The following is a 57,671-nucleotide window of genomic DNA, read 5'->3' as shown; positions in this document are numbered from 1 at the left end:
ATAATTCCCTACAACCAGATTACAAGCAAGCGCAAGTGGGGACGCCAGATTATTCTGATTTGCCTTTGGATAAATACATTTCGGTTATCGAAATCGTAAATCCCATGCACCGTATGTGGAGCGATGGACGCTGGAATAAACTCACCATGGCGCATGGATGCTATTGGGGGAAATGCACCTTTTGCGATATTTCATTGGATTACATCAAAATTTACGAGCCGGTTGCAGCTAGTTTACTGTGTGATCGTATGGAGCAAATGATGGAGCAAACGGGCGAAAATGGATTTCATTACGTAGATGAAGCAGCACCTCCAGCATTGATGCGGGCATTAGCGCTTGAAATACTTCGTAGAAAATTATCAGTGACTTGGTGGACTAATATTCGATTCGAAAAAAGTTTTTCCAGAGATTTGTGTTTGCTATTAAAAGCTTCCGGCTGTATTGCCGTTTCCGGTGGTCTCGAAGTAGCCTCAGATCGTTTGTTGAAATTGATAGACAAGGGAGTTACAGTGGAACAAGTAGCCAAAGTGACCCGTAATTTTACCGAAGCCGGGATTATGGTACATTCTTATTTGATGTACGGTTATCCAACACAAACAGTTCAGGAAACGGTGGACAGTCTGGAAATGGTGCGCCAATTATTTGAAGCAGGTGTTCTGCAGTCTGGTTTTTGGCATCAGTTTGCTATGACGGCGCACAGTCCCGTGGGCTTGTATCCAGAGAAATTTGGCGTTGTCAAAGAAACGGAAGTTATTGGAACTTTTGCTAATAACGATATTAACTATATTGATTCGACAGGAATCGACCATGACAAGTTTAGTTTTGGACTTAAAAAATCATTGTTCAATTTCATGCACGGAATCTGTTTCGACTATGAACTGCAGGATTGGTTTGAATTTAAAATTCCGAAGACTAAAATTCCGGAAGACTATATTTTTAATGCTTTAGAAGTAGCAGAAGATTTCAATATAAAAGCGACAGCTAAAATTGTTTGGTTAGGCGGGAAGCCTTCGGTTAATCATTTTACCAAATCAAAAAAAGGGAGTACTTGGGAAATGATGACACTGACTTTTCACGATAAGAAAGAAAGCTTTACCATTCAGACTAGTAAGCAAGAAGGAGAATGGCTTGTGGCAATGTTGTTAAAAATTACTGTTTCAAACGCTAAAACCTATTCATTTACGGAAGTAAAAGCTGATTTTGAAACTCATTTAGAGGACTTTGAGCTATTTTGGTACTCAAAACCAATTAACACTTTAAGAGAATTTGGGTTGTTGGTTCTTTAAAGGCTATTGTGACGTTTTTGAAAAAAGAGTTTTTTATATAATTCGGAAATTGAAAGGAATGAGTCAAATTTATATTTTCAAAATATAATTGAATAACTATATCTTTTTAGCATAAATCTATCTTTTTATCTTACGAAAACGTTTTCTTTTACTTATTTTTACGACCATAAAAATTGCATTAATGAGTGATAGCTATAAAGTAAAAGTAAATGATTCTTTTCAATTTGACTTTGATAAAGAACAAGTTTCACAGCTCGACGCTGTAAATATGGATGCTAAAACATTCCATGTACTGCACGAAAATAAACCCTACAAAGCAGAGATTCTCTCGGCTAATTTCACCCAAAAAACATATACCGTCAAAGTAAATAACAATAGTTATACTGTTGCTGTTTCTAATGATTTAGATCAGCTTATCAAAGAGTTAGGTTTTGAGGTAGGATTGACCAAACAAATCAATGCTATCAAAGCACCTATGCCGGGATTGATATTGGAAATTAGTGTAGTAGTGGGACAAACAGTAAAAGAGAACGACAGCCTTTTAATTCTGGAAGCTATGAAAATGGAAAACAGTTTTCTTTCTCCACGCGACGGAATTATCAAATCGATATCGGTAACATTAGGAGATGCTGTAGATAAAGGGCAATTATTAATTGAATTTGAATAATCGTATGAAAAAGATATTAGTTGCCAATAGGGGAGAAATTGCCATTAGAGTAATGAAGACCGCCCAGAAAATGGGTATTAAAACAGTGGCTGTTTATTCAACAGTCGATAGAAATGCACCTCATGTCAAATTTGCTGATGAAGCCGTTTGGATTGGGGAATCGCCTTCAAACCAGTCTTATTTATTAGGAGATAAAATTATTGAAGTGGCCAAATCTTTAGGTGTCGATGCTATTCACCCAGGATATGGTTTTTTGAGTGAGAATGCTGATTTTGCTGAAAAAGCAGAAAAAAACAACATCATTTTTATTGGACCAAAATCGAAAGCCATACATATAATGGGAAGTAAGCTGGCTGCCAAAGAAGCGGTTAAAGCTTATAATATTCCAATGGTTCCTGGTTTAGATGAAGCGATTACTGATATTGAAAAAGCAAAAGTAGTTGCCCGTGAAATAGGATTTCCTATTTTGATTAAAGCTTCTGCCGGCGGTGGTGGAAAAGGAATGCGTGTTGTCGAGAATGAAGAAGAATTTGAATCCCAAATGAAAAGAGCGATCAGCGAGGCTATAAATGCTTTTGGTGATGGTTCTGTTTTTATAGAAAAATACGTTGCTTCTCCTCGTCATATTGAAATACAAATCATGGCCGATAGTCATGGGAATATTTTATATTTATTCGAAAGAGAATGTAGTATTCAGCGTCGCCATCAAAAAGTAGTCGAAGAAGCTCCTTCTTCAGTTTTAACACCTGAATTGCGTAAAGAAATGGGTGAAGCTGCCGTTATGGTGGCTAAATCTTGCGATTATTTAGGAGCAGGAACTGTGGAGTTTTTATTGGATGAAAACAATAATTTCTATTTCCTTGAAATGAATACGCGTTTGCAAGTGGAGCATCCAGTAACCGAGTTGATTACAGGTACTGACTTAGTTGAAATGCAAATAAAAGTGGCTCGTGGAGAGGCTTTAACGATTAAGCAGGAAGACTTAGTGATCAAAGGTCATGCGTTAGAATTACGTGTTTATGCCGAAGATCCTATGAATGATTTTCTTCCAAGTGTTGGACATTTAGAGGTGTACCAATTGCCTGTTGGCGAAGGAATTCGTGTTGATAACGGTTTTGAGCAAGGAATGGATATTCCAATTTATTATGACCCGATGCTGGCCAAGCTGATAACTTATGGCGAAACCCGTGAAGAGGCAATCCAACTTATGATCAAAGCAATTGATGGATATTTAGTCGAAGGGGTACAAACTACTTTGCCTTTTGGGAAATTTGTATGTGAACATGAAGCGTTCCGTTCTGGAAATTTTGACACGCATTTCGTGAAAAAATATTACAGTGCAGACTTGTTAAAAAACCAATTGGCACAAGAAGCTGAAATTGCCGCTATGATCGCTTTGAAACAATATTTTGAAGATCAAAAAATAGTACGATTACCAAATCAATAAATTTATGGAGTCTAAAATAAAAGAATTAAACGATAAAATTGCTCAAGCCCATTTGGGTGGAGGTAAAAACAGAATTGCAAAGCAACACCAAAAAAAGAAATTGACAGCCAGAGAGCGTGTTAACTATTTGATGGACGAAGGTTCTTTTGAAGAAATTGGTATATTGGTGACACATCGTACTACTGATTTTGGGATGGAGAAAGAAAAATATTATGGTGATGGAGTGATCACGGGATACGGAACCATTAACGGAAGACTAGTTTATATTTTCGCTCAGGATTTCACTGTTTTTGGTGGAGCTTTGTCTGAAACACATGCTGAGAAAATCTGCAAAGTGATGGACATGGCAGTCAAAATGGGAGCGCCTATGATCGGATTAAACGATTCAGGTGGTGCTCGTATTCAAGAAGGTGTGCGTTCTTTGGGTGGTTATGCTGATATTTTCTTTAGAAACGTACAAGCAAGTGGAGTGATTCCGCAAATATCTGCTATTATGGGACCTTGCGCAGGTGGAGCGGTATATTCTCCTGCGATGACAGATTTTACCATGATGGTAGAAGATACTAGCTATATGTTTGTGACGGGACCCAATGTTGTTAAAACGGTTACCAATGAAACTGTAACTTCTGAGGAATTGGGAGGAGCAAGTACGCATTCTACTAAGTCTGGTGTAGCACATTGTACTTCTGCAAATGATGTAGAATGTCTGGAAGATCTAAAAAAATTGTTGAGCTATTTACCGCAAAGTAATAAAGAAACGACTGCAAAGTTGCCTTATGAACTAAACGATGAGGTACGCGAACAATTGGCAACGATTATTCCCGATAATCCAAATAAGCCCTATGACATGCATAATGTGATTGCTGGGATTATCGATGAAGATTCCTTTTTTGAAGTTCATAAAAATTATGCCGAGAATATTATTGTAGGTTTTGCCAGATTAGGCGGACGAAGTATTGGTATTGTGGCCAATCAACCTATGTATTTAGCCGGAGTTTTGGATGTAAATAGTTCGATTAAAGCGGCACGATTTACTCGTTTTTGCGATTGTTTCAATATTCCTTTGTTAGTCTTAGTAGATGTGCCCGGTTTCTTACCAGGAACAGATCAAGAGTGGCATGGAATTATCGTCCATGGAGCCAAGTTACTTTACGCATTAAGCGAAGCAACCGTACCTAGAATTACGGTTATTACGCGTAAAGCTTATGGTGGAGCTTATGATGTGATGAATTCGAAACACATTGGTGCCGACATGAATTATGCGTGGCCAACTGCCGAAATTGCGGTTATGGGAGCAAAAGGAGCGTCAGAAATTATCTTCAAAAAAGAAATCAATGAAGCGGCTGATCCTGCAGCTAAACTTTTAGAAAAGGAAGCAGAATATGCAAATTTGTTTGCAAATCCTTATACTGCAGCGCAGAGAGGTTTTGTGGATGAGGTTATATTGCCAGAAGATACGCGTAGAAAATTGATAAAAGCATTCAGTATGCTCGAAAATAAAGTGATTGTTAGGCCAGATCGAAAACACGGAAATATTCCATTGTAGAGTTTTAATGTGCATGAAAAAAGCGATTGTAAAATAGAAAGAATTCTATTTTACAATCGCTTTTTTACTTGTGAGAATATAATTTTAAGTGGTGTTTTAAACAACAAAAAAACTAATGAAATTAGTCTTTCTTACTATGTAATATCCTTTATAAAATCATCGTATTCAGAATAGAAAAGTTCTAAAGCAGTCATTTTCTCGTTGTAAAACGCAAATATCTCATCCCAGTAGTTTCTGTTGCTGACGCTTACGCCTAGTTTTTCAACCCAAATGCGACTGATTGTTTTTCCGTTTTCAAGAACATACTCTCTTTCGAATACTAAATCGGCAATGAACTCTTCGGCTAATATATTTTTTAAGGCTTCTAGTTTCTCAAAATAAGCAATTCTAGTTTCATAATTTCGATGTTCGATATCAATTAAAACTTGGGCTTTTTTATTATCTACATAAAACTTAAAAGAGAAATCTTTAATTTTTGTGTCATACAAAACCCATTTTCGGGGATATTTTTCTGCGAATGTGACCCAGAACTCTCTCTTTAATTTTTGAGTTTCTTCTTTGCTATACATTTTGATTGTTTGATTATTAGAAAATTTGCGCACTATTATTTTCTGGAGTACTTTTACTATAAGATGCAAAAATAGACTTTGATTATGGATTTTCAACATTTTTTAGAATATGTTCCTCATTTCGCTCAAGCGAAACTTCCAGCGATGGAGGCGCATCTTAAAATGGCTCCTTTTGAAAGAATGGAAAGCTTGAAAAATGCATTTAGCGCAAATAAAGAACCAAGAATGGCGGCGGTTATGATGTTGTTTTATCCTAAAAATGGGATCACTCATTTGGTTTTAATTGTTCGAAATTCCTATGAAGGAGTGCATTCAGGACAAATAGCATTTCCTGGCGGAAAGTTTGAAACGGAAGACGAGAATTTTGCGATGACAGCTTTGCGCGAAACACATGAGGAGATAGGAATCCATCTTGAAAAGATGGAAGTGATTAAATTTTTTACACCCACTTATATTCCTCCAAGTAACTTTATGGTTCATCCTTTTTTTGGAATATGTAAAGATGAGGTTTGTTTTATTCCACAACCATCAGAAGTTTCCAGCATCATTGAATTACCATTATCCGTTTTCTTGAGCGACAAAATAATTATTGAAACAAAACTTTCTACTTCCTATGCTAAAAATAAAAATGTACCGGCTTTTGAAATTGAAGGACATATTGTTTGGGGTGCTACTGCGATGATGCTTAGCGAGTTAAAAGATGTTTTAAAATCAGTTTTGGATGCTGATAAATAAAGAGGGAGTCGGCTATTAGGACGAGGATAATCAGAGATTTAATTTCAGTCCGTCGGCTAGCAAAAAAGAGATAGTACAAAAAAAATTTTCGTAAGTTTGTATACCAAATTTAGAAAATAAACACAATATTTTATGGGGTTATTGAAGAGAAATCCTTTTGGTCACATCCTTTTTGTAAAGAGATGGTTGATCCGAATTTTCGGGGGGATTACCCATAGACGATATAGAGGCTTCAATGAATTACAGATTGAGGGCTCGGAAATCATTAGAAATTTACCGGGTACAAACGTGCTGTTTATTTCGAACCATCAAACCTACTTTGCCGATGTTGTAGCCATGTTTCATGTATTTAACGCAAGTTTAAAAGGGAGAGAAAACAATATAAAAAACGTATTGTATTTATGGAATCCCAAGCTGAATATCTATTATGTAGCAGCCAAAGAAACGATGCGAGCCGGTTTATTGCCAAGAATTATGGCTTATGCTGGTGCCATCACTGTAGAGCGAACCTGGCGTGAAAAAGGCAAAGACGTCGTTGATAAGAAATGCGTGGATCCTAATGATACCGAAAATATTAAAATCGCCCTCAAAGATGGTTGGGTAATTACTTTTCCGCAAGGAACGACTAAATCTTTCAAGCCTGTTCGAAAAGGAACGGCGCATATAATTAAGGAGCACCGTCCTATAGTAGTCCCCATTGTGATCGACGGTTTCCGACGTTCCTTCGATAAAAAAGGATTACGCATGAAAAAGAAGGGAATTCTGCAGTCGTTCATCATAAAAGAACCGCTTGAAATTGATTATGACAATGATTCTATTGAGGAAATCGTAGAAAAAGTAGAATATGCAATCGAGCAACATTGTTCTTTTCTAAAAGTAATTCCTGTCGAAGAAATTGAAGAGCATGAAAAATTAAATAAATTTCGAAAATGGGAATATTAACTTCGAAGTGTCATTTCTATAAAAAATACAAACCCAGCAATTATTTAAATATGCTGGGTTTTTAATTTGAAAAAAATAAATATCATTACTACAAGTCTATCTTCTTCAGTTCTTTATAATTGGCATGCAATCTTCTCAGTAAAATACCGTACAACAGTCTATAAAATAGCCAGAATAATCCAAATAGCACAATGGTAACTATGGCTAATATACCAATCGTGATCGCCATTATTTTTGGGTCATGTTCAACTTTATTTCTTAGAATAATGGTTTCTGGATTGTAATATAAAGCGATTATGAAGCCCATAATCAAGCCAAAGACAATCATTCCCAGATTATACCAAACATAGTATTGTACCATTTTTCGCGTTTTCAATATGTCTTTCATTAATTGTTTTGTAGCTGCTATGGCCGAAATTCGGATGTAGTTTTTGTAAAACAAATAAATAAATATAACAATGACTGCATAATTTAAATAGGTGAAAAACTTTAAAGTGAAGGACAACCCCTCGTTATTTATTTTTTTAAGGTAATCATCAGCACTAAAAATCATGCTAAATCCAGTCCACAACAAAACCTCCAAAATACTAATGATCAAAATCCACTTCACAATAGAAGAAGAGTTTTTATGAATCATTTTATAAATTTCTATTTCTGATACCTGCTCAAAAGAATCCGTGTTCTTCTGCCAGTCTTTTTTTAATAAATCCAGCTCTTTCATATTCCTTAAGGATTTAATATTTTTTTTAATTTCCCTTTAATTCTATTCATCTTCACTCTCGCATTTACTTCGCTAATTCCTAGGGTTTCTGCTATCTCTCGGTAATCCTTGTCTTCAAGGTACATGAAAACCAATGCTTTTTCGATATCGTTTAATTGGTAAACCGCCTTGTACATTAGTTTAATTTGCTCTTCCTCTTCATAATTATAATCGACGTCCTTAATAAAGTGCTGCCGCCCTTCGTATTCTACGGTGGATATCGAACGTTTGTTTTTGCGGTATAAAGTGATCGCCGTGTTGAGCGCTACGCGATATGCCCAAGTGGAGAATTTGCTATCGCCCCTAAACTTTGGGAATGCCTTCCACAATTGAATGGTTACTTCTTGAAATAAGTCTTTATGTGAATCTTCGCAATCAGTATATAACCGACAAATTTTGTGGATTATATTCTGATTTTCCTTCAATTGTGTAACAAAAGAATGTTCTAGATTTTCACTCATAATTGATTAGTGTTCTTCAAGTCAATTTTGTTACAAAGTAATGCATTTTTTAGGAGCACAACCATTTCGTTGTTCATTTTCGCTTCGTCCTGCTGTCCATTACAATCTCCCATCCCGAAGCTTCGGGATCGAGAGGATTTTTATTTCCATCAGGGCTATTTTATAACGTTTATTTTTCATAATTGTATTTTGTTAAAAATGCGCTGCAGCATTAAAAGGTTGAAATATACTTGTAGAATTTGGGACCATTTTTACAATTCCATTCCATAATAATTGTTGTAACAATCAATTTATGAAATGTTCCTTAACTTTGTTTTTATACTAAAGTACACACATTTATGAATATCCCTAATTCAGCTTTGCCCAGAATCGTAATTATTGGAGGTGGTTTTGCAGGAATTGCAATGGCCAAAGAATTAAAGAATCAAAAAGTTCAAGTCGTACTTTTAGACAAGCACAACTACCATACTTTTCAACCATTGTTGTATCAAGTGGCTACAGGAGGTTTGGAGGCAGGCTCAATTGCTTATCCCATTCGTAAAGTAATTCAGGAATATGACAATTTTTATTTCCGTCTCACTTCTGTTCAGGAAATAGATACTAAGAACAAAAAAATAATAGCTGAAATAGGGGAGTTGAGCTATGATTATCTAGTTATTGCAACTGGTTCTAAAACCAATTATTTTGGAAATAAAGATATTAAGCGCAACAGTATGGCCATGAAAACCATTCCGCAATCGCTTAACATACGAAGTCTTATTCTAGAAAACTTTGAGCAAGCGGTGTTAACGACTGATGTTGCCGAAAAAAATAGCTTAATCAATTTTGTAATTGTAGGTGGCGGTCCCACAGGAGTAGAGCTAGCAGGAGCTCTTGCGGAGATGAAAAAAGCAATTCTTCAAAAGGATTATCCCGACTTAGACATTGCTAAAATGGAAATTAATCTCATTCAAAGTGGCGATAGAATTCTCAACACCATGAGTGAAAAATCATCTCTGGCTGCCGAAAAATTTCTAGTGGATTTGGGCGTTACGATTTGGAAAAATGTTCGTGTAACAAATTACGACGGTCGGACCATTACCACAAATTCTGATTTGATATTTGAAACAGCTACTGTAATCTGGACGGCAGGTGTTCAAGGAGCTGTTGTAGCGGGTTTAGATGCTGATTCTTTGGTAGAAAAAGTAGAACGCATCTGCGTCAATCGATTCAGCCAAGTAAAGGGCTATGAGGACATTTTTGCGGTAGGAGATATTGCTTCAATGGAAACAGAAGAGTATCCAGAGGGACATCCTATGATGGCACAACCTGCTTTACAGCAAGGTGCGCTGTTGGGTGAAAATATTATGAAATTAATCCAAAATAAAACCATGAAGCCTTTCGAATACAATGACAAAGGTTCGATGGCGACTATTGGCCGTAATAAAGCCGTAGTGGATTTACCTAGATATCATTTTAGTGGTGTTTTTGCCTGGTTTGTATGGATGTTTGTGCATTTATTTTCACTAATCGGATTCAAGAATAAAGCCGTAGTGTTTTTAAACTGGGTTTATAATTACATTCGCTTTGATAGAGAAGGAAGACTCATAATCAGACCGTATAAAAAGAAAAGCTTTACGGCATTTACTAGTGATGAGGTATGATTTTTTTATTGGTCAGGGCTAATTTTTAAGGGATGATGTACTGCTGTAGGTATACTTTTATACTTTAATAGTTATTAAAAATTATAACAAGATTCTCATGAAATAGGCTTGTATTATCGATGTAACTACATTCTTACATTGTTGATAATCAGTGCTTAAGACGTCGTAGTTTCATTCTTACAATGTTCTGATTAACAATACTTTAACTTTATGCTGTTGATTTTAAAACACTTGTTATCAGTGAGTTATTTGGTTTTTGATTTGGTATGTATTTACGGTCGTTTTTTTTTAATATAATTTTAATTTAAGTTTGACTTTTAAACCAAGTCATACAATAAATGAAAAGTATAATTATCTCGAATTTCAAGCCCATTCTTGTGGGTAAATTAGTAGAACAACAAAAGCTTAATCAATACACCAAGTTTCTTTATCATCACTTTCAAAATCTGGCGGTACTTAGTGAGACTGGAAATAATGAAATGCAAATTGAACCTAATAGTTTTGATGTGATCTCAAAGCAAGTGGATAAATATTCTATTCCGCCTGAAAACATTAATAAAAGGCAGATTCTAATTTTTGAGGAGGTGGAAGATTTTCTTGAAAATGAAATGGACTATACGGCACCTTTAGATTATGATTTCCCCTCAAATTTGGAAACAAAAACAGGCGATACCTTTGGACCCAAAATTGGAGTTCGAATGGAATGGTTCAAGAATAAGATGGGATATGTTTTTGATGAATTTTATTCAAATGTAGATAAAGCTCCTGAAAACTTAGTTCATGTAACTTGTTCTGGTTATTCGTCGCCCAGCGTTGCCCAGCATGCGGTAATAAGCAGGGCGTGGGATACCACTCAAGTCACACATTCCTACCAGATGGGGTGCTATGGGGCTTTTCCTGCCATTCGTACAGCTAGTAGCTTGATAAGTGGTAGTACAACTAATGGAAGAGCTGATGTGGTTCATACCGAGTTGCTGTCAGCTCATTTAAATTTAACCGAATTTTCTGTAGCAAATACGATGATTTGCTCCCTTTTTGCTGATGGTTTTATTGGGTATTCTTTGTATGAAGAAGGCTCTTTCATGAATGATGAGACTATATTAGAGAAAAAAGGAATGCGCATTTTAGCTGCCCATGAAGTCATTATTCCAGATTCATTGGAAGATATGTCGTGGGAATTAGGAGAATATAACTTTTTAATGACCCTTTCAAAAAGAGTTCCTGTTTTTATTCGTAAAAATATCAAGTCTTTTATAACGACGCTATGCGACAAAGTAGGTATTGATTTTGAAGGAGAAAAATCTACGATGCATTTTGCCATTCATCCCGGTGGTCCAAAAATTATTGATTATGTGGTAGATGCAATTGGAATCACTAAAGAGCAAGCCAGTTGGTCCTATGATATATTGTATCGTCATGGAAACATGTCTTCATCGACTGTTCCTCATATTTTTAATGAAATAATTAACGATCCGAATATACCTGCAGGAACAAAAATTGTAGCAATTGCCTTTGGACCTGGTCTTACGGCTACTGGATTACTACTTGAAAAAATATAAGAAGTTTAAAGATTATAGGCCAATATAAAACCAGATTACTACATTTATTGTAGTATGATTACACAGTAATGAGTTGTAAAAAAACAAGTTAGATATTTATTTAATCTTGCTCATTTTTTATAACTCATTATTTTTTTGACCGTAATAATTCACCATCAAATTCACGAACTTGCTGTAGCTCTCGATACCATCTTTTTGTTGATTCAGTTTTAGAAATTGATCGTAAAATAGATGAAAACCGGTTTCAATAGGAGATCTGTATTCTTTTCTAAAATCAGTGCTCTCTTTATAGTTTTTTAATATTCCAGGATGAACGGTTTTTATCAATTGGTCAAACGATTCCTGACTACTATATTCTAAAATCCCCAAACAATACCGCAAAGCATAACTATAACCGGAATATTTTATATACAAATTATCATTTTTCACCGATGCGAGAAACCCAATAAAATTACATTCGCTTTCGCTTGCATATCCTATTTGGTGTGCCATTTCATGATTGGTCGTCATGGGGAAACTATACATTGGCCCTAGATAATTTACTTGGGCTTCATTAGTAAAAGGGTTCAAATAACCACCAAAACCCATGTAGGTCAACGGTAGGCTGAATAGTGATTTTTTAGTGCTTAAATTTATAAATGGGAAATTTTGATGCTGCTTCGATAAATTCTTATACCCATTTAAAGTCATGGTAAAAACGTGTTCTTGCGAATATGGGAAGACAACTTTTAAACTATCTGATTTTGTGATTTGGACTTGAATTTCGTTTGTTTTTTTTATCAATTTTTTTGTAAAAACAGCTAAATCACTATCTGTGTACTCTCTTTCAATTTCCATTTTTTCGAAAAGCGGTTGGCGGTAATAATTGAGCGCCCATAACATATGGAATAAAAAATAAAAAACGGAAAGAAAACTGAACAGCTGCAAGCTATTGTCTTTCCAATTTTGTTTCCAAGATTTTCTTTTTGTCCAGAACCATTTTAAAACAAGGAAAATTAAGACAAAATAGAGGCAATCGCCTAATGAAAAAGGAATGCTGCCCAATAATGCTCTAGAGAACTGAGAAAGAGTTAAATAGAATCCGTTACTGTAATGTCGCTCCACACTTTCTGGGAAAAACGAAATAATCTGTAGAAGGATTACTTGGAGGATAAGAAAAAAAGGAAGAATGAATTTTTGTTTCACGAAGGGGAAATTTATTTGCGTTGCTGTTTTTGTGTGAATAGTAAATATAGTAACTTTTTGTTTTGTAGAGTGATGCTAGGTGTAAACATAAAAGCCATGTACGTTTTTTATGCAAAGAAGTAATACACGGTGAGGTTCTATGTCTTTTTATCATATAAGTCATATAAGTTTTTGTTTCGCAGAGAATTAAATAGGGGAAATTCAGGGAAATATTAAATCACACAAACAAACTCCAAAGGGTCATTTCGACGAAAGAGAAGCCTCATTATCTAAATCTGATAATTGTTGTGATAGCCTATTGCAAATGGGCTCTCGCCTTATCTTAAATTATATATTATATCCTTGAGCGACCTTTTAACTTATCGGTTAAATAACTTCGAAGCGGGAAATCTAAAAATTTAAATATCAAGTAGGAAAAACTTATAAGTAAAATTACTGAAATAGGAATCACCCACATCAAATCAGAAGTACTTGGTTTTTCTACTATTACATAATTCGCAAAAATCCACATAAACGGGTAGTGTGTCATGTAAAGCGGATAAGAAATATCACCAGAAATTTTGTTGATTTTGTAATGTTTACTTGCTAAGCTTGCGCCCGCACCTAGAGAAACAATTAGTGGAAAATAGAAAACTACTATTATAGGTTCTATCAGCCAGTTCCAATTTTCGTTATAAGGTGTTAAAAAGGCCATCAATAACAAAGCACTCATACCTAGCAAACTTAATTTATTTTTAATTATCCAATTAGAGCGAAAAAGTAGCATTCCCATTAGAAAAGAAAAAGAAATACGAGCTAAGCCATCAAAAAAAGTGGATCCACTCCAACCACCAACTAAATTACCAGAACTCCAACCAACATAAAAAATACCTGTTGCAGCTATTAATACGAGTAGGGTAAGTATTTTTCTAGATGCTTTAAACAATACGGTTGCATATACTAAATTAGCAACGTATTCCCAAAACAACGACCAACTTGGTGCGTTTAAATTAAATAAATTAAAATAGCGTTCTGATACTACAGGATAAGGGATTAATAAAAGCGATGTGATAGAAATCAATGCCGTTTCTTTAAAACCATAAATGGCATATAAATTACTATAAGGATCAAATAGAAAAGTGAGCAAACCTAAAATTGAGCCTACGATAACTAAAGGCTGCAAACGAATTAATCTTAGCTTAATAAAAGTTTTTAGCCCCATACTAGCTATACGGGTATCGTAAGCATAGGTAATAACGAAACCAGATAAACAGAAAAAGAAATCTACTGCTAAAAAACCATGAGAAATAAAATTTTTGCTAAAATCAGTAATAACTATTTCCATAAAATGAAAAATGACTACTACTATGGCTGCTAAGCCTCGTAAGCCATCTAGTATTTCAAAATGTGGCTTACTTTTTAGAAACTTTGATTCCAGATTTTTTTCCCGCATGAGTTTTTATTTTTGTTTGGGTGTTTACAAAAATAGAGTTTTTGTTTCAAATTCAATTTTAATAATTACAGATTCTGTATGGCTTTTACTACATTGTTAACTGTTTGATTACGATTGAATTGAAAGTTTATTGCAGTCCGAGAATCGCAAATAATAAAATAAGATACAAAGCAATTTATGGCCAGTAAGTAGTAATTACATTATAAAAATCATTTGGTATTTTTAGTTATAGTAGTCTTAATAGCAATCGAAAGTAAAAATTACTCCTACTTATTAATTCTGAATTATTTTTTTTTCTATAGATTTTTATTGTGATTTTGGATGTGATTTTCTCCACTAAATTCGAGCACATTTGTCTCCTTGAAAATAATTAATTCCTTTAGCGTCACTAATAGTATTATTTTCTTCAAAGACAAAACAAACTTCTAGTTACTTAGTTTAAATGATTTTCGAAGTCTTGTTCCAGAGATTAGAGTACTAGATGTTCGGCCACGTCCAAAATATTGTGCTAGTTTTCAAGGAGAAATTAATTTCTAAAGCTAAAAACGAATTTAAACTTTGTAACTTTGAGCTTTAAAAATGTTAAACTTCAAACAACAATAAATGAGTCAAGAGATAAGAAATTTAGAACCAAAAGTACTTTGGAATAAGTTTGCCGATTTGAATGCCGTTCCTCGCCCTTCAAAAAAAGAAGAACGCGTGATTGAGTTCATGAAAAACTTTGGTGAAAGCCTTGGATTAGAGACTTTTGAAGATGATATTCGAAATGTGATTATCCGCAAGCCAGCTACGCCAGGAATGGAAAATCGTAAAGCAATCGTGATGCAAGGTCACTTGGATATGGTGCACCAAAAAAATTCAGATACTGTTTTTGATTTCGATACACAGGGAATCGATATGTATGTTGATGAAGACTGGGTGCGTGCTAGAGGAACTACGCTTGGTGCAGATAATGGATTAGGAGTTGCCGCAATTATGGCGATTTTAGAAAGTACTGATATTCCGCATCCTGCGATTGAAGCTTTGTTTACCATCGATGAAGAGACTGGAATGACTGGAGCTTTGAATCTTAAAGGCGGAATCCTGCAAGGACAAATTCTTTTGAATTTAGATACAGAAGAGGATGATGAAATTGACATTGGTTGTGCTGGTGGAATTGACGTTACGGCTACAGCTGAGTATGATGAAGAGGAAACTCCTGAAGGTTCTGTAGGGTATTCAATTACCGTAAAAGGGTTAAAAGGGGGGCATTCAGGAATGGATATTCACAAGGGATTAGGCAACGCTAATAAAATCATGAATCGCCTTTTATTTGATGGTTTTGATAATTTTGGATTGCAAATATCAGAAATTAAAGGAGGAAGTCTTCGTAATGCTATTCCACGTGAAAGTGTTGCCAAAGTAATTATTGCTTCGGTATTTGATGAAGCTTTTGTGTTTGATATGCAACAAGTGGTTAATGATATAAAAACAGAATTAAAAACGACAGAACCTAATTTAGAAGTTGTTTTCGAGAAATTAGATAAAGCTCCAGAAAAAGTAATGCCATCTATTGCTCAGTATTATTTTGTGAGAGCAATGTATACTGCTCACAACGGAGTGTATAGAATGAGCGCTGACTTTGCTGATTTAGTAGAAACGTCAAATAATATAGCTAAAGTGGTTGTAGGTGAAGGAAAGCTTTCTGTGCAATGTTTAACCCGTTCGTCTGTGGAAACGGCTAAATTTGATTTAGCAGCTGCTTTAACATCTGCTTTTGAATTAATGGGATGTGAAGTGGAACTTTCAGGATCTTATCCAGGATGGACTCCAAATGCAGAATCAGAAATTCTAGATGTTTTAGTGCCTATTTATGAGAAACAAACTGGTGAAAAACCGAGTGTAGTAGCTTGCCATGCTGGATTAGAGTGTGGAATCCTTGGAACTAACTACCCAGAGATGGATATGATTTCTTTTGGACCTACTATTCATGGAGCGCATTCTCCTGATGAAAGAGCGAGCATCTCCTCTTCTCAAAAATTCTGGAAATTTTTATTAGAAATTTTGGCTAATATTCCATTGAAATAGTATGTAGTGTTCAGTCGCAGTTTTCAGTGTAGCACTGAGACTTGCGACTGCGACTGAACACTAATTTTTAGTCTCTTTTTGGACTGTTTTTCTTTTCTCTCTTTTCTTCTTTCTTTTCTTTAGCCGTTTTAAGTGGCTCTTTTTTTGCGGTTTTCTTCGCGTCTTGACTTTTTGCCATGATTTTCAGTATTTTAATGTTCGTTTCTAATGTAAGTAAATGTATGCAATATTTTGATGTGTTCTAAATATAAGCATAAAAAAATCCCCAAGAACTGATGTAATTGGAGATAATTTTTATTGGATTGTAATTTTTCGAAATAGATAGTTTAGTTCGGCTTATCTTTTCTTCAAAATTTTATATTCTTCATAACAGCCACTGATTGCGTCCATGATTTGGAGGTCGTTTGCTGTTTTTATAAAGGACTCAGAGTAGTTGCAGCGTTGTAATATTTCGGGGATTTCTTTTTTATCGATTCCGAGAAGCACAGCAATAGTTTCTCTGTCAAACTTTGATTCTAAAAGATTTCGAAGCGTATCATCCTTCTTCATTTCCTTCAGCTTTTTTAGCTCTTTTGGATTCTTACCAAAGAAATTATAAAGCATATCTGTAGGATTAAATATGGATCCAAGTACTCTTCCAAATGCATTTGGAGAATATTCACCAGCTTCATATCCATGAGTTAATCCAGAAATACTATAGCGGTAATTTTCGCTTGTAGGAATTGTTTTTGAATCTACTTCCAGATATCCTGTTAAGTTAAAAGGTCTAATGACTACTTCTTCAAGGGCGATAGCTCGCTCAGTCAAAAAGATCTTAGCCATTTTATTTTTGATCCAGTCATTCGTCACTTTTACTCTAAGCGATTGAAATCCTAAAAGAGAAATGTGCAAGGTATCAGTTGGTTGCACATCAATTTCAAAATATCCACTAGCGTCCGTTCGTGCTCCTCTAACTTTATTAATGTTGATGATATTTGCATTGTTCAATGCTGACTTATTGAAGTCGTTATAGATGTAGCCGGATACTTTTTGGGAGGGAACTATCTCTTGTGCAGATGCAGTTAAGGATAGCGCTAAAAAAAAGAGAACTATAGAATATTTCATAAACTGGTTTAAAACTTTAAAAGTACTAAACAGTATCAAATATCCTATAGTTCTCTACTATAATTATAAGAAAATTAACAGTAAATGTTAGTCTCTTCTTGGTCTTCTTGGTCTAGGTGAGTCACCAAAACTTTCAGAACGTCTAGGAGCTCTGTCTGAAGAACCTTCGCTTCTTGGAGCTGAGCTTCTTCCGCCAAAACCACCTTCTCTAGGAGCTGAGCTTCTTCCACCGAAACCACCTTCTCTTGGAGCAGAGTTTCTATCGCTTCTAAAACCACCACCAGAACCTTCTCTTCTTGGTGCAAAACTACCTTCTCTTCTTGGAGCAGAACTTCTTCCACCGCCAAAACTACTACCACCAGAACTTCTTCCGTTGTGATCACGTCTTCCGCCACCATCATTTTTAGAAATTTCAACATTGATACGACGTCCTTCTAATTGTACGTTGTTCAATACTTCCATAACTTTATCTGTGTGCTCAGGATCTGTGTTAAAGAAAGAGAAACCTTCTTTTACGTCTACTTTGAAAACGTCATCACGACCTAAGTCTAATGTTTCTTTCAAGTAGTCTTTTAATGACATCCAGTCGAAGTTATCTCTAGAACCAATGTTCACAAAATATCTTGTTGCTCCACCGCTACTGTCTCTTTGAGCTCCATCTCTATCATCGCGCTCACGTCTATCTGAACCAGAAGCTTGATTAGAGATATCTCTAGTTTTCTTGTAATAGTTGATAAAACGGTTGAATTCAACTGAAACCATTTTCTTGATTAACTCTTCTTTCGTTAAGTCTTCAAGTACATTATTGATTGCAGGAAGGTAGTTGTCGATTTCGTGATCAACTTCTACATCCTTAATCTTAGTAGCTAAGTGCAATAATTGGATTTCGCAGATTTCGATTCCTGAAGGAATTGTTTTTTCTTCGAATTTTTGTTTGATGATTCTTTCGATAGAAGAAATCTTACGCAATTCGCTTTTAGTTACAATTACAATAGAGGTACCTAATTTACCAGCACGACCAGTACGACCTGAACGGTGATTGTAAGTTTCTATTTCGTCAGGTAATTGATAGTTTACTACGTGAGTAATGTTATCAACGTCAATTCCACGTGCTGCAACATCAGTAGCTACAAGCATTTGGATTTGTCTTCCTCTAAAAGATTTCATTACACCATCACGTTGCGCTTGAGATAAATCTCCGTGCAATGCAGCAGCGCTATATCCATCTTCTACTAATTTCTCAGCAACAGCTTGCGTATCTCTTTTGGTACGACAAAAAACGACAGAGAAGATATCTGGATTAGCATCAGCTAAACGTTTCAAAGCTTCGTAACGATCACGTGCGTTTACAAGGTAAAACTCATGTGATACTGTTGCAGAACCTGAATTCTTAGCTCCTACTGTAATTTCAATAGGATCTTTCATGAATTGTTTTCCAATTCTAGCTACTTCTGCAGGCATTGTAGCCGAGAATAACCATGTGTTTTTTTCGTCTGGCGTAGTCGAAAGGATGTTTACGATATCTTCGTAGAAACCCATGTTCAACATTTCGTCAGCCTCATCTAGAATACAAAAATTAATTTGAGAAATGTTTACCAATCCTCTGTTAATCATATCTTGCATTCTTCCTGGAGTTGCCACAATAATTTGTGCGCCTCTCTTAATGTCTCTCGCTTGGTCTGTAATGCTAGCTCCACCGTAAACTGCTACCACATTAATACCTTTTTCGTATTTAGAGTAGTTTTTAATTTCGTTGGTAATCTGCAAACAAAGCTCGCGTGTTGGAGATAAAATTAATGCTTGTGTGTTTCTGTTGTTAGCATCAATTTTTTGGATAACTGGAAAACCAAAAGCTGCCGTTTTCCCTGTCCCTGTCTGAGCCAACGCAACCATATCTGTATCTTTTTCCAATAATAGGGGAATCGCTTTCTCCTGTACTTCAGTCGGACTTTCAAATCCTAGATCTAAAATCGCCTTCAGTAACGATTCACTCAATCCTAATTGTTCAAATTTATTCATATGTGTTTTTAAAATAGGGTGCAAAAGTACTGTTAATAATCGAGATAAACTAATGCTATTTCAAGTTTCGGTGATTTATTAGTGAGTGATTATCAATATGTTAGATTTTCATTTTCAGATTTGGCGCTTTGAATTTGGAAATAGTTTAGGGAAAAACAGTGAGAGCGGACTCTTTTTGGATTAAAATCAGTGGCTTAGAACGCTTATTTCTCGTTTTTTAAAAAGTCGATTAGTAATTGCGTCGCTTTTCCTCTATGGCTAACCTGATTTTTTATTGTTGAGGACAGTTCAGCAAAAGTTTTGTCATGTCCTTCCAGTCGAAAGATGGGATCATAGCCGAAACCTTTATTTCCGGCTTTAGCCAAAGTGATCCCGCCACGAGCTATTCCAGTAAAAAGATGCTGCTTCCCGTTAAGGTTTAAAGTGATTACTGTTTTAAAATGTGCATTCCGATTCGTTTTGTCAGAAAGTGCTTCTAATAGTTTATCCATATTGTCTTCAGCGCTGCGTTGTTCGCCGGCATACCTGGCAGAATATACTCCTGGAGCTCCATTTAAGACTTCGACTTCTAGACCTGTGTCATCTGCAAAGCAATCGTAGCCGTATTTTTGGGTAACGTAATTGGCTTTTATAATGGCATTCCCTTCAATTGTATCGGCGGTTTCTGGAATTTCCTCATGACAACCAATGTCTTCGAGGCTTATTATTTCAATTGCTGGAGGAAGTAGTTGTTGGATTTCTTTTATTTTGTTTTGATTATTGGAAGCGAAGACGAGTTTCATTTGTTTTTATTTTTGAATAAATCAAAGATATGTATTTTTAAATTATCCTTAAAAAGCGTTATCCTGTATAGTTGTTTCTCTTACTGTCGTAAACGCTCATCTAAATCAGATTGTAGCTATATATCTCTGGTTTATATGAATCATGTTAATATAAAGCTAAAATATTCATTTACAGGTCAATATATATTTAATAGTCGTACATTTGAGTATGGTTTTGGTTTATTATTAAGTATGGCCATCTGAAAAGAGTAGCGTATTTTTTTATTTAGAAGTATCGAAAGATATTTAGTTGATTATGATAAACCAAAATTTAAATTAGAGGCCTGTAAAAAGGCCTCTTTTTTTGTAATCAAATGTACTAATGGGATTGATTTTTTAATTTTTATCTGAAATTGGATTGTAAATTAGGGTAATAGAGGAAATTGTACGGCGAAAATTGTATTTTATTGAATACTGATTGTCAGGTAGTTAAACAATAGTTAAACCGCAAATTGGGGTGTTTTTAGGCGTGTTTTTTTGTATCTTTGATATGTGGTTTTGATTAATTACTTGTTTTTGTTAATCTTCACATAAGAATAACAGCGCAATAGTCAGCTATGCGAGATTTAATGTATGAGTTGATAATGGTAAATCAGAACTAACAATTGGAGGGCTTTAATAGCCCTCCTTTTTTGTGTGGACGTGTTTTCTTTAGGAGTCTCTGACGCTTCCTAATATGTCTGGAAAGTATAAGTCAGACAAATGGGTTAATTCATCACCGCGCATAAATATACTGCCATCAACCTCTTTATAGCTTGATTTTCCTGCAGCGGCAAGTAATTCGTTTGCAGCATGCAAGGTGTTTTTATGGAAATAAAATACGCGTTCTGATTTATCTGCTACCACTAGTCCTTTTATCAGCATTTTATCTTGCGTAGCCACACCAGTCGGGCAGGTGTTGTTATTGCATCGCAGCGCCTGAATGCAACCTAAAGAAAACATAAATCCTCTCGCACTGTTGCATATATCGGCTCCCATCGCTACAGCTCTAAGTATAGAATAGCCTGAGATTATTTTACCGCTGGCTATTATTCTGATTTTGTCTCGAATATTTAACCTGATTAATGTTTTATTTACAAAGATAAGAGCAGGTTCAAATGGCATTCCCACTCCATCGGAGAATTCTAGTGGTGCGGCTCCTGTTCCGCCCTCGGCTCCGTCAACAGTTATGAAGTCTGGAAAGGAATTCTGCAGAATCATTTCTTGGCAAATTAATTCAAACTCACTTGTCTGACCAATGCATAGTTTAAAACCAACGGGTTTTCCATTTGACAATTGGCGTAGATGAGTTATAAACTTTATCAATCCCGCGGCATCATGAAACGCGGAATGGTTGGGTGGGGAAAGTATGGTCGTGTGTGGCAGGACACCTCTTATTTTTGCGATTTGCTCTGTGTTTTTTTTGGCTGGCAATACACCGCCGTGACCTGGTTTTGCTCCTTGTGATAACTTTAATTCGATCATTTTTACTAAAGGATTGTTTGCTTTTTCGGTGAATTTATCAGGATCAAAATTTCCAACTTCATTACGACAACCAAAATATCCGGTTCCAATTTGCCAGGTAACGTCTCCACCTTTTAAGTGAAATTCGGTTAGTCCACCTTCTCCTGTATTATGGTAGAAATTACCTTTTTTGGCTCCATTATTAAGGGCAATAATCGCATTTTCACTCAAAGAACCAAAACTCATCGCGGAAATATTCAATAAAGAAGCCGAATAGGGTTGGCTGCAATCTTGACCGCCCACCATAACTCGGGGTAGCTCGTGGTTGACTTGCGCGGGAAAGACAGAATGTTTTATGCCTTCATAACTGGACTGATTAATATCTAGTTGTGTTCCAAAAGGAGTGGTGGCATCGATATTTTTAGCTCGCTGATAAGCAAGAGCACGTTCGTTTCTTGAAAATGGTTTTCCATTAGTGTTTCTTTCGATAAAATATTGCTGTATTTCTGGGGCGATACTTTCAAACGCATATCTAAAATAGCCCAATATGGGGAAATTCCTTAGAATGGCGTGCTTTGGTTGTATGCTATTGAAAAGGCCTATTACCAAGAGTAATAGTATAAAGACAGGGAAGATAAATCCAGTATTTAAATAGAAATGCGTCGCTACCGATACTATAAAAAGAGCTAATCCATAGATGAAAAATTTCATTCTCATATCAAATCGTTTTTATAGCCTCTAATTTAAGAAGAATATAAGTTCTTTCGCATATAGAATCGATATAAAAAAAAACATTGTACATTTCGAAAATATCTAAATGAGTAAGTAAAACAAACTGAACACCTATTTTCTACGTAGATAGGACTAGTAGGAAGAATAAAATTTAGTAATGAAAAAACGCACCAACACTAGAAATGCTTTAATGACTTTCTTTTTCATGTTCATTTTTATGAATTCGTACGCTCAGTATGTATTTCGTGCAGACGCATTGCCACAGGAGATATCGTTACACCCTTATACTTCAATAACAGATGTTGGTCAGAAAGAACTCGATATCCAATATGTAATTTCGAATTATGAATCATTGAACCCAATATCTTTAAAAACGGCCAACGATGATTTAGGTTTTACCCAAAATAATTTTTGGGCACAATTAGCACTTCATAACCCTACTGATTCCGACTTGCATTATTATTTAGAAACGGCACTTCCTATAACTGATCTCGTGGAGTTGTATACGGTCGATGTTGTTTCGGGTGAAATTTCGAAAGCCGTAAGTGGAGATGCTTTGCCGTTTGCTGAACGAGCTTATGATAACCGTAGGACAATTTTTAAAATTGAAATTCCATCAAAAGCAAGTTTAAAATTATTTCTACATTTAAAAAGTGATGGCGAAGTACTGAAAATCCCTGTAATCTTGCGTACAGCAGATAATTTTATCAAGAAAGTTGCTTTTGAGCAATTAATCTTTGGAGTCTTTTATGGTATTTTGGCAATTGTAGCGATTATTTACTTCTTTTTCTTTTTTGCTTTAGGGAAAATTACCTTTTTATATTATAGTTTGTATGTTATTTTTGTAGGGCTATTGCAATTCGCATTAGATGGATTCTTCTATGAGTTTGTAACTCCACAAGCTGGATGGTTTTCAAACCACGCAATCCTTTTTATTGCGATTATTGCCGTTTTTTTATCTGGAAAATATAGTGAGGTATTTTTGAAAATAAAAAAACATAGTAAAACAATTTACAATTTGTTTAACCTAGCTTATATACTACTTTTTCTGCTATTAGTCTCTGTTGTTTTATTTCCTACATTGTTATTGCTAAACTACCTTTTGATTAACATACTTACACTTGTTTTTCTTGTTTTGATAGTGTACTCAATAGTTTACCTCTACTTTAAAAGGAAACCAGTTGACTCTTTTTTCACCACAGGTATTTTGTTTTTGATTCTAGGATTTACAGTTTTTATACTTCACAATTTTGGGCTACTTCCTAGCAATTTTATAACTCAAAATAGTTCTAAGTTAGGTACTGGTATGGAGGTTATTTTTCTTTCGCTTTCGATGTCTAATCTAATCAGAAGTTTAAAAAACGAAAAAAATGAACTGAACCGTATTGCTTTAGTTCGATCAGAGGAGATGAATGATTTAAAGACTTATTTTTTGTCTAACATCAGTCATGAGTTAAGAACTCCTTTAAATGCTATTATGAATTTAATAGATTCTGTTTCTAATGAAGTAGAAGATGAAAAAATAAGAAAGAATTGCCAAGTCATTAAATATTCGTCCCATAGTTTATTAAGTTCTGTAAATGATATTTTAGATTTTTCGAAAATTGAAAAAAAAGAACTGAAAATCGAAAACATCCTTTTTAGTCCAATGAAAGTTATCGAGAGTTTAAAAAGCAATGCCGAGATTCGAGCAAAAGACAAGGGACTGGATTTTCAATTTTTAATTTCAAATGATATTCCGGAGCTGATTAAGGGCGATGAAACCAGATTAGTGCAAATTATAAATAATGTATTAAGTAATGCTATTAAGTTTACCTCTGAGGGCTGTGTGAGTTTTAATATCCATACACGCATAAAGGACGATAATAAAGTGAGTTTAATAATAAAGGTTTCTGACTCAGGAGTGGGGATACCAAAAGATAAAATGGAAAGTATATTCGATTCTTTTTCTCAAAATAATATAGACAATAAAAGAAAATTTGGAGGGCTTGGTTTAGGTCTGTTTATTGTAAAAACACTTGTGGATATGCAGGATGGGACAATAAAAATGCAAAGTACTCTTGGTGAGGGTACAAGTTGCGAAATTAAGATTGATTATGACATTGTTGAATTAAAAAGAAGGGAAATAGTAGCTTCTGAGCCTGTTGTTTATGATTTAGGCGGGAAAACCATATTAGTAGTCGAAGACAATGCGATGAATCAAATGGTTATTAAAATGATTACTAAAAAATGGTTGAATACTACTGTTTTATTTGCTAATAACGGTCAGGAAGGATTAGAAGCGTTTATAACTGCTAAAATAGACCTTGTTTTAATGGATCTTCAAATGCCGGTTATGGATGGCTATGAAGCTACAATAGCAATAAGAAATGGTGAAGTAGGTCTTGAAAATGCGAACATCCCTATTATTGCTGTTACGGCTGATGTCATGGAAAGTACAAAAGCACGCGTCGCAGAAATAGGAATGAACCATTATTTGTCAAAGCCAATAAAAAAAGAAGATTTATATAAAATCGTAAAAGAATTAGCCTAACTAAAGCGTAACCTTACATAAACATGCTTAATTCCTTTTTTTTCTGATTCTCTTTCGTCGATTTCTAAAATATCAGTCAATGATTTAAGCATGGGTGTCAGTTTAGCAAAACCATAATTTCTTGGGTCAAACTCGGGTTTTTTCTTTACAATTAAGTTTCCTACGTCACCAAGAAAAGCCCATCCACTGTCATCAGCAATGTCATCTATTGAGTCTTCGATTAAATCTATTGTTGGTTCGTCGACCTTACTTAGTGGTTTCCTAATGTTTTTGTCCGGTGTTTTTTCTATGTTCTTCCCGGTAACTTTTTTAGTTTCTGTATTTGATACTCTTTTTGGTGCATTTTTCTTAATTGCTCCATCTAGCACTTCGATAAATACAAATCGATCACATGCACTTATAAAAGGTTTAGGGGTTTTTTGTTCTCCTATTCCAATCACTTTCATGCCTGACTCACGCAAACGAATGGCCAAACGTGTAAAATCACTATCGCTGGAAACGATACAAAAACCATCTAATTTTCCGGAATACAACAAATCCATCGCATCGATTATCAATGCTGAGTCGGACGAGTTTTTTCCAGTAGTATAACTATATTGTTGGATGGGAGTAATGGCGTGCTCTAATAAAACAGCTTTCCAGCCATTTGCATTTGGGCGTGTCCAGTCGGCATAAATACGTTTTGTTGTAGGTGTTCCGTACTTGGTGATTTCTTCCATCATACCTTTTACATTGCTGTATGGTACGTTATCAGCATCAATTAAGACGGCTAATTTTAGTTCTTTAGTATTTTGCGACATAATAGTAATTGCATTTTGTGATTTTTCAAAGATACAAAGTTTATTATAAAAATGACTTCTAGACCAAACAGGAGCAACACCTTTTTTCATCCTAAATATTGTACAGAATCCTGAAATAAATTCAAGAAAAAATAAGATATAAATGATAACAGGATTAGCTAGATAAAAATAAATTTACTTTAAAGACTTTTATAAAATATAAATATTATTTTTGCAACTTCTTAAAATTAAAATTATTACTTAAATATATTATGGTAAAGGATTTATTCGAAAGAATTCAAAACAATAAAGGACCATTAGGAAAATGGGCTTCACAAGCAGAGGGTTACTTTGTATTTCCAAAATTAGAAGGTGATTTAGGACCAAGAATGAAGTTTCAAGGAAAAGAAGTTTTGAACTGGAGTTTGAATGACTATTTAGGTTTAGCTAATCACCCTGAGGTAAGAAAAGCAGATGCAGATGCAGCTTTAGAATACGGTGCAGCTGCCCCAATGGGAGCTCGTATGATGAGTGGACACACTAAGTATCACGAGCAATTGGAGAGTGAATTGGCAGCTTTTGTAATGAAAGAATCTGCTTATTTATTGAATTTTGGTTACCAAGGAATGGTGTCAATTATTGACGCTTTGGTTACTAGAAATGACGTAATTGTGTATGATGTTGATGGTCATGCATGTATTATTGACGGAGTTCGCTTACACAGCGGAAAACGTTTTACATACAAACACAACGACATTGAAAGTATGGAGAAAAACTTGCAACGTGCAACTAAAATTGCTTCGGAAACAGGTGGAGGAATCCTTTTTATTACGGAAGGTGTTTTTGGAATGCGTGGTCAGCAAGGAAAATTGAAAGAAATTGTTGCTATGAAGCAAAAGTACAATTTCCGTTTGTTAGTTGATGATGCACATGGTTTTGGTACACTTGGTGAGACAGGTGCTGGAGCGGGTGAGGAGCAAGGTGTTCAAGACGAAATTGACGTTTACTTCTCTACGTTTGCAAAATCAATGGCTAACATTGGTGCTTTTGTAGCGGCAGATCAAGATGTAATTGATTACTTAAAATATAATTTACGTTCTCAAATGTTTGCAAAAGCATTGCCTATGATTCAAACAATAGGTTCATTGAAACGTTTAGAGTTGTTGCGTAATCACCCAGAACTGAAAGATAAGCTTTGGGAAAACGTGAATGCATTGCAAAACGGATTGAAATCTAAAGGATTTAATATTGGAGATACAAACACTTGTGTTACCCCAGTTTACCTTGAAGGAAGTGTTCCAGAAGCGATGGTGATGGTGAACGATTTGAGAGAAAACTACGGGATTTTTCTTTCGATTGTAATTTATCCAGTGATTCCAAAAGGAATTATTTTATTGCGTGTTATTCCAACTGCTTCACATACTTTGTCTGATATTGACGAAACATTGACTGCGTTTGAAGCGATTCGTGAAAAATTAGTAAACGGTACTTATAAAGAAATTGCATCTAGAACGAAAGTGGACTTAGATGCGTAATTCAACTTTACTTTAAATTTCCCTAGTGGGAATTATATAACAAAATCCATTCATTGTATGAATGGATTTTTTTGTTTTTAGGTAACTTTACCAATCTATTAACAATAAACAAAAAGAATTATGAAAAATGTATATTTATTTTCTACCGTATTATTACTGGCGCTATCTTCCTCTTGTATGAATAATAAAAAAGAAGATGTAAGTGTACCGCAATTAGAAGTGGAAGCGCCATTAGAAACAGCAGCTAATCAATGTTATCAAGCCATAATTGGAAAAGATACCATTACACTAACTTTTATGGTCAATAGTGTAAACCAATTTGAAGGTGAATTAGATTATTCTTATTATCAAAAGGATAAAAGTTTTGGAACGCTTTTAGGGAATGTAAAAGGTGATACTATTTTTGCCGATTATACTTTTCAATCGGAAGGGAAAACATCAGTAAGAGAGCTGGCTTTTCTTAAAAATGATCCCAACACTTTTGTAGAAGGACATGGAGAGGTTGTAGAAGTGAATGGGAAAGCGGTTTTTAAAGATAAAAGCAAAATTAAGTTTGACGGAAACATAATTTACAATAAAATTGAATGTCAAGAATAAGTTCAGAGCAATTCAAAGAAGCAAAAAATCCATTAGTTTGACGCTAATGGATTTTTTGTTTATCAGATTATAAAAACGCATTACTATTTTTAAAGTTCTTTTCTAAAAGTTTTTCTTCTGCAGCACACTTCAGGCTTAAAATGTTTCCATAAATTTTGAACTGCAATATTATCAGCTAATTCAGGAGTTCGGTAACAGTTGATTACCCCTTTTTCTTTAAATGTATGATAATATTCATTAAAGATAATCGCTGTAACCGCTTTATTTTGATAGTCTGGATGCACACCGATTAAGTAGAAAATCATATCCTTACTTTGTTTTTTAGCTTTTAGTAAATGAATAAATCCAAAAGGGAATAATTTTCCTTTTGCCTTTTGTAAAGCTTTAGAAAAAGAAGGCATTACGATACTAAAAGCGACAATATTATGGTCTTTATCCTCCACAAATTTAATATACTCAGGATTGATTAAGCTGATGTATTTTTTCTTAAAATATTCTTTCTGAATATCAGTTATTGCTACAAATGAAGATAAGGAAGCATAAGATTCGTTAAATAAATCAAACATCTTATCTACATGTGGCATCACCTCTTTAGTGGTTTTAAAATTAAGCGGACTCAACTGGTATCTTCTTTTTACCAAATCATTAGCTTTCTCAAAAAACTCCGGTTTTACATTCGAAAAAGGAAACTTACTTTCGATATATTCTTTTTCGGTGACATAACCCAGCTGCTCAAAATGAGTGGCGTAATAAGGATGATTGTACCAGGTAATCATCGTTCCTAATTCATCAAATCCTTCGGTAAGAACACCTACTTTATCTAAATTAGAAAAACCCATCGGGCCTTCGGCATATTCGAGATTGTTTTTTCGTCCTAATTCATATACTTTTTCTAGGAGTGCTTTTGTGACTTCGATATCATCTATTACATCAAACCAACCAAAACGAACTTTCTTTTTTTGTTGGTCATTTACCTCACTCCAATTGATAATTGCCGAAATTCGTCCTACAATTTCATCGTTTTTATAGGCAAGAAAAAAATAAGCTTCGGCATTTTCGAAAGCAGGATTTTTCTCTTTGTCGAATGATTCCAGTTCATCTGCAATGATGGGAGGAACCCAGAATTCGTTGTCTTTATAAAGGGAGAAAGGGAATTTAATATATGCTGTTAATTCACTCTTTGTAATCGCTTCTTTTATAGTAATCATTGTTGTTTATTAATTTGTAGACTCTAGTTGTTCTTTACGTTTTTTATTCTTTTTTTCGACTTTCTTCTGTGTTCTTGACTTGGGACTGCTACCACTGTCAATATTTATTCGAACTTCTTTATAATTTGTATCATAGCGCCATGAAAAACCAACACCTCCATATAATATAGAAGGAGTCGTTTTTAAACTAGAACTTATGGAAGCGTCAATTTGAATGTCTTTATTGACTAAATAAGCAGCGCCACCTCTTACAATAGCATCGCTATAAAAATCACTTTTAAATCCTTGATTCTCAATAAAAGCAGACCATTTGTTACTTATTCCTCTAGTAAGCGTAAGTGCATATCCATAACTCGGATATTCTGTTGAAATATAGTCGGCGATAATATTAGATACTAAAACCCATCTTCCGTCACCAAAATGGTTTTGAGTAATCAACATGATTTTTGGGGAAACCGTTGATTGCGTTGGAAAGGAGTATGGATTATTTGAAAAGTGGAAATTTGCACCGGCATAAACGGAAACAGCGGGAACTAATTGCCGCCAATTAAAGGTCCTATTCGCCTTCCAGCTGTAAATATTAATTTTTTTCTCGTAATTTTTAAAAGGATCATAAATTAAATATTTGGCACCAAGAACAGTTTGCTTTAAAGCGGACTTATCTACGCTACTGAAGGGTGTGGTGAAATTCTCGTTCTGATACTGCAAATCAGCAATTAATTCTAGTCTTTCAAGTAATAGACCATATCTCAAAGTAAGATCTAAACCGAAACCTTTAGCATCGTACTCTAGTAAGCTGTGGTTTTCTTTGATCCCATAAATCCCTGCTTCGGCCTGAAATACAGATTTGCCTACTGAAAATGCAGACATCGTTTCACCAGGTCTATTTGAATTTATTTGATCTGTATGTTGTCCGTAATGGATTATTGGAAACATAAAAATCACAGCAGCAAGTATTATTTTAAGTTTTGACATATTCTTTTTGGATTTAAAAGTAATAACGCTGTTCAAATGTACTATATTTTATCATTTATTTAAGAATGATATTTTAATTTTGTCGCGAGATTGCGGGATTGATTTATTAATTTTGCTAAAAAATATTTGATTATGCAAACGGCCTCCTTTACAGGTTTTATAAAAACACTTTTTTACTTTGTGGCTTTCTATTACATTTTTAAGTTTGTGGCAAAATTACTATTGCCATTACTCGTCAAAAAAGTAGTAAAGAAAGCAGGAGAAAACTTCCAGCAACAACAACAGCAGCAAAGTCAAGATACTTCATGGCAGAAAACGCAATCTAATGACGAAATAATAATAAACACCTCAAATTCTAAGAAACCGAGAGAAACCAAAAAAGTAGGAGATTATGTCGATTACGAAGAAATAGATTAGATTTGCGCTAATTAATGGTCTCATATTTTAAAACATAACTCTGGAAATTTGAAAATTATAAATAAATTTTACCCGCACGCTATAGCCATTCTTGGTTTTGTAATTATATCTTTACTCTATTTTTATCCTGTTTTGCAGGGAAAACAAATTTTCCAATCTGATATTGCTCAATATACGGGTATGGCCAAAGAGCAAAATGACTTTAGAGCCTCTGACCATGTCGAGCCCTTTTGGACAAACAGTGCTTTTGGAGGAATGCCAACTTATCAGTTAGGAGCTAAGTATCCTTATGATTTTATTGGTGCTATTGATGATGTTTTACGGTTTTTGCCTCGTCCGGCTGATTATTTGTTTTTATACTTCTTAGGGTTTTACGGCTTATTATTAGTGCTAAAAACAGACCCGCTAAAGGCGTTTTTTGGTGCTTTAGCTTTTGGTTTTTCTACTTATTTGATCATTATTCTGGGAGTTGGACATAATTCCAAAGCGCATGCGATTGCTTATATGCCGCTTGTGATTGCAGGATTTATTTTAGTTTTTAGAAAAAAATATGTTCTAGGTGGTTTACTGACGATGTTTGCGACAGCATTAGAAATCAATGCGAATCACTTTCAAATGACCTATTATTTATTGATTTTCTTATTGATTCTATCGGGATACTTTATCTATTTAGAAATTAAAGAGAAATCATATAAAACGCTTTTAAATTCACTTGGTGTTCTTGCTGTTGCAGGAGTATTTGCGATAGGTGCCAATGCGACAAATTTATTAGCAACTGCTGAATATGCCGGTTTTAGTACCAGGGGAAAAAGCGAATTGAGTTTTAATCCTGATGGTTCAAAAAACACTTCTTCTACTGCGATGACCAGGAATTATATCACCGAATATAGCTACGGTCTGGCAGAAAGTTTTAATTTGATTGCTCCAAGACTTTTTGGAGGTTCGAATAATGAAGCGCTAGGGAAAGATAGTAAAATGTACGAATTCATGATTGGTCAGGGTGTTCCTGAGGGACAAGCAGCCGATTATGTAAAAGGGATGCCAACCTATTGGGGAGACCAACCGATAGTGGCAGCGCCAGCTTATATTGGTGTTGTTGTTTTCTTTTTGGCAATTATGGCTTTATTTATTGATGATAGAAAAATAAAATATGTTTTTCTTTCGGGAGCCATTGTGGCTTTGATACTTTCATGGGGAAAGAACTTTTCTTTATTGACCGATTTCTTTATCGATTATGTCCCAATGTACAATAAGTTTAGAGCGGTCTCTTCGATACAAGTTATTCTAGAATTATGTCTCCCTGTTTTGGCCATTATGGGATTACAGTCGTTCTTTAAACTGGATAACAAATTACAATGGAAAGCAGTGTATAGTACTTTAGGAGTAGCTTTTGGACTCATAGTGGCTTTGTTTTTAAGTAAAAGCATGTTTGACTTTACAGGTGCTAACGACGGATATTATAGAGAAAGTTACGGTCCTGAATTTGTAGATGCACTTATAGGCGACAGAATGAGTTTGTATAGTGCAGATTTATTGCGATCTGGATTTTTTATACTTTTAGTTGCTGGAGTTTTATGGTTGTTTATAAAAAATAAAATTGCTCAAAATACCGCAATAATTCTTGTAGGTTTATTTATGGTGTCTGATTTATTCTTTGTTGCTAAAAACTATGTTTCGGCAAAAGATTTTGTTAGTGGTCGAGAAGTTGAAGTTCCTTTTCAGGAAACAGCTTCAGATATTGAGATTCTAAAAGATACTTCTCACTACCGTGTTTTTGAGGTGAGCGGAAACTTTTCGAGTGCGAGAGCTTCTTATTTCCATAAATCGATAGGTGGATATCATGCTGCAAAACCGAGAAAAGTACAGCAACTTTTCGATTATCAGATTGCTAAAAACAACATGGAAGTTTTAAACATGTTAAACGTTAAATACATTATACAGACTAATAAAGAAGGAAAAGAATTCCCAACGATTAACCCAAATGCTAACGGGAATGCTTGGTTTGTAAATGATGTTAAATTAGTGAATAAGGCTAATGATGAAATGAAGCTTTTAGAGCAACTGGACACAAAAAGAGCAGCTATTTTCAATATTCACCTTTATGGAGATAAATTTAAAAACGCTCGTTTAAAAAGAAATTTGGACACGACAGGAACAATTAAAGTTGAAGTTTATAAACCCAATTATATAAAATACACTTCGATTAATAAAGGTGAAGGCCTAGCTGTTTTCTCTGAAATCTATTATGAAGACGGATGGAATGCCTACATCGATGATGTAAAAACAGAACATTTCCCTGTTGATTATGTTTTGAGAGCTATGATTGTGCCTGCAGGAGAACATACTATCGAATTTAAATTTGAACCACAAGTAATAAAAACAGGAAGTACCATTACTTTAATTAGTGCTGCTGGAATGTTATTGCTTGTTGTTGGTGGGATTTATTACGAAAGAAAGAAAAAACATAAGAATGTCGATTAATGCGGTAAGAATTTAAATGCAGTAGTTGCTATTTATTAAGCTTAACAATTCAATGTTCATAAATTGGAAAACAAAAAAATCTTAATCATAACCTATTATTGGCCACCGGCAGGAGGACCAGGAGTTCAGCGATGGCTGAAGTTCGTGAAGTATCTTCCGGAATTTGGAATTCAGCCTATAGTGTATGTTCCTGAGAATCCTACTTATCCAATTGTTGATGAAAAATTGGTAAAAGAAGTGTCAGATAAGGCAATTGTATTGAAGCATAAGATCTTTGAGCCTTATCAATTAGCTTCTTTATTTTCGACAACTAAAACAAAAAAAATTAGTTCGGGTATTATTCCAAATAAGAAAAAACAATCCTTTATGGACAAACTTTTTCTTTTAATTAGGGGTAATTTATTTATTCCCGATGCGCGTTTTTTATGGGTAAAGCCTTCGGTAGGGTATTTAGAAAAATACATTGTTGAGAATAATATTGACACTATTGTTACATCGGGACCACCGCATAGCTTACATCTCATCGGACTTCAATTAAAACAAAAGTTAGATTTAAAATGGTTTGCCGACTTTAGAGATCCTTGGACAACCATTGGATACCATAAATCCTTGAGATTATCAAATTACGCCACAGACAAGCATAAGATGTTAGAGCGCAAAGTTTTGACCTCTGCAGATACTATTATAGTGACGAGCAAGACTACGAAAAAGGAGTTTGAAGCCATTACTAAAAAGCCTATTGCGGTGATAACAAATGGTTATGATGTCGAGAAAGTAGAAATACAGCCACTCGATACAAAATTTAGTTTGGCGCATATTGGTTCTTTTCTTTCAGAAAGAAATCCTATGATTTTATGGGATAGTATAGTTGAATTAGTAAATGAAGTTCCAGATTTCAAAGCACATTTAGAGATAAAACTGATAGGAGCTGTAAGTCAGGAAGTACTGGAAACTATTTCGGAATTTGGATTGAATTCTTATTTGAATAATCTAGGATATGTTTCACACGGTGAAGCGATCGCTCATCAACGCAAATCGCAAGTTTTGTTATTGATCGAAATCGATTCTGACGACACAAAAAGTATAATTCCAGGGAAATTATTCGAATATATGGTTTCTAATAGACCTATTATTGCAATTGGCCCCAGAAACTCTGATTTTGCCGAAATAATAACGACGACTAATACGGGAGTATTTTTTAACTATTCGGAGAAAGCCAAGCTAAAAAGTGTAATTTTGGACTTTTACAATCAATTTTTAGAAGGGAAATTACAATCGAATGGAGTAGGATTACAGCAGTATTCTAGAAAAAGTTTAACCAAGGAGTTAGCGCAATTGATTAATTCTAAATTCTAATAAACTACTAAGCTTTCATGGGAATAGTTTTAAATCAGTCGTTAAAAAACACAATAATAACTTATATCGGTTTTGGCATTGGGGCTGTAAATACAATTTATTTATATCCCTTTTTTCTTGGTGCAACCTATTATGCATTAACTAATTATGTGCTGTCAGCATCTAGTATTATTATGCCTTTGTTAGCTTTTGGTATGCAAAATACTTTGGTTAAATTTTACTCACAATGTAAAACAGAACAAGAGCAAGCTAAATTTTTATCATTTACGGTTCTGTTTCCGTTGCTCTTAAGTATTCCTTTGATCTTATTAGGAATGCTCTTTTACACTGATATTTCTGATTTCCTTTCTAGGGAAAACCCAATTGTGAAGGATTATTTATGGCTAATTCCGTTTACGGGTTTATGCATGGCTTATTTCGAAATATTTTATGCCTGGGCTAGAGTACATATGCACTCGGTTTTTGGTAATTTTATTAAAGAAGTAGGTCTTCGTTTTTTTTCCCTACTCGCATTGATTGCAGTGTATTTTAATTGGATTACAGTGATACAATTTGTTTATGTTACTGCTGGTATTTATTTTGTGGCCTGCATAGTGACTATGTTTTATGCATTTTACCTTAAAAAACCAGAATTTCAGTTTTCAGTACCTCATAATGTAAAGGAAATTATGGTGTATACTTTTTTTATTATTTTATCGGGAAGTGTGGCTACATTGCTTTTAGATATTGATAAATTAATGCTGAACCAATATATCAAAATCGAAAACATAGCTTATTATTCAGTGGCGACTTATATTGCATTGGTTATTTCAGTTCCCTCTAGGGCAATGCACCAAATCGTATATCCGATTACTGCAAAATTAATGCATGAGAATAAACATGATGAACTAAATGTTTTATATAAGAAGACTTCTATTAACCTTCAAGTGGTGGGCGGATTTGTGATGTTGTGTATTTTTGTCAATATCAACCAACTTTATGAAATGGTACCTAAAGAGTATGGAGGTGGGATTTTTGTGGTTTTTATGATTGGGATATCGAAGTATTTTGATTTAATTTTAGGAAACAATAATGCGATAATTTTTAATACTAAATATTACCGAGCTGTTTTATTTCTTGGAGTAATCTTGGTTTTTTTAACAGTTGGTTTAAACATGATTTTTATTCCTATTTATGGCATTATAGGCTCTGCTTTTGCTACTTTATTATCCATCACCTTATATAGTTTAGCTAAACTACTTTTTGTCGTTAAAAGGCTGCATTTGTATCCGTTTACAAAACAGACTATTTATTCTATGGGTCTTACTCTTGTTTTATTTCTATTATTTTATTTTTGGGATTTTCCTTTTATTCCAATCGTTGCTATTATATTGAAGTCTATATTGGTTACTGGTGCTTATATAGTAATTAATTATAAGTTTGTTATTTCAACTGAAATAAATGATGTTATCAACACACTAATAAAAAGAGTGGGAATTTAGCCTTTGGCTTAATTTTTAATCTATTTTATCTCTATTACTTGATAGTGGTGTTTTTTCTTAGGCAATTTTTTTTGGTGTTTTTTTATCTTCTAGACTAAATTGTTTTAGGAAGATAAATCAGTAAATTTTATAAACCTTAATGTTTTATGTGTAATAATATTTATACGTTATAACAATATATTTGTACGAATCGTTTAGTGTTTTTCCTGATTAATATTTTTAAAATATCACTAAAAGTGGGTATTGTAACTCTAAACGGAACAATGTAATTTTACAACCCCCATCAAGTACATTGCTTAAAGTGTAATTGATTATATGAAAACATTAAATTATGAATTCGATAAACATTACTCCAGAAGAGAATCTATTTAAACTTAAAAAGATTTTAAATGAAAAAGTTAGTAAAGGCTTCACGATTGAAGAAATAAATAATAAAATGCCTTTTGCAGTTTTGTGTAAAAAAGGCATAAAGGTAAATCATAATATTAATTTTTTATTTTCATGTGTAACTCTTGGTTTGTGGTCTATACCATGGATTTATAAAACATGTATTTCCTCAAAAGATAGAAAAATAGTAGTTGCCATTGATGAAGATGGAAATCCTTTTGTTGACAAATGTTACAGTAATTAACTAAATTGCAGTTTATTTTAAATAATAAATAAATTTTTAGCTAGCAATTATGAAAAAAAAATTACTTTACGCAACTGCAATTATGTTTAATGTTTTTGTGGCTTCATCGCAAACAGATACAGCAACAAATACAATAATAGAAAATAGTTCTATAGCAGTAGATAACGAACAGTTTTTACCAAAAAAAAATAATGTTAAAATCAGTTTAACGAGTCTTGCTTTTAAAAATTTTCAATTTCAATATGAAAGGAGCCTTAGCAAGCGTATCGGTGTTGTAATAGGGTATAGTTTTATTCCAAAAGGGAGTGTGCCTTTTAAATCGCAAATAAATGATTTGGTATCTGATGATCCTGACTCTCAAGATATGTTTGCTAATGCTGAATTAGGGTACAATGCTATTACACCTGAAGTTCGATTTTATTTAGGAGAAGGCTATGGAAAAGGATTTTATATTGCTACTTTTTACAGACACTTACAATATGATATTACGGGAGTTAATTTTACTTACACCAATCAACTAAGTGGAAAAGATGATATTGATATGGGCGGAAAACTTTCTGCAAACACTTTTGGATTACAATTTGGTGCACAGTTTAATTTAGGGAAGCACCTTATTTTAGATTGGTGGATTGCAGGTCCTCATTATGGTACTTCTAAAGGGGATTTTGTAGGAGCATCTGACCGAACCTTAACACAATTTGAGCAGGACGAACTTCAAAAAGAGCTTGATAAAATTGAACTTCCTTTATCCGATGTGAATGCCAAGGCTAATGCAAATGGAGCCACAATCAATATTAGTGGACCTTGGGGAGGAATTCGAAGTGGACTAAGTTTAGGGTATAGATTCTAAAGATTATAAAAAAAGCAGAAAATTCGATTCCGAATTTTCTGCTTTTTTTTATAATTTTAAAGCTGTTTTTAAGTATGCTCCAGTAATTGATTTTTTGTTTTTTACAATTTCTTCGGGTGTTCCTACAGCTAGTAATTGTCCTCCATTTTCCCCGCCTTCAGGACCCAAATCAATAATCCAATCGGCACATTTTATAAGGTCGAGATTGTGTTCAATAACTAATATTGAGTGTCCTTTTTCTATTAGTGCTTCAAAAGAAGCTAAAAGTTTCTTTATGTCATGGAAATGCAATCCAGTTGTAGGCTCATCGAAAACAAATAATGCTTTTTCTTTTGTTGCTCCTTTTACTAAGAAAGAAGCTAGTTTTATCCTTTGGGCTTCACCACCGGACAAGGTAGAAGAGGATTGTCCTAATTGAACATACCCCAATCCAACGTCTTGCAATGGTTTTAGTTTCTGTGTGATTTTATGCTGCTGATTTTCTTCGAAAAAGGCCACAGAATCATCAATAGTCATTGTCAGGATATCATTGATGTTTTTGCCAGCAAAAGCAACTTCGAGCACTTCCTTCTTAAATCGCTTTCCATTACAAGTTTCACATGGCAATTGCACATCGGCCATGAAGACCATTTCTACATTTATAGAACCTTCACCTTTGCAGGTTTCACATCGGCCAGCATCGACGTTAAAAGAAAAGTGCTTTGGTAAATAACCTCTTATTTTAGATAATTTTTCTTTGGCATACAATTCTCTAATGTCATCATAAGCTTTGATATAAGTCACAGGATTAGAGCGAGAGCTTCTCCCAATAGGATTTTGATCTACATATTCAATATGTTTTATATTCGAGAAAGAGCCAGTCATTTCAGTGAACTGACCTGCTTTTTCACCCGCGTTGTCTAATTTTTTTTGCATGGCAGGAAACAATATCTTCTTGATCAGTGTACTTTTTCCACTTCCTGAAACTCCTGTAACGACAGTTAGTACATCCAATGGGAAAGTAACATCAATATTTTGAAGATTGTTTTCTCTAGCTCCTTTTATATCGATGAAATTTTTGAATTTTCTTCGTTTTTTTGGTACCGAAATTTCCAAATCACCATTAAGATACTTCGCAGTAAGTGAAGTTGTTTTTAAAATTTCTTCGAATGTTCCTTGAGCAACTAATTCTCCACCGAAGGAACCCGCTTCTGGACCGATGTCGATAATCATATCGGCCGCTTTCATAATATCTTCATCGTGTTCCACCACTATCACGGTATTGCCTAAATCTCTTAACGAAAACAATACTTTTATCAATCGCTCTGTATCTTTTGGGTGTAACCCAATACTTGGCTCATCCAAAATATACATCGAGCCTACCAAACTACTCCCTAGTGAAGTGGCTAAGTTGATACGCTGCGATTCTCCACCAGAAAGAGTAGCTGAATTTCGATTTAAGGTGAGGTAATCTAAACCCACTTCGGTTAAAAAAGACAATCGGTTGTTGATTTCTAATAGTAAACGCTTTGCAATTTGCTTTTCGTAGAAATCTAATTCGATACTTTGGAAAAAGGAAACCAGATGCTTAATTGGTAAATCAACTAAGTCAGAAACTGTTTTGGAGTTGATTTTTACATAAGACGCTTCAACGCGCAAACGCTTTCCATTACAGGAATAGCATTTAGTTTTACCGCGGTAACGGGAAAGCATGACGCGATTCTGTATCTTATAATTTTTTTCTTCTAATTCTTTAAAAAAGTCGTTGAGACCTTGGAAATATTTGTTTCCTTTCCATACCAACTCTTTTTGTTCGTCAGTTAATTGATAAAACGGTTTGTGAATTGGGAAATCAAACTTGTATGCGTTGTTTACTAGTTCATCACGAAACCAGCTCATACTTTCGCCTCGCCAAGGGAAAATGGCATTCTCGTAAACCGATAATGAAGTATTAGGAGTCACAAGTTCAGCATCAATACCTATAATATTACCATATCCTTCGCATACAGGACAAGCTCCATAAGGATTGTTGAAACTGAATAAGTGAACATTTGGCTCTAAGAAAGTAATACCGTCTAGTTCGAAATTATTCGAATAAGAAAACCTTTTATCCGAATTTAATTCTTGTAAGTGGCAGATTCCTTTTCCTTCATAGAAAGCAGTTTGCACCGCGTCTGCAAGGCGATTAAAGAATTCCTCTTCGTCTTTTACTACAATTCGGTCAATGATTAATAGAATGTCTTTATTATCAAGCGAGTGTTGGTCGATTTCGTCCAAACGAATCATTTGATTGTCAACTAAAATACGTGCAAACCCTTGCTGTAGTAATGCTTTTAACTTGTCTTCAAGCTTCCTGCCTTCTTCGAGATGAATTGGAGCCAGAAGCAGCCATTTGCTGTCTAATTCAAAATTTTTAACGTCAGTAACGACATCAGTAACTGTATTTTTTTTAACTTCTTGTCCAGATATTGGTGAAAATGTTCTGCCTATTCGGGCAAAAAGCAATTTCATATAATCGTAGATCTCAGTAGAAGTTCCCACTGTAGAACGGGCGTTTGTAGTGTTTACTTTTTGTTCAATAGCAATCGCAGGTGCAATTCCTTTAATATATTCTACCTTGGGTTTGTCGAGTCTTCCAAGGAATTGCCTCGCATAAGAAGACAAGCTTTCTACATAACGACGTTGTCCTTCGGCATACAAAGTATCAAACGCTAAACTGGATTTTCCAGAACCGGAAAGACCAGTAATTACAACTAATTTGTTGCGCGGAATTACAACATCCACATTCTTTAGATTGTGAACTTGTGCACCTTTAATAATTATGTTTTTCTTGGGATCTATTTTGGAAAGGTCAACTTGCATAAAAAGAAATGTATTTATGCAAAAGTAATCAATTTTGGATAGAGAAACGGAACTGAACAAATCACAAATTTTAGCTAATTGAAGTATTTTAAATTAAATTTGGTTTTCATGACTTAATTTTAATATTTCCTTTCAGACAATAAATGCTTTTTTAGTTTTATTTTTGAAATGTAATAAAATCCTCTTCCATTGAAAACAAAATTATACATCCTTTTCATTCTAATTTCTTCTTTGGCTTTCTCTCAGGAGTTACCACCAATTGTCAAATATTCACCCAACCTTTATGGTGCAGGAAATCAAAATTGGATGATTTCTCAGGATAAAAATCATTTCTTATTTTTTGCTAACAATGAAGGACTACTCGAATATAATGGTTCTAATTGGGAATTATACCCGTCGCCAAATGAAACTATTATACGTTCTGTAAAAGTAATTGATGATAAAATCTATACGGGTAGTTATATGGAATTTGGTTTTTGGGCAAGAAAATCTAATGGAAAGCTCAGTTATACTTCCTTAAGTCAGACCATTAAAACTAAGCTCCTCGACGACGAACAATTTTGGAACATATTAAATTTTGATCAATGGGTTATTTTTCAATCATTAAATAGAATTTATATTTATGATTCCAAGGCGGCTAATTTTAAGATCATATCGCCTGAAACTGGCGTAAATAAATCTTTTAGAGCGAGTAATTCTATTTATTTTCAAACACCTGATGGTGGGCTTTATGAAATTGAAAGTGGGAAAGGTCGATTAGTTTCTGAGCACCCTATTTTGAAAAAAAATAGGATAATAAATATTTCTGTATCTGATGATGGTCTATTAATCCAAACACAGTTAAATGGATTTTATAAACTGATAGGAAAGGAATTATCTAAGTTTTTAACAGAAGCTGATACCCAACTGTCAGCCAGTAGTGTGTATAGCAGTCAAGTACTTTCTGATGGCAATATTGCCATAGGAACCGTGTCTAATGGAATTTTCATTATAGACAGCGCTGGTAAATTGGTATATCATATCTCGCAAAGTAAGGGATTGAGCAATAATACAGCCTTGTCTTTGTTTGAAGATGCGGATAGAAACCTTTGGGTTGGTTTAGATAATGGTATAAATTGCATTAATCTTCAGTCAGCGATTCATAGTTTTGTTGACAATACAGGTGTTTTAGGAACGGTGTATAATTCTAAAGTATACAAGGGTAATTTATATATAGGAACTAATCAAGGGTTGTTTTATAAAAAGTATCAAAGTAATGATACTTTTAAATTTATTTCAGGGACTAAAGGACAAGTATGGTCTTTGTTTGAATACGACGGAACCTTATTTTGCGGTCATGATTCAGGAACCTTTTTAGTAGGAGAAGGTATTGCAAAAAACATATTCCCTTTTTCTGGGACATGGAAATTCGAAACGGTTCCAAATAAAAAAGAGCTGTTGCTTCAAGGAAATTACTATGGTATTTCGGTATTGGAAAAAGTAAATAATGAATGGACTTTTAGAAACAAAATTGCAGGATTTGATTATTCTTCCAAGTATTTTGAAATTGTAAACACAAATGAATTATATGTAAGTCATGAGTATAAAGGCGTTTTTAGACTACAACTAGACAATCAATTATCGAAAATAAAAACTTTCACCTCATATAAAACTCCTAGAAAAGGAAAAAATGCAGGTTTGATCAAGTTTAATAATGCAATTTATTACGCCTACAAAGAAGGTGTATTTAAGCTAAATAATAAAACAAAGCAATTTGAAAAAGATAAGTTATTAAGCGCTATTTTCGAAAAAGACGAATATACTTCTGGAAAATTAATTGTGGACAATTCCAATAAGATCTGGTTATTCTCGAAAAATTACATTCATTATTTTTCACTGAGTAAAATAAATAACCAGCTGAAGCAAAATGTAATTTCTATTCCTTCGTCGTTGACCAACTCTATGTTAGGTTATGAAAATATATCACAGTTGTCAAACTCTGACTATCTTATAGGTACGACTGATGGTTATTATGTTATGAATATCAATGATTTAAGTTTTAAAAACTATAATGTATCCATCACTAACATTGCTACAAATAAACAAAATGCAGCTAATGTTAGTCAGTCAGTTAAAGAAAATGGGGGATTTAAATACGATGATAATAACATTAGTTTTAGTTATACTGTCCCTGAGTATAATAAATATATAAATGTCGAGTATCAATATTTTCTCGAAGGTGTTCACGAAGAATGGAGTGCGTGGAGTGCAAAATCTACAATAAATTTTAAAAACTTACCGCCCGGCAATTATACATTTAAAGTGAAAGCAAAATTTGCAAATTCAACTTTGGATAATACTGCAACATATTCATTTACTATTTTTAAACCTTGGTATGGAACTAACGTTGCCATCTTTATTTATCTCATTTTAATTCTGATAATGGCATATTATATTCATAAAGCGTACAAAAATTATTATCAAAAACAGAAAGAGAAGTTGATTGAAGAGAATAATCTTTTGCTAGAGATTAAAGAATTAGAGAATGAACAACAAATGATGCGAATTAGAAACGAACAGCTTTCTCAGGATGTGGATTCTAAAAGTAGAGAACTGGCGGTCTCCACGATGAGTCTAAATAGTAAGAATGAGTTACTGGCTTTTATTAAAGAAGATCTGAAAAAAACAAATGAAGATGGAAATAGAAGTGTGAAATCTGTTATATCTACAATTAATAAAAACATCTCCAAAGACGATACTTGGAATGTTTTTAAAGAAGCGTTTGATAGTGCCGACAAAGATTTCTTGAAGAAAATAAAATTAGCTCATCCTTCCTTAACACCAAACGACCTTAGACTTTGTGCCTATCTTAGATTAAACCTTTCTTCTAAAGAAGTAGCTCCATTATTGAATATTTCTGTACGTAGTGTCGAAATAAAAAGATACCGATTAAGGAAGAAAATGGAATTGACTCATGAGCAAGGTCTTGTAGAGTATATTTTGGCTGTATAGTTTTACTGTTTTTAAAGAAAATCACCTATACATTACCACAACATTCACGTTGTAGTTGTTGGTTTTACTGTTTTTCAGTATAAAATTTCATTCGGTATTCCTTAGTAAATACGCGGTTTTTTTTAAGATCATATAAAAAAATGATGTTTTTTTTTACGATGTATATTTTATATAGAGGTACTTTTTAACAGAAACTTATGTTTTGAGTGTATTTTTATAATTCACAAAAAACATAAATTATGAAGTCGAATTATCTATTAATCATTTTTCTATTTCTCTCCTCTTTTGGCTTCGCCCAAAGTTTTGATATTGGAGGGACTGTCACCGAAAAAAGTTCTGGGTTATCAATACCTGGAGTTAATGTTCAAATAAAAAACACCAATAAAGGAGTTTCAACTGATTTTGATGGTAAGTTTTCTCTAAAGGGAATTTCATCAGGTTCTGTTGTTGTATTTACATTTATAGGATATAAAACATTTGAATATAAAGTAACTGCTTCAAATAATAGTTTGAATATCTCGATGCAAGATGACGCTAAAGCTTTAGATGAAGTTGTCGTTATTGGTTATGGTAGCCAAAAAAGAAGAGAAATTACAGGTGCTGTATCTGTAGTAGATAGTAAAACACTAGAAATTTTAAAGCCTGTTAAAATCGAACAAGCTTTGCAAGGTACCGTTTCTGGTGTGAATGTTACTACACAATCAGGTTCGCCAGGTGCTGCCTTAGATATTAGAATTCGTGGTATCGCTACAAATGGAGAAAACCGTCCAACGACTATCATTGATGGTTATGTAGGGGAATTAGGGTTGCTAAATCCTAATGATATTGAGTCAATAACAGTATTGAAAGATGCTCAGGCCGCTATTTATGGAACCATTGGTGCTAACGGGGTTATCTTGGTAACGACAAAATCAGGTAAAAAGAATTCTAAATCTCGAATTTCTTATAATACTTATACTGGTTTTCAAGAAGCTTCTAAAAATTTAAACCTATTAAATGCTACTGAATATGCTTTGTTACTAAACGAAAGCTATGCAAATGGTGGTAAAGCATTGCCATATACTAATGTAAGCGGATTAGGAAAAGGAACCAATTGGCAAAAAGAAGTGATGAGTACTTCTGTGCCGATTATCAATCATGATTTATCTATTTCTGGAGGATCTGATAAGGTGACGTACGCAGTGAGTGGTTCCCATTTAGATCAAGAAGGAATAGTAGGCGAAAAAAAATCTGGATTTTTAAGAAATACTGCCAGAGTAGCATTAAATGCGGATGTTTCTGATAAATTGAAGTTGAAAACTAATGTGATTTATACTTATTTTAATCGCAAAACTTTAAATGAAAACGGATTAGGTTCTGTTTTATTTAACGCTTTGAATATTCCTTCTACATTAAGTCCTTATGACAGTAATAATGAGTTAACATTAGTGCCTAACACTACAGGACTAGGAAATGAAATTATTAATCCATTAGCACAAATAGCCAATACGAATAATGACTATAGTTTCAAAAAACTAAATGGAAACTTTGGATTAGAATATAAACTGATAGATGGATTAGTATTAGCCAGTTCAATGGGATTTAATACCTCTAATAGTAAGTCGAGAGATTTTGCTAAGGAGATCAGTTATGGCGGGAAAGTATTTGATGTCGTTCGTAGTTCTGTAACACAAGGTGCTGTAAATGATAACAATTATTCCTTTGATGCTTTTTCAACTTATACTAAGAAAATTGCTGACCACAATTTTGTAACCACACTTGGTAACACGATTTTTAAAGAATGGGGAAATGGTTTATTTGCTACAGGATATGACGTTCCTAATAATTCATGGGACTATGCTGATATTTCATTAACTACAGGAATATTAGATGCAAAAACGAATAGTGCATATGCCTATGACGAAAGACGTCTTTCTTATTTTGGAAGAATGCAATATGACTTTAAAGGGAAATACCTTGTATCAGCAATGTTAAGACGTGACGCTTCGACCAAATTTGGACCTGGAAATAAAGTAGGGTATTTTCCTTCTTTTACAGCAGGTTGGGTAATTTCTGATGAAGGTTTCTTTGGCGAAGACAAAAAAATTAACTTCATGAAATTAAGAGCGAGTTATGGTACACTAGGAAATGACCAAATACCTAACAATGGATATGTAAGCTTATTATCTGGGGAAGCGACCTATGTTTTTGATGGTTCTTTAGTGAATGGTACGGCAGCGGGTCAAATTGCAAATCCTAATTTGAAATGGGAAGAAGCTAGAAAATTTGATGTTGGTTTAGATCTTAAATTATTTAACGATAAAGTTTCTATCGTAACAGATTACTTTATAGATACTCGTAAGGACTTATTAATCCCGAATATTCCAGTATCAGGAATTACAGGAAATTATGCTCCTGGTGCTTCGGCACCTACAGTTAACGCAGGTACAGTTCGTAATTCAGGTGTTGAATTCTCGATAGATTATAAAAATAAATTCTCAGAAAACTTCAATATGAGTCTTGGCTACAATGTTACGTTCTTAGAAAATGAAGTTTTAGAAGTGAATAACGGTACTGGATTTATTGAAGGTGGTGCTTTTGGAGTAGGTCAACCGTCTCCATCTAGAATGCAAGTAGGATTACCAATTGGTTATTTCTATGGATACAAAACGGATGGTGTTTTTCAAAATCAAGCAGAAGTTGTTGCGCATCCTTCACAAGTAGCATTAGGAGCTAATGCAGCGCCTGGAGATATTCGTTTTGAAGATGTTAATAATGATGGTGTTATTGATTCTAATGATAGAACGAATTTAGGAAATCCAATACCTACAGCGACAATGGGTTTCAATTTACAAATGAATTATAAAAATCTTGATTTTGCCGTATATACTTTCGCTTCTGTAGGAAATGATATGGTGAGAAACTACGAGAGAACATTATCTGATGCTAATCGTTTGAATTATGTTTTAGACAGATGGACTGGCGAAGGGACTTCGACTTCAGCTCCGAGAGTGACTACGGGCGCAACTGCAAACAATGTATTCTCTGACTACTTTGTTGAAGACGCTTCGTACTTAAGAATACAAAATATTCAATTAGGATATACTTTAAACCCTACAATTTCTGAAGTTGCTAAAATCACGAAACTACGTCTTTATGCGGGAGTAAATAATTTATACACCTTCACTAAATACAAAGGTTTTGATCCAGGAGCTTCAAATGGTAATCCTATTGGTGGCGGAATCGATTATGGTTTTTATCCCGTTCCTAGAACCTTTTTGTTAGGTCTAAATATTAATTTTTAATTCCAATTAAGATGAAAAAATACACATATATATCAATCACAGCGGCAGCGCTCTTTTCGTTGCTTACTGTTTCCTGTAACGATGACTTTGTCAATCGCGAGCCAGCTTACTCTATTGATTCTGAAAACTATTTCAATTCAAAAACAGATTATGAAAATGCTTTAGTTGCCGCTTATGATCCACTTCAATCATCCTATGTAAACGTGATTTTAGGAGAAATAGCTTCTGACAATACATTAGCGGGAGGAGAAAGCCAAACAGATGTTATCGGTTTTCAACAAATCGACGATATGATTCATACACCAGTAAATAGTAATATAAGAGATATTTGGAATTGGATGTTTGCAGGCGTAAGTAGAACAAATTACATTCTTGAGTTTCAAAATAAAATAGAATTCGAAGGCAAAAAACAAATCCTTGCTGAAACTCGTTTTTTAAGAGCTTATTATCACTTTGAACTAGTGAAATGGTTTGGTGAGATTCCTTTAAAAGGAGATGCTCGTTTTAAAATTGGAGATGAAAAAACAATTGTGCGCTCTTCTGTGGCCGATGTTTATGCATCAATTGAAGCAGATTTAATTTATGCTTCTGAAAATTTGAATGCTAGTGCATCACAAAATGGACGAGCTACTAAAGGAGCTGCGCTTTCTTTATTAGGAAAAGCATATTTGTTTCAAAATAACTTTGCTAAGGCGGCAACAACTTTTGATCAAGTTATTGCATTACAAAAATATTCATTAGTTGCAGACTATAATTCAATATTTGAAGCTGAAGGAGAAAACGGAGCTGAATCTGTTTTTGAAGTACAGTATACTGATGTGGAAGGTGCCGGATTTGGGTGCTTGCAATGTAGTGAAGGAAATGTAGCAGTTGGGTTTAACGGACCTAGAAATTACACAGGAACGGTTTTCACCTCAGGTTTTAGTTTCAATGTGCCTACCGCCAAAATTGCAAATGCTTTTGAAGTAGGAGACAATCGTAAGGATGTTGCCATATTAGACATTAAAGACTGGGCATTGAAAACTGGAGCTACTTATGGTGAAGGTTATGAGCATACAGGCTTTTTTAATAGAAAATACATCCCAAGAAAAAGAAGTGCCTCTGCGGCAGGGGATTTAAATTTAACTAATCCGAATAATTACAGAGCCATTCGTTATGCTGATGTATTATTAATGGCAGCCGAAGCGAATAGCAAGGGGAATATTGATGAGGCTAAGGCTAGAGGTTATTTGAATCAAGTAAGAAGAAGAGCATTTGGAGATTTGAATCACGATATTACTGCATCTGGTCCTGCATTGACAGATTTTATTTTAGCCGAAAGAAGGTTAGAGTTAGTAGGTGAAGGTCACCGTTTCTTTGATTTAGTTCGAACTGGTAAAGCAGCTCAAGAAATACCGGGATTTACAGCTGGTAAAAATGAAGTTTTTCCTGTACCTATCGAAGAAATTCAATTTTCTAACGGAAACTGGAAGCAAAATCCTAACTACTAAATAGCAAAACGATGAAAAATATAAAATATATAACAAGTCTTATTGTGGCAGCCCTAGTTTTTAGCTGCTCTACAGAGAATGATCTTATTGATTTAGATTCTCTTGCAGCACCATCTAATATTTCGGCATTGACTACAGTGACTCAGGATAATACAGGAAAGGTGACTTTTTTACCAAAGGGAGAAGGGGTTACTCGATATGAAATTCTATTTGGAGACGGAACAATTGCTCCTGCGTATGTAGGTCCAGGAGAATCCGTAGAACATACCTATAAAGAAGGTGTTTATGACGCAAAAATTATAGGAACGACTCTTAACGGTAAAAAAACAGAGGTTACTCAAAAAGTGGTGGTTTCATTTAGAGCACCTGAGAATTTAGTTGTTACTATCGAAAATGATTTGGCTGTTTCTAAAAAAGTAAACGTAAAAGCAACAGCAGATTTTGCTTTGTTTTATGATGTTTATTTTGGTGAAACCGGAAAACCAGACCCAATAAGTGCTAATAATGGAGAATCACTTTCTTATACCTATCAAAATGCTGGAGTTTATACTATTAGAGTGGTTTCTAAAAGTGCTGCTGTTAAAACTACCGAATTTACGCAAGTATTCACGGTAACTGTAGTGAACAAGCCTTTTACCTCTGCACCAACTCCTCCTAATAGACAAGCTGGGGATGTGATTTCTATTTATAGTGCAAAATACACTGACGTTGCTGGAACTAATTATTTTCCAGATTGGGGACAAGGCGGTCAAGGAAGTGCTTGGGCTGAGTTTGATTTGAACGGTGATAAAATGCTGAATTATATTAAGTTGAGTTACCAAGGGATTGCTCTGGCTGACGATAAAACAATTGACGTGTCTGGAATGGAATTCATTCACATGGACGTTTGGACTGCGGATTTACAAAAATTAGAAACCTCTTTAATTAGTAAAACTAGTGGTGAAAAACCTGTCGTAAAAGACTTAGTTGCTAACCAATGGAATAGTATTGATATTCCAATTTCAGCCTTTACAAGTCAAGGATTAACCGTTGCTGATATCTTTCAATTGAAATTTGTTGGGACACCTTGGGCAACTGGAAGTGTTTTTATTGATAATATTTATTTCTATAAAGCACCTGCAGCATTGCTTCAAATACCAATTGATTTTGAATCGACTACATTAACCTATCCATGGGCTGGTTTTGGAGCTTCTGATTTTGGGCCTATTCCAGTTTCAGTAGTAGCTAATCCAGACAAAACAGGGAACAATGTTTCTAATAAAGTGGTTAAAATAGAAAAACCTACTGGTGCTCAAGTTTGGGCGGGAGCTAGTTTAGATTTAGATTCGAAGGTTGATTTTACCAAAGGAACTAAGGTAAAAATTAATGTTTGGTCGCCAAAAGCGGGTGCGAAAATATTATTGAAAATGGAAGTTTCTACATCTCCAAAAGATGGAAATGGAAATCCAACTGTTTTTGTGGAGGTGGAAGCCACTGCTACTGTCGCTAATTCTTGGCAAGTACTCACTTTCGATTTGACTACTTCATCGGCATTTAATTCAGCTAATGCTTATGATAGAGTGATTTTGTTTCCAGATTTTGGAGTAGCTGGTTCCGGCACAAGCTATTATTTTGACGACATTAAACAATCCAACTAAAAATTTACAAGATGAAAAAGATATTAATAAATTCAATAACCATTATCACATTGCTGTTGATGGTGAATTGTTCCAAAGATGATTATTCGTTTGGCTCATTGACGGCACCTTCAAATATAGATGTTCAATATGAGGTAATTGGAAAAACAACTGCTACACCTGATGGTGATGGAACAGGAAAAGTAAAATTTACAGTAAAAGCTGAGGATGCCATATCCTATAAATTTGTTTTTACTGATGGTACTTCTGAAAATGCACCAAACGGTGTTTTTGAAAAGCGTTTCACTAAAGTGGGTGTAAATACATACACCGTTACTGTTATTGCTTCTGGAAAAGGAGGAGTGACTTCTAATACTACCGTTGATGTAAAGGTTTTAAGTACTTTTAGTGATGATGAAGCAGTTGCATTATTAACTGATGGAACATCAAAAAAATGGTATTTCTCCGCTTCAGAAGTAGGACATTTAGGTGTGGGGCCCAACAATTCAGATGCGACTCAAAATTATTATGGGTTTTATTACCAAGCGGCCGCTTTTGAAAAAGCAGGAGCAGCAAGTAGCAGTTGTCTATACGATAATGTACTAACTTTTTCTGTTGTTGGTGATCAGTTGAAATACAATTTAGACAACGGAGGAAAAACATTTTTTAATGCATCTTTCTTAAGTGTTGGCGGTGGTTCAGGAAATGATGATTCTTGTTTGAATTATACTTCTTCTGGAATAAAATCAGTTTCATTAAGCCCTTCGGAATCATTTGTAACTAAAAATCCAGATGCTGCGACTCAAACAAGAGGAACATTAATGACTATCGCTGATGGCGGATTTATGGGGTATTATATAGGTCAAAGTAGTTATGAAATATTGTCCTTAACAGCTAATCGTATGGTGGTAAGAGCAGTTATGGGTGGGGATCCAGCTTTAGTTTGGTATCACACTTTTACCACAACAAAACCAACACAAACTGTAACCGATTACACAACTTTAGCTTGGTCTGACGAATTTAATACTGACGGCGCACCAGATGCTACCAAATGGACTTATGATTTAGGTGCAGGTGGTTGGGGAAACAGCGAATTACAGACCTATACAAGTAATGCCGAAAATGTGATTGTTGCTGGTGGAAACTTGAAAATTACCGCTAAAAAAGAGGGTTCAGGATATACTTCGACTCGATTAAAATCAGAAGGGAAATATAAGTTCACCTATGGTAAAGTTGAGGTGAGAGCTAAATTACCTTCAGGCGGCGGAACATGGCCTGCAATCTGGATGTTGGGTTCAGATTATGCAACCAATACATGGCCAGGTTGCGGTGAGATAGACATTATGGAACACAAAGGAAATGAACCAAATGTAATTCATGGAACCTTGCATTATCCAGGGCGTTCTGGAGGAAATGGAAACACAAGTACCAAAACGATTGCAAATGCTTCTTCTGAATTTCATGTTTACAAAGCGATATGGAGTCCTGCTTCGGTAAAATTGTATATAGATGATGCGTTATTTCACACTGTGGCAAATGATAATACTTTGCCCTTTAACAAAGACTTTTTCATGATTTTGAACGTAGCCATGGGAGGGACTTTTGGAGGAGCAGTAGATCCAGCTTTCACTCAATCTTCGATGGAGATCGACTATGTGCGAGTGTACCAATAATCAGATGAATTAATTAAATACTTAAAAGGTCGATTTTTATCGACCTTTTAAATAAATAAAAATATAGAAGATGAGGAATATAAAGATAGTATCATTAGTTATATCTACCGTTGTTATCCTAAGTTGTAGCCAAAAAATCATTCAACCAAAAGTAGTGTTTTCCAAAAAGGATATTTTGGAAAATAGAGTAGATTCGGTAATGAAACTAATGACATTAGAAGAAAAAATTGGACAATTAAATCAGTACAATGGTTTTTGGGAAATAACGGGGCCTACGCCAAAAGAAGGACAAGCTGCTAAAAAATATGCCGATCTTAAGAACGGATTAGTTGGTTCGATGCTAAATGTAAAAGGAGTCAAAGACGTTAGAGCCTTGCAAAAAATTGCAGTAGAAGAAACCCGATTAGGGATTCCATTAATTTTTGGATTCGATGTGATTCATGGATACAAAACTATAAGCCCTATTCCATTAGCAGAAGCCGCAAGTTGGGATTTAGTAGAAATCAAAAGATCAGCGGCAGTCGCTGCCGAAGAAGCTGCTTCTGTTGGTTTAAACTGGACTTTTGCACCTATGGTAGATATTTCACGGGACGCCCGTTGGGGACGTGTGATGGAAGGTTCAGGCGAAGATCCTTATTTAGGAAGTCAAATAGCAGTTGCTCGAGTGCAAGGTTTTCAAGGAGATAATTTAAATGCCAAGAATACGATTTTGGCTACTGCAAAGCATTTTGCTGGATATGGTTTTTCCGAGTCGGGTAGAGATTACAATACGGTTGATGTAGGTGAATCTACTTTGCAAAACATTATTTTCCCACCTTTTAAAGCAGCGGTAGATGCAGGTGTACGCACATTTATGAACTCGTTTAATGAATTAAACGGAATTCCTGCCACAGGAAATAAATACTTGCAAAGGGATATTTTAAAAGAGGATTGGAAATTTGATGGTTTTGTAGTCTCAGATTGGGGTTCAATTAACGAAATGATGGCTCACGGTTATGCTAAAGACAGTAAACAAGCCGCTGAAATCGCAATCAACGCTGGCTCAGACATGGATATGGAATCTTATGCTTATGTCGAGTATTTATCGGCATTAGTAAAAGAAGGGAAAGTAAAAGAAAGTGTAATAGATGATGCCGCTCGTAGAATATTGAGAGTGAAATTTGAATTGGGCTTATTCGATAATCCTTATTTATATTGTGACGAAAACTATGAGAAAGAAACAGTAGGAAAACCTGCTTTTCAGGAAGCAGTTCTCGAAATGGCTAAGAAGTCAATCGTATTATTGAAAAACGAAAAAGAACTTTTGCCACTTAAAAAATCTGGTCAAAAAATAGTAGTTATTGGTGCATTAGCAAATGATAAAACGAGTCCCCTGGGAAGTTGGAGAATTGCTGCTGACGATGAATCTGCCGTTTCTTTGTTAGAGGGAATGCAAAAATACAAAGGCAACAACTTAACGTATATTAAAGGTGCTGATGTAGCTGTAGGTAGAACTCAGTTTGTTTGGGAAACTAAAATTAACATGACAGACAAAAGCGGATTTGCCGAGGCAATCAAAGCAGCCAAAGGAGCTGATGTGGTAGTTATGTCCTTAGGTGAACACGGATTGCAATCTGGAGAGGGTAGAAGTAGAACAGATCTTGGCTTAGCAGGTGTGCAACAAGAGTTATTAGAGGAAGTTTATAAAGTAAATCCTAATGTTGTCTTGGTACTAAATAATGGACGACCACTAGCGATTCCGTGGGCAGATGAAAATATTCCGGCGATTGTTGAAGCCTGGCATCTGGGAACACAAAGCGGAAATGCAATTGCACAAGTTTTATACGGTGATTACAATCCAAGTGGAAAATTACCTATGACTTTTCCCAGAAGCGTCGGTCAAGTACCTATCTACTATAATTACAAAAACACGGGTCGTCCAGTGATGACGGAGCCTGATAGTGTTTTTTGGTCACATTACATTGATGAGGAAAATACGCCTCTGTATCCTTTTGGATATGGACTAAGTTATTCTAAATTTGAATATTCTAATATAGAATTAAGTCAAAAATCATTTGCAGACAATGGCCAAATCGAAGTATCGGTACTATTAAAAAATACTGGCAAATATAGTGGTAAGGAAGTTGTGCAATTGTACATTCGTGATTTATTTGCCTCGGTAACTCGTCCAGTTTTAGAATTAAAAGGATTTGAAATGATAGAATTGCAGCCAAACGAAACAAAAAAAGTTTCCTTTGTAATTAATAAAAAGACAATCGAATTCTTTTCAGCTAATTCAAAATGGGAAGCTGAAGCAGGTGATTTTAAAGTGTTCGTAGGCGGAAGTTCTACAAAAACATTAGAAGCTGATTTTCAATATAAAAAGAACTAATGATGAATAAATTTTTAATTTTACTGATGGTAGGTTCGATTTCTTTGGCACAGCCAAAAGGAAAGAAACTGGTATGGGAAGAAAATTTTAATGGAACTCAATTAAATGAGGAAACTTGGAACGTTGAACTAGGAGATGGATGCCCCAACTGTGGTTGGGGCAATAATGAACGTCAATTGTATACCAATGATAATCATCAGTTGGTGAACGGGAAATTAGTAATTACTGCTATAAAAGAAGGCGATAAATACTCATCAACCCGAATCACGACCAAAGGGAAAAAAGAATTTCAATACGGTTATTTTGAAGCCAAAGCTAAGCTACCTATAGGTCACGGAGTTTGGCCCGCATTCTGGATGCTCGGAGCTAATATTGATAGCGTAGGTTGGCCAAAATGCGGAGAAATTGATATTTTAGAATATGTAGGCAAAGAACCTGATATTGTTTTTACTTCGCTACATACACAAGACAGTCATGGAAATACTATTAATACTAAGAAAACAAAAATAGAAACCATCGAAGAAGGTTTTCACGTTTATGCAATAGATTGGACGAGGGATAAAATTGATTTTTTTGTCGATAAAAAATTAGTATACACTTTTAATCCAGAGAATAAAACGAACGCAACTTGGCCATTTAATCAACCTTTTTATTTTTTAGTAAATCTGGCAATTGGAGGAAATTTTGGAGGACCAGAAGTTGATGATTCTATTTTTCCGCAAGATTTTTCTGTAGATTACATCAGAGTTTATCAATAAATAGGGATGTTCTCCGTAAGAAAAGTAGCAAGTAAATTTAAACTTGCTACTTTTTTATTTTCAAATAATAGCTAACATCTTTACATTTGATTGCCACACTATTCGATGCTATTAATACGTATTGCAATGTTTGTCATGTCTTATGCTGTTCTGTAAAAATATTTCGAGTGAAAATTAGCTCCTTATTTTTAACACTATAAAACATACGCTGTTAATTTTTCGCAATTTTATTTGCTTGTTAGTGTAAATATTTGTTAAATTTGAATAACAAACTGAATTATAAATAAAGCCAGCCTATAGTATAAAACTACTTTTTAGAAAATTTATTCCAAATTTTAACAAGAACTAAAAGGTATAACTATGGATTGTATACAACCTTCAGACGCTTTATTGGTACAGAATTATGTAGCAGGTAATGAAGAAGCCCTGTCGACATTAATCAAGAGACACGAATCAAGAATTTACGGCTTCATCTACTCTAAAATCTCAGATCGAGATGTTTCAAATGATATTTTTCAAGATACTTTTATCAAAGTAATCAAAACTCTAAAGTCTAACTCCTATAATGAAGAGGGAAAGTTTTTACCTTGGGTAATGCGTATCTCGCACAATCTCATTATTGACCATTTTAGAAAAAACAAGAAAATGCCTCTATTTAGAGAAACTGAGGAGTTTTCTATTTTTTCAATAATGTCTGATGACTCTCCTACAATCGAAAATAAAATCATAGCTGATCAAGTAGAGCTGGATATAAAGAAGCTGATAGAAGAGCTTCCTCTTGATCAAAAAGAAGTGTTAGTAATGCGCATGTATCAGGACATGAGCTTCAAAGAAATTTCAGAAATTACAGGGGTTAGTATTAATACGTCTTTAGGCAGAATGCGTTACGCTTTAATGAATTTGAGGAAAGTTATTGACAAACATCAAATTGTTTTAACGAATTAACAATATATCAATATATGCTGCGTTACTATTATAAACAAACTAATCGCAGCATGGCAAAAATTTACTCTAAAAAATCATTAGCTAATAAGGCAATGAAACCAAGAAAAGAAGTCATTTCTTTTCTGTTAAACTATTCTAAGGCATTATGCATGATAGAAATTGATAATCATAGTTTCGAAATTATTTCTAATTAGAATTATTTTTAATTACAATGCTTAAACTTCAAATTCTATAGGGATTTGGATGTGTAAATTTCACTAGTCTGTAGTTCAAACTAGTGAAATTTATTTTTTATAGTAGCTATCTAAGACCGTTTTTCGCCCTACCGTTTTAGTAATAATGTCTTTTTCTAAGTCCCAACCTCGGGCTGGAGAATATTCCCTTCCATACCATATTATTTGCAGGTGTAAGTCATTCCATATTTCTTCAGGAAAAATACGTTTAGCATCTTTCTCCGTTTGGACTACGTTTTTGCCATTAGTCAAATTCCAACGGTACATCAAGCGATGAATGTGAGTGTCGACAGGGAAAGCTGGAACCCCAAAAGCCTGAGACATAACTACACTAGCAGTTTTATGTCCCACAGCTGGTAATTCTTCGAGATACTCAAAGCTCTGCGGCACTTCTCCGCCGTGTTTGTCGATTAAAATATGGGATAAACCATGAATTCCCTTCGATTTCATTGGTGATAAACCACAAGGTCTAATGATCTCCTTAATTTCTTCAACTGACATTTTTATCATATCATACGGATTATCAGCCTTGGCAAAAAGTAAAGGCGTAATTTGATTCACACGTACATCGGTGCATTGTGCAGAGAGCAGCACCGCAATCAATAAAGTATAAGGATCCTTATGGTCTAGAGGAATGGGAATGGTTGGATATAATTCTTTTAACGTATTTATAACAAATGTTACCCGCTCTTGCTTAGTCATTTTTGTATTTTTATATCTTGTAAAAATAACATAAATTTTAGGATGTGCCTAATCCAGCTGTTCATTGCAAGTCCTCCTTCAAAAAAAACTTTTTTCTAAGTTTATAAAGGAGCTTCCTTACGGTTGCTCTTTATAATCAAGAAAAAATAGTTTTTATTCAGTCCGGGCTTTTCATTACCATCTGGGGCATGGCAAAAAACAATAGCAATATCAAAAACAATAGCAATAGCAATATCAATTGCAATAGAATATTAAAAATAATTAGAAAAGAAGCTTTGTGGCCTTCGTGAAAAATCTTTGTGCACACTGCGATTAAATAGAAGAATATGACAACATTACAAAAAGGGGATAAAGCGCCTGATTTTTCGGGATTAGATCAATATGGGAATTCTCATAAACTAGGAGATTACAAAGGGAAAAAATTAGTGGTTTTCTTTTACCCAAAGGCAAGTACACCAGGTTGTACCGCCGAAGCTTGTGATCTAAGAGATAATTTCGAGCGTTTTAAAGCTAATAATTATGCACTCTTGGGCGTAAGTGCTGACGCGGCAGCAAAGCAAGCTAAATTTAAAGAAAAATATGATTTTCCATTTCCATTATTGGCAGATGAGGATAAATCAGTAATCGAAGCTTTCGGAGTTTGGGGACCTAAAAAATTCATGGGAAAAGAATACGATGGAATTCACAGAACTACTTTTGTAATCGACGAAAACGGAATTATAGATGAGGTAATAGAAAAAGTGAAAACCAAAGCTCATGCTGATCAAATATTGAAGTAAGTCCATTGTTTTATACTACATTTTCGTTTAACTATTACTAGCGCTATTTGTCACGCTGGAAGTTTCTCAGTAAACTTGCTCACTTGTCCATAGACGCTTTCAGCGAGACAAACTAGGAGGTGCAGTGTGTGAAAAATAGAATGCTTTGTTATTGGATAACACGGTATTCATGATTAGTACAAATCTAATCACTTAAAAAATAAAAACCTCGTTTAAAATAGCTTTAAACGAGGTTTTTATGTGTTTTAATAGTTTGAATTAACTATCAGTATTCAAATTAGTATCTATCAAAGTTTTTGTTGGATTGTACCCAAAAAGACTGTGTTCCTTTATTATTTCAGAAATTCCGGGAGGAAGCATTGGTTCCCAGCCAGGTTTGCCGTCGCTAATCATCTTTAATACTTCACGCGAGAATACTTCAAGAATTTCGGGTTCAAAATCATCGATATCAACTACTTTACCGTTGAATTTGAAGAATTTGTATAATTCTTTCATTCTAGGATGTACTTTTAGATTTTCGGAGGTGGTGATATTTCCATCTTCATCCAGCATTGGATATAAAAACACCTTCATATCACGGAAAAATAATTTTCCGAAAGCTTCCAGAATTCCACCACTTAAATGTCGGTAGTATTTTTCATCAAAAATATCAACCAGGTTATTTACTCCCATGGCTAATCCCATTCTTGCTTTGGTATAATTAGCAAAATATTCGACAACTTTGTAA

The 57,671-nt window shown here is 34.5% G+C and carries 43 protein-coding genes (2 of these 43 cut by a window edge); 28 read left to right on the top strand and 15 right to left on the bottom strand.

Translation table 11 applies throughout. The annotated features are described in order from the left end of the window. From E0F98_RS09020 to E0F98_RS09005, 4 genes are all read left to right on the top strand, one after another. Positions 1 to 1,286 carry the 3' portion of a B12-binding domain-containing radical SAM protein gene (locus E0F98_RS09020; protein WP_132110644.1) on the top strand. The gene continues 904 nt to the left of window position 1, outside the view, so 1,286 of the gene's 2,190 nt are visible here — the last part of the coding sequence; the start codon falls outside the window, past its left edge; the stop codon is at positions 1,284 to 1,286. 181 nt (positions 1,287 to 1,467) lie between these two features. Next, positions 1,468 to 1,953, top strand: a complete 486-nt coding sequence (locus E0F98_RS09015; RefSeq protein WP_132110642.1) for an acetyl-CoA carboxylase biotin carboxyl carrier protein subunit — start codon at positions 1,468 to 1,470, stop codon at positions 1,951 to 1,953. Between the two features lie 4 nt (positions 1,954 to 1,957). Then, entirely contained in the window at positions 1,958 to 3,400 is a 1,443-nt protein-coding gene (gene accC, locus E0F98_RS09010) for an acetyl-CoA carboxylase biotin carboxylase subunit (RefSeq protein WP_132110640.1), read from the top strand. Positions 3,401 to 3,404: 4 nt separating this feature from the next. Then, positions 3,405 to 4,946: an acyl-CoA carboxylase subunit beta gene (locus E0F98_RS09005; protein WP_132110638.1), complete on the top strand. Its 1,542-nt coding sequence runs from the start codon at positions 3,405 to 3,407 to the stop codon at positions 4,944 to 4,946. Positions 4,947 to 5,080: 134 nt separating this feature from the next. On the opposite strand, the gene E0F98_RS09000 is transcribed toward E0F98_RS09005, so the two are convergent. Beyond that, positions 5,081 to 5,515, bottom strand: coding sequence for a DUF4268 domain-containing protein (locus E0F98_RS09000; protein ID WP_132110636.1), 435 nt, complete (start codon positions 5,513 to 5,515; stop codon positions 5,081 to 5,083). 84 nt (positions 5,516 to 5,599) lie between these two features. Between E0F98_RS09000 and E0F98_RS08995 the strand changes: the two genes are divergently transcribed. Continuing rightward, the gene (locus E0F98_RS08995; RefSeq protein WP_132110634.1) at positions 5,600 to 6,250 is read left to right on the top strand and encodes an NUDIX hydrolase; all 651 of its coding nucleotides are present in this window, start codon (positions 5,600 to 5,602) and stop codon (positions 6,248 to 6,250) included. A gap of 132 nt (positions 6,251 to 6,382) precedes the next feature. Further along, complete coding sequence (locus E0F98_RS08990; RefSeq protein ID WP_132110632.1) at positions 6,383 to 7,192, top strand: lysophospholipid acyltransferase family protein; 810 nt, start codon at positions 6,383 to 6,385, stop codon at positions 7,190 to 7,192. A gap of 88 nt (positions 7,193 to 7,280) precedes the next feature. On the opposite strand, the gene E0F98_RS08985 is transcribed toward E0F98_RS08990, so the two are convergent. Next, positions 7,281 to 7,913 (bottom strand): hypothetical protein, encoded by a 633-nt coding sequence (locus tag E0F98_RS08985; RefSeq protein WP_132110630.1) that lies wholly within the window; start codon positions 7,911 to 7,913, stop codon positions 7,281 to 7,283. A gap of 5 nt (positions 7,914 to 7,918) precedes the next feature. Further along, a complete protein-coding gene (locus E0F98_RS08980; protein WP_132110628.1) occupies positions 7,919 to 8,413 on the bottom strand; it encodes an RNA polymerase sigma factor in 495 nt (164 codons plus the stop codon). Positions 8,414 to 8,751: 338 nt separating this feature from the next. On the opposite strand from E0F98_RS08980, the gene E0F98_RS08975 reads away from it, so the two are divergent. Both E0F98_RS08975 and E0F98_RS08970 read left to right on the top strand, forming a co-directional pair. After that, positions 8,752 to 10,056, top strand: a complete 1,305-nt coding sequence (locus E0F98_RS08975; protein WP_132110626.1) for an NAD(P)/FAD-dependent oxidoreductase — start codon at positions 8,752 to 8,754, stop codon at positions 10,054 to 10,056. Between the two features lie 338 nt (positions 10,057 to 10,394). Continuing rightward, positions 10,395 to 11,615: a 3-oxoacyl-[acyl-carrier-protein] synthase III C-terminal domain-containing protein gene (locus E0F98_RS08970; protein ID WP_132110624.1), complete on the top strand. Its 1,221-nt coding sequence runs from the start codon at positions 10,395 to 10,397 to the stop codon at positions 11,613 to 11,615. 117 nt (positions 11,616 to 11,732) lie between these two features. On the opposite strand, the gene E0F98_RS08965 is transcribed toward E0F98_RS08970, so the two are convergent. Further along, positions 11,733 to 12,800 (bottom strand): DUF3810 domain-containing protein, encoded by a 1,068-nt coding sequence (locus E0F98_RS08965; RefSeq protein ID WP_132110622.1) that lies wholly within the window; start codon positions 12,798 to 12,800, stop codon positions 11,733 to 11,735. A gap of 334 nt (positions 12,801 to 13,134) precedes the next feature. Beyond that, on the bottom strand, positions 13,135 to 14,232 hold the full coding sequence (locus E0F98_RS08960; RefSeq protein WP_132110620.1) for an acyltransferase family protein: 1,098 nt from the start codon (positions 14,230 to 14,232) through the stop codon (positions 13,135 to 13,137). Positions 14,233 to 14,835: 603 nt separating this feature from the next. Between E0F98_RS08960 and E0F98_RS08955 the strand changes: the two genes are divergently transcribed. Further along, positions 14,836 to 16,299 carry an aminoacyl-histidine dipeptidase gene (locus tag E0F98_RS08955; protein WP_132110618.1) on the top strand — a complete coding sequence of 488 codons (1,464 nt, stop codon included), beginning with the start codon at positions 14,836 to 14,838 and terminating at the stop codon, positions 16,297 to 16,299. Positions 16,300 to 16,635: 336 nt separating this feature from the next. On the opposite strand, the gene E0F98_RS08945 is transcribed toward E0F98_RS08955, so the two are convergent. The 4 genes from E0F98_RS08945 to E0F98_RS08930 all read right to left on the bottom strand — a co-directional run bounded on the left by E0F98_RS08945 (position 16,636) and on the right by E0F98_RS08930 (position 22,403). Further along, a complete protein-coding gene (locus E0F98_RS08945) occupies positions 16,636 to 17,403 on the bottom strand; it encodes a carboxypeptidase-like regulatory domain-containing protein (protein ID WP_132110616.1) in 768 nt (255 codons plus the stop codon). 87 nt (positions 17,404 to 17,490) lie between these two features. Next, positions 17,491 to 19,422 carry a DEAD/DEAH box helicase gene (locus E0F98_RS08940; protein ID WP_132110614.1) on the bottom strand — a complete coding sequence of 644 codons (1,932 nt, stop codon included), beginning with the start codon at positions 19,420 to 19,422 and terminating at the stop codon, positions 17,491 to 17,493. 203 nt (positions 19,423 to 19,625) lie between these two features. After that, positions 19,626 to 20,204 carry a non-canonical purine NTP diphosphatase gene (locus E0F98_RS08935; RefSeq protein ID WP_132110612.1) on the bottom strand — a complete coding sequence of 193 codons (579 nt, stop codon included), beginning with the start codon at positions 20,202 to 20,204 and terminating at the stop codon, positions 19,626 to 19,628. A gap of 690 nt (positions 20,205 to 20,894) precedes the next feature. Beyond that, positions 20,895 to 22,403 (bottom strand): FMN-binding glutamate synthase family protein, encoded by a 1,509-nt coding sequence (locus E0F98_RS08930; RefSeq protein ID WP_132110610.1) that lies wholly within the window; start codon positions 22,401 to 22,403, stop codon positions 20,895 to 20,897. A 172-nt stretch (positions 22,404 to 22,575) separates the two neighbouring features. On the opposite strand from E0F98_RS08930, the gene E0F98_RS08925 reads away from it, so the two are divergent. Continuing rightward, positions 22,576 to 24,951, top strand: coding sequence for a hybrid sensor histidine kinase/response regulator (locus E0F98_RS08925; RefSeq protein WP_132110608.1), 2,376 nt, complete (start codon positions 22,576 to 22,578; stop codon positions 24,949 to 24,951). Here the strand turns inward: E0F98_RS08925 and E0F98_RS08920 are convergent. After that, positions 24,948 to 25,751, bottom strand: coding sequence for an NYN domain-containing protein (locus E0F98_RS08920; RefSeq protein WP_207917096.1), 804 nt, complete (start codon positions 25,749 to 25,751; stop codon positions 24,948 to 24,950). The genes E0F98_RS08925 and E0F98_RS08920 overlap by 4 nt on opposite strands. Before the next feature lie 251 nt (positions 25,752 to 26,002). Here E0F98_RS08920 and E0F98_RS08915 point away from each other — a divergent pair, with 251 nt between their 5' ends. Both E0F98_RS08915 and E0F98_RS08910 read left to right on the top strand, forming a co-directional pair. After that, a complete protein-coding gene (locus E0F98_RS08915; RefSeq protein WP_132110606.1) occupies positions 26,003 to 27,265 on the top strand; it encodes an aminotransferase class I/II-fold pyridoxal phosphate-dependent enzyme in 1,263 nt (420 codons plus the stop codon). A gap of 120 nt (positions 27,266 to 27,385) precedes the next feature. Further along, a complete protein-coding gene (locus E0F98_RS08910; RefSeq protein WP_132110604.1) occupies positions 27,386 to 27,862 on the top strand; it encodes a hypothetical protein in 477 nt (158 codons plus the stop codon). Positions 27,863 to 27,951: 89 nt separating this feature from the next. Here E0F98_RS08910 and E0F98_RS08905 read toward each other — a convergent pair whose 3' ends face one another. Together E0F98_RS08905 and E0F98_RS08900 are read right to left on the bottom strand one after the other, a co-directional pair. Continuing rightward, positions 27,952 to 29,070, bottom strand: coding sequence for a GTP cyclohydrolase (locus tag E0F98_RS08905; protein ID WP_132110602.1), 1,119 nt, complete (start codon positions 29,068 to 29,070; stop codon positions 27,952 to 27,954). 9 nt (positions 29,071 to 29,079) lie between these two features. Continuing rightward, positions 29,080 to 30,045: a transporter gene (locus E0F98_RS08900; protein ID WP_165929301.1), complete on the bottom strand. Its 966-nt coding sequence runs from the start codon at positions 30,043 to 30,045 to the stop codon at positions 29,080 to 29,082. 132 nt (positions 30,046 to 30,177) lie between these two features. On the opposite strand from E0F98_RS08900, the gene E0F98_RS08895 reads away from it, so the two are divergent. The 6 genes from E0F98_RS08895 to E0F98_RS08870 all read left to right on the top strand — a co-directional run bounded on the left by E0F98_RS08895 (position 30,178) and on the right by E0F98_RS08870 (position 37,261). Beyond that, positions 30,178 to 30,462 (top strand): DUF4834 family protein, encoded by a 285-nt coding sequence (locus E0F98_RS08895; protein ID WP_132110600.1) that lies wholly within the window; start codon positions 30,178 to 30,180, stop codon positions 30,460 to 30,462. A gap of 48 nt (positions 30,463 to 30,510) precedes the next feature. Beyond that, entirely contained in the window at positions 30,511 to 32,943 is a 2,433-nt protein-coding gene (locus tag E0F98_RS08890) for a YfhO family protein (protein ID WP_132110598.1), read from the top strand. Positions 32,944 to 33,006: 63 nt separating this feature from the next. Then, the gene (locus E0F98_RS08885; RefSeq protein WP_132110596.1) at positions 33,007 to 34,299 is read left to right on the top strand and encodes a glycosyltransferase family 4 protein; all 1,293 of its coding nucleotides are present in this window, start codon (positions 33,007 to 33,009) and stop codon (positions 34,297 to 34,299) included. Between the two features lie 17 nt (positions 34,300 to 34,316). Continuing rightward, complete coding sequence (locus tag E0F98_RS08880) at positions 34,317 to 35,780, top strand: lipopolysaccharide biosynthesis protein (RefSeq protein WP_132110594.1); 1,464 nt, start codon at positions 34,317 to 34,319, stop codon at positions 35,778 to 35,780. 331 nt (positions 35,781 to 36,111) lie between these two features. Beyond that, positions 36,112 to 36,411, top strand: a complete 300-nt coding sequence (locus tag E0F98_RS08875) for a hypothetical protein (RefSeq protein WP_132110592.1) — start codon at positions 36,112 to 36,114, stop codon at positions 36,409 to 36,411. Between the two features lie 49 nt (positions 36,412 to 36,460). Further along, positions 36,461 to 37,261, top strand: coding sequence for a DUF3575 domain-containing protein (locus E0F98_RS08870; protein WP_132110590.1), 801 nt, complete (start codon positions 36,461 to 36,463; stop codon positions 37,259 to 37,261). A 48-nt stretch (positions 37,262 to 37,309) separates the two neighbouring features. On the opposite strand, the gene uvrA is transcribed toward E0F98_RS08870, so the two are convergent. Next, positions 37,310 to 40,102: an excinuclease ABC subunit UvrA gene (gene uvrA / locus E0F98_RS08865; RefSeq protein ID WP_132110588.1), complete on the bottom strand. Its 2,793-nt coding sequence runs from the start codon at positions 40,100 to 40,102 to the stop codon at positions 37,310 to 37,312. A 189-nt stretch (positions 40,103 to 40,291) separates the two neighbouring features. Here uvrA and E0F98_RS08860 point away from each other — a divergent pair, with 189 nt between their 5' ends. The 9 genes from E0F98_RS08860 (at position 40,292) to E0F98_RS16025 (ending at position 55,424) form a co-directional block, all read left to right on the top strand. After that, the gene (locus E0F98_RS08860) at positions 40,292 to 43,093 is read left to right on the top strand and encodes a helix-turn-helix and ligand-binding sensor domain-containing protein (protein ID WP_132110586.1); all 2,802 of its coding nucleotides are present in this window, start codon (positions 40,292 to 40,294) and stop codon (positions 43,091 to 43,093) included. 239 nt (positions 43,094 to 43,332) lie between these two features. Beyond that, on the top strand, positions 43,333 to 46,377 hold the full coding sequence (locus E0F98_RS08855; RefSeq protein ID WP_132110584.1) for a SusC/RagA family TonB-linked outer membrane protein: 3,045 nt from the start codon (positions 43,333 to 43,335) through the stop codon (positions 46,375 to 46,377). An 11-nt stretch (positions 46,378 to 46,388) separates the two neighbouring features. After that, positions 46,389 to 47,867: a RagB/SusD family nutrient uptake outer membrane protein gene (locus E0F98_RS08850; protein ID WP_132110582.1), complete on the top strand. Its 1,479-nt coding sequence runs from the start codon at positions 46,389 to 46,391 to the stop codon at positions 47,865 to 47,867. Positions 47,868 to 47,878: 11 nt separating this feature from the next. Next, on the top strand, positions 47,879 to 49,504 hold the full coding sequence (locus E0F98_RS08845) for a hypothetical protein (RefSeq protein ID WP_132110580.1): 1,626 nt from the start codon (positions 47,879 to 47,881) through the stop codon (positions 49,502 to 49,504). A gap of 11 nt (positions 49,505 to 49,515) precedes the next feature. Continuing rightward, entirely contained in the window at positions 49,516 to 51,156 is a 1,641-nt protein-coding gene (locus E0F98_RS08840; protein WP_132110578.1) for a glycoside hydrolase family 16 protein, read from the top strand. 70 nt (positions 51,157 to 51,226) lie between these two features. Continuing rightward, complete coding sequence (gene bglX / locus E0F98_RS08835) at positions 51,227 to 53,527, top strand: beta-glucosidase BglX (protein ID WP_132110576.1); 2,301 nt, start codon at positions 51,227 to 51,229, stop codon at positions 53,525 to 53,527. A 2-nt stretch (positions 53,528 to 53,529) separates the two neighbouring features. After that, positions 53,530 to 54,285 carry a glycoside hydrolase family 16 protein gene (locus E0F98_RS08830; RefSeq protein ID WP_132110574.1) on the top strand — a complete coding sequence of 252 codons (756 nt, stop codon included), beginning with the start codon at positions 53,530 to 53,532 and terminating at the stop codon, positions 54,283 to 54,285. A 360-nt stretch (positions 54,286 to 54,645) separates the two neighbouring features. Then, positions 54,646 to 55,230 carry an RNA polymerase sigma factor gene (locus tag E0F98_RS08825; protein ID WP_132110572.1) on the top strand — a complete coding sequence of 195 codons (585 nt, stop codon included), beginning with the start codon at positions 54,646 to 54,648 and terminating at the stop codon, positions 55,228 to 55,230. Positions 55,231 to 55,280: 50 nt separating this feature from the next. After that, on the top strand, positions 55,281 to 55,424 hold the full coding sequence (locus E0F98_RS16025) for a hypothetical protein (protein WP_165425763.1): 144 nt from the start codon (positions 55,281 to 55,283) through the stop codon (positions 55,422 to 55,424). A gap of 90 nt (positions 55,425 to 55,514) precedes the next feature. Here the strand turns inward: E0F98_RS16025 and E0F98_RS08820 are convergent, their stop codons facing one another. Beyond that, a complete protein-coding gene (locus tag E0F98_RS08820) occupies positions 55,515 to 56,165 on the bottom strand; it encodes an endonuclease III domain-containing protein (protein WP_132110570.1) in 651 nt (216 codons plus the stop codon). A 326-nt stretch (positions 56,166 to 56,491) separates the two neighbouring features. On the opposite strand from E0F98_RS08820, the gene bcp reads away from it, so the two are divergent. After that, positions 56,492 to 56,944 (top strand): thioredoxin-dependent thiol peroxidase, encoded by a 453-nt coding sequence (gene bcp, locus E0F98_RS08815; protein ID WP_132110568.1) that lies wholly within the window; start codon positions 56,492 to 56,494, stop codon positions 56,942 to 56,944. A 258-nt stretch (positions 56,945 to 57,202) separates the two neighbouring features. Here the strand turns inward: bcp and E0F98_RS08810 are convergent, their stop codons facing one another. Next, on the bottom strand, positions 57,203 to 57,671 hold the end of the coding sequence (locus tag E0F98_RS08810) for a TonB-dependent receptor (RefSeq protein ID WP_132110566.1). Its footprint extends 1,007 nt past the window's final position; 469 of the gene's 1,476 nt are visible here — the last part of the coding sequence; the start codon falls outside the window, past its right edge — the gene reads right to left on this strand; its stop codon occupies positions 57,203 to 57,205.

This window comes from Flavobacterium hiemivividum (genome assembly GCF_004349145.1).
GTDB lineage: Bacteria > Bacteroidota > Bacteroidia > Flavobacteriales > Flavobacteriaceae > Flavobacterium > Flavobacterium hiemivividum.
The sequence above is the reverse complement of the archived record's forward strand: the minus strand, read 5'-3'. Positions and strand labels throughout refer to the sequence as shown.

Excerpts from the sequence above, each read along its gene's own strand:
- E0F98_RS09015 (WP_132110642.1), top strand. The coding sequence starts at position 1,468 with ATGAGTGATAGCTATAAAGTAAAAGTAAATGATTCTTTTCAATTTGAC.
- accC (WP_132110640.1), top strand. The coding sequence starts at position 1,958 with ATGAAAAAGATATTAGTTGCCAATAGGGGAGAAATTGCCATTAGAGTA.
- E0F98_RS09005 (WP_132110638.1), top strand. The coding sequence starts at position 3,405 with ATGGAGTCTAAAATAAAAGAATTAAACGATAAAATTGCTCAAGCCCAT.
- E0F98_RS09000 (WP_132110636.1), bottom strand. The coding sequence starts at position 5,515 with ATGTATAGCAAAGAAGAAACTCAAAAATTAAAGAGAGAGTTCTGGGTC.
- E0F98_RS08995 (WP_132110634.1), top strand. The coding sequence starts at position 5,600 with ATGGATTTTCAACATTTTTTAGAATATGTTCCTCATTTCGCTCAAGCG.
- E0F98_RS08990 (WP_132110632.1), top strand. The coding sequence starts at position 6,383 with ATGGGGTTATTGAAGAGAAATCCTTTTGGTCACATCCTTTTTGTAAAG.
- E0F98_RS08985 (WP_132110630.1), bottom strand. The coding sequence starts at position 7,913 with ATGAAAGAGCTGGATTTATTAAAAAAAGACTGGCAGAAGAACACGGAT.
- E0F98_RS08980 (WP_132110628.1), bottom strand. The coding sequence starts at position 8,413 with ATGAGTGAAAATCTAGAACATTCTTTTGTTACACAATTGAAGGAAAAT.
- E0F98_RS08975 (WP_132110626.1), top strand. The coding sequence starts at position 8,752 with ATGAATATCCCTAATTCAGCTTTGCCCAGAATCGTAATTATTGGAGGT.
- E0F98_RS08970 (WP_132110624.1), top strand. The coding sequence starts at position 10,395 with ATGAAAAGTATAATTATCTCGAATTTCAAGCCCATTCTTGTGGGTAAA.
- E0F98_RS08960 (WP_132110620.1), bottom strand. The coding sequence starts at position 14,232 with ATGCGGGAAAAAAATCTGGAATCAAAGTTTCTAAAAAGTAAGCCACAT.
- E0F98_RS08955 (WP_132110618.1), top strand. The coding sequence starts at position 14,836 with ATGAGTCAAGAGATAAGAAATTTAGAACCAAAAGTACTTTGGAATAAG.
- E0F98_RS08945 (WP_132110616.1), bottom strand. The coding sequence starts at position 17,403 with ATGAAATATTCTATAGTTCTCTTTTTTTTAGCGCTATCCTTAACTGCA.
- E0F98_RS08940 (WP_132110614.1), bottom strand. The coding sequence starts at position 19,422 with ATGAATAAATTTGAACAATTAGGATTGAGTGAATCGTTACTGAAGGCG.
- E0F98_RS08935 (WP_132110612.1), bottom strand. The coding sequence starts at position 20,204 with ATGAAACTCGTCTTCGCTTCCAATAATCAAAACAAAATAAAAGAAATC.
- E0F98_RS08930 (WP_132110610.1), bottom strand. The coding sequence starts at position 22,403 with ATGAGAATGAAATTTTTCATCTATGGATTAGCTCTTTTTATAGTATCG.
- E0F98_RS08925 (WP_132110608.1), top strand. The coding sequence starts at position 22,576 with ATGAAAAAACGCACCAACACTAGAAATGCTTTAATGACTTTCTTTTTC.
- E0F98_RS08920 (WP_207917096.1), bottom strand. The coding sequence starts at position 25,751 with ATGTCGCAAAATACTAAAGAACTAAAATTAGCCGTCTTAATTGATGCT.
- E0F98_RS08915 (WP_132110606.1), top strand. The coding sequence starts at position 26,003 with ATGGTAAAGGATTTATTCGAAAGAATTCAAAACAATAAAGGACCATTA.
- E0F98_RS08910 (WP_132110604.1), top strand. The coding sequence starts at position 27,386 with ATGAAAAATGTATATTTATTTTCTACCGTATTATTACTGGCGCTATCT.
- E0F98_RS08905 (WP_132110602.1), bottom strand. The coding sequence starts at position 29,070 with ATGATTACTATAAAAGAAGCGATTACAAAGAGTGAATTAACAGCATAT.
- E0F98_RS08900 (WP_165929301.1), bottom strand. The coding sequence starts at position 30,045 with ATGTCAAAACTTAAAATAATACTTGCTGCTGTGATTTTTATGTTTCCA.
- E0F98_RS08895 (WP_132110600.1), top strand. The coding sequence starts at position 30,178 with ATGCAAACGGCCTCCTTTACAGGTTTTATAAAAACACTTTTTTACTTT.
- E0F98_RS08880 (WP_132110594.1), top strand. The coding sequence starts at position 34,317 with ATGGGAATAGTTTTAAATCAGTCGTTAAAAAACACAATAATAACTTAT.
- E0F98_RS08875 (WP_132110592.1), top strand. The coding sequence starts at position 36,112 with ATGAATTCGATAAACATTACTCCAGAAGAGAATCTATTTAAACTTAAA.
- E0F98_RS08870 (WP_132110590.1), top strand. The coding sequence starts at position 36,461 with ATGAAAAAAAAATTACTTTACGCAACTGCAATTATGTTTAATGTTTTT.
- uvrA (WP_132110588.1), bottom strand. The coding sequence starts at position 40,102 with ATGCAAGTTGACCTTTCCAAAATAGATCCCAAGAAAAACATAATTATT.
- E0F98_RS08855 (WP_132110584.1), top strand. The coding sequence starts at position 43,333 with ATGAAGTCGAATTATCTATTAATCATTTTTCTATTTCTCTCCTCTTTT.
- E0F98_RS08850 (WP_132110582.1), top strand. The coding sequence starts at position 46,389 with ATGAAAAAATACACATATATATCAATCACAGCGGCAGCGCTCTTTTCG.
- E0F98_RS08845 (WP_132110580.1), top strand. The coding sequence starts at position 47,879 with ATGAAAAATATAAAATATATAACAAGTCTTATTGTGGCAGCCCTAGTT.
- E0F98_RS08840 (WP_132110578.1), top strand. The coding sequence starts at position 49,516 with ATGAAAAAGATATTAATAAATTCAATAACCATTATCACATTGCTGTTG.
- bglX (WP_132110576.1), top strand. The coding sequence starts at position 51,227 with ATGAGGAATATAAAGATAGTATCATTAGTTATATCTACCGTTGTTATC.
- E0F98_RS08830 (WP_132110574.1), top strand. The coding sequence starts at position 53,530 with ATGAATAAATTTTTAATTTTACTGATGGTAGGTTCGATTTCTTTGGCA.
- E0F98_RS08825 (WP_132110572.1), top strand. The coding sequence starts at position 54,646 with ATGGATTGTATACAACCTTCAGACGCTTTATTGGTACAGAATTATGTA.
- E0F98_RS16025 (WP_165425763.1), top strand. The coding sequence starts at position 55,281 with ATGGCAAAAATTTACTCTAAAAAATCATTAGCTAATAAGGCAATGAAA.
- E0F98_RS08820 (WP_132110570.1), bottom strand. The coding sequence starts at position 56,165 with ATGACTAAGCAAGAGCGGGTAACATTTGTTATAAATACGTTAAAAGAA.
- bcp (WP_132110568.1), top strand. The coding sequence starts at position 56,492 with ATGACAACATTACAAAAAGGGGATAAAGCGCCTGATTTTTCGGGATTA.